This is a genomic window from Pseudomonas sp. A-R-19 (assembly GCF_019956575.1).
In the GTDB taxonomy this organism is placed as follows: domain Bacteria; phylum Pseudomonadota; class Gammaproteobacteria; order Pseudomonadales; family Pseudomonadaceae; genus Aquipseudomonas.
The window spans coordinates 1-57671 of the sequence record NZ_JAHBDR010000058.1; the positions used below are offsets into that span (position 1 = coordinate 1).

The 57671-nt window shown below is 59.7% G+C and carries 43 protein-coding genes (1 of these 43 running past the window's edge); 19 read left to right on the forward strand and 24 right to left on the reverse strand.

The window, feature by feature from the left end; all coding sequences use genetic code 11:
* Positions 1 to 503: 503 nt before the first annotated feature.
* Complete coding sequence (locus KGA88_RS15770; protein WP_110662446.1) at positions 504 to 1472, reverse strand: LysR family transcriptional regulator; 969 nt, start codon at positions 1470 to 1472, stop codon at positions 504 to 506.
* 272 nt (positions 1473 to 1744) lie between these two features.
* Here KGA88_RS15770 and KGA88_RS15775 point away from each other — a divergent pair, with 272 nt between their 5' ends.
* From KGA88_RS15775 to KGA88_RS15790, 4 genes are all read left to right on the forward strand, one after another.
* Positions 1745 to 3244: an efflux transporter outer membrane subunit gene (locus KGA88_RS15775; protein WP_110662445.1), complete on the forward strand. Its 1500-nt coding sequence runs from the start codon at positions 1745 to 1747 to the stop codon at positions 3242 to 3244.
* A gap of 140 nt (positions 3245 to 3384) precedes the next feature.
* The gene (locus KGA88_RS15780; RefSeq protein WP_223592429.1) at positions 3385 to 5577 is read left to right on the forward strand and encodes an FUSC family protein; all 2193 of its coding nucleotides are present in this window, start codon (positions 3385 to 3387) and stop codon (positions 5575 to 5577) included.
* Complete coding sequence (locus tag KGA88_RS15785; protein WP_007896379.1) at positions 5567 to 5767, forward strand: DUF1656 domain-containing protein; 201 nt, start codon at positions 5567 to 5569, stop codon at positions 5765 to 5767. Before KGA88_RS15780 ends, KGA88_RS15785 begins: the two co-directional genes overlap by 11 nt.
* A gap of 24 nt (positions 5768 to 5791) precedes the next feature.
* Positions 5792 to 6655 carry an HlyD family secretion protein gene (locus KGA88_RS15790; protein ID WP_223592438.1) on the forward strand — a complete coding sequence of 288 codons (864 nt, stop codon included), beginning with the start codon at positions 5792 to 5794 and terminating at the stop codon, positions 6653 to 6655.
* Positions 6656 to 6806: 151 nt separating this feature from the next.
* Here KGA88_RS15790 and KGA88_RS15795 read toward each other — a convergent pair whose 3' ends face one another.
* The 3 genes from KGA88_RS15795 to KGA88_RS15805 all read right to left on the reverse strand — a co-directional run bounded on the left by KGA88_RS15795 (position 6807) and on the right by KGA88_RS15805 (position 8646).
* A complete protein-coding gene (locus tag KGA88_RS15795; RefSeq protein WP_223592440.1) occupies positions 6807 to 7205 on the reverse strand; it encodes a DUF4440 domain-containing protein in 399 nt (132 codons plus the stop codon).
* A gap of 118 nt (positions 7206 to 7323) precedes the next feature.
* Positions 7324 to 8148 (reverse strand): SDR family oxidoreductase, encoded by an 825-nt coding sequence (locus KGA88_RS15800; protein ID WP_223592442.1) that lies wholly within the window; start codon positions 8146 to 8148, stop codon positions 7324 to 7326.
* Between the two features lie 33 nt (positions 8149 to 8181).
* Complete coding sequence (locus KGA88_RS15805; RefSeq protein WP_110663052.1) at positions 8182 to 8646, reverse strand: multidrug transporter; 465 nt, start codon at positions 8644 to 8646, stop codon at positions 8182 to 8184.
* A 166-nt stretch (positions 8647 to 8812) separates the two neighbouring features.
* Between KGA88_RS15805 and KGA88_RS15810 the strand changes: the two genes are divergently transcribed.
* The 3 genes from KGA88_RS15810 to KGA88_RS15830 are packed head-to-tail and all read left to right on the forward strand — an operon-like array spanning position 8813 to position 20252.
* The gene (locus KGA88_RS15810) at positions 8813 to 12742 is read left to right on the forward strand and encodes a Tc toxin subunit A (RefSeq protein WP_223592453.1); all 3930 of its coding nucleotides are present in this window, start codon (positions 8813 to 8815) and stop codon (positions 12740 to 12742) included.
* A 30-nt stretch (positions 12743 to 12772) separates the two neighbouring features.
* A complete protein-coding gene (locus KGA88_RS31435; RefSeq protein ID WP_263296145.1) occupies positions 12773 to 17554 on the forward strand; it encodes a neuraminidase-like domain-containing protein in 4782 nt (1593 codons plus the stop codon).
* Positions 17555 to 17597: 43 nt separating this feature from the next.
* The gene (locus KGA88_RS15830) at positions 17598 to 20252 is read left to right on the forward strand and encodes an RHS repeat domain-containing protein (RefSeq protein WP_223592456.1); all 2655 of its coding nucleotides are present in this window, start codon (positions 17598 to 17600) and stop codon (positions 20250 to 20252) included.
* Positions 20253 to 20330: 78 nt separating this feature from the next.
* Here KGA88_RS15830 and KGA88_RS15835 read toward each other — a convergent pair whose 3' ends face one another.
* From KGA88_RS15835 to yaaA, 13 genes are all read right to left on the reverse strand, one after another.
* The gene (locus KGA88_RS15835) at positions 20331 to 21782 is read right to left on the reverse strand and encodes a mannose-1-phosphate guanylyltransferase/mannose-6-phosphate isomerase (protein ID WP_110659741.1); all 1452 of its coding nucleotides are present in this window, start codon (positions 21780 to 21782) and stop codon (positions 20331 to 20333) included.
* 225 nt (positions 21783 to 22007) lie between these two features.
* A complete protein-coding gene (locus KGA88_RS15840) occupies positions 22008 to 22664 on the reverse strand; it encodes an alginate O-acetyltransferase AlgF (protein WP_223592458.1) in 657 nt (218 codons plus the stop codon).
* Between the two features lie 14 nt (positions 22665 to 22678).
* Positions 22679 to 23854, reverse strand: coding sequence for an alginate O-acetyltransferase (locus tag KGA88_RS15845; protein WP_223592460.1), 1176 nt, complete (start codon positions 23852 to 23854; stop codon positions 22679 to 22681).
* 11 nt (positions 23855 to 23865) lie between these two features.
* The gene (locus tag KGA88_RS15850) at positions 23866 to 25431 is read right to left on the reverse strand and encodes an MBOAT family O-acyltransferase (RefSeq protein WP_223592463.1); all 1566 of its coding nucleotides are present in this window, start codon (positions 25429 to 25431) and stop codon (positions 23866 to 23868) included.
* Positions 25432 to 25635: 204 nt separating this feature from the next.
* Complete coding sequence (locus tag KGA88_RS15855; RefSeq protein WP_110660346.1) at positions 25636 to 26757, reverse strand: mannuronate-specific alginate lyase; 1122 nt, start codon at positions 26755 to 26757, stop codon at positions 25636 to 25638.
* 8 nt (positions 26758 to 26765) lie between these two features.
* The gene (locus KGA88_RS15860) at positions 26766 to 28214 is read right to left on the reverse strand and encodes an alginate O-acetyltransferase (protein ID WP_110660347.1); all 1449 of its coding nucleotides are present in this window, start codon (positions 28212 to 28214) and stop codon (positions 26766 to 26768) included.
* Between the two features lie 10 nt (positions 28215 to 28224).
* Positions 28225 to 29799 carry a mannuronan 5-epimerase AlgG gene (gene algG, locus KGA88_RS15865; protein WP_110660348.1) on the reverse strand — a complete coding sequence of 525 codons (1575 nt, stop codon included), beginning with the start codon at positions 29797 to 29799 and terminating at the stop codon, positions 28225 to 28227.
* Between the two features lie 26 nt (positions 29800 to 29825).
* The gene (locus KGA88_RS15870; protein WP_110660349.1) at positions 29826 to 31310 is read right to left on the reverse strand and encodes an alginate export family protein; all 1485 of its coding nucleotides are present in this window, start codon (positions 31308 to 31310) and stop codon (positions 29826 to 29828) included.
* Positions 31307 to 32812: an alginate biosynthesis TPR repeat lipoprotein AlgK gene (algK, locus tag KGA88_RS15875; protein WP_223592513.1), complete on the reverse strand. Its 1506-nt coding sequence runs from the start codon at positions 32810 to 32812 to the stop codon at positions 31307 to 31309. The genes KGA88_RS15870 and algK overlap by 4 nt, the downstream gene beginning before the upstream one ends.
* Positions 32813 to 32827: 15 nt before the next feature.
* Positions 32828 to 33997 carry an alginate biosynthesis protein Alg44 gene (locus KGA88_RS15880; protein ID WP_110660351.1) on the reverse strand — a complete coding sequence of 390 codons (1170 nt, stop codon included), beginning with the start codon at positions 33995 to 33997 and terminating at the stop codon, positions 32828 to 32830.
* 35 nt (positions 33998 to 34032) lie between these two features.
* Positions 34033 to 35514, reverse strand: a complete 1482-nt coding sequence (alg8, locus tag KGA88_RS15885) for a mannuronan synthase (RefSeq protein ID WP_411740851.1) — start codon at positions 35512 to 35514, stop codon at positions 34033 to 34035.
* 151 nt (positions 35515 to 35665) lie between these two features.
* Positions 35666 to 36982: a nucleotide sugar dehydrogenase gene (locus KGA88_RS15895; RefSeq protein WP_110662492.1), complete on the reverse strand. Its 1317-nt coding sequence runs from the start codon at positions 36980 to 36982 to the stop codon at positions 35666 to 35668.
* An 811-nt stretch (positions 36983 to 37793) separates the two neighbouring features.
* Positions 37794 to 38573 carry a peroxide stress protein YaaA gene (gene yaaA / locus KGA88_RS15900; protein WP_057713390.1) on the reverse strand — a complete coding sequence of 260 codons (780 nt, stop codon included), beginning with the start codon at positions 38571 to 38573 and terminating at the stop codon, positions 37794 to 37796.
* 307 nt (positions 38574 to 38880) lie between these two features.
* Here yaaA and KGA88_RS15905 point away from each other — a divergent pair, with 307 nt between their 5' ends.
* The 6 genes from KGA88_RS15905 to KGA88_RS15930 all read left to right on the forward strand — a co-directional run bounded on the left by KGA88_RS15905 (position 38881) and on the right by KGA88_RS15930 (position 44206).
* Entirely contained in the window at positions 38881 to 40005 is a 1125-nt protein-coding gene (locus KGA88_RS15905) for a polysaccharide deacetylase family protein (RefSeq protein WP_223592522.1), read from the forward strand.
* A 334-nt stretch (positions 40006 to 40339) separates the two neighbouring features.
* Positions 40340 to 41734 (forward strand): PhoH family protein, encoded by a 1395-nt coding sequence (locus KGA88_RS15910; protein WP_103396283.1) that lies wholly within the window; start codon positions 40340 to 40342, stop codon positions 41732 to 41734.
* A 237-nt stretch (positions 41735 to 41971) separates the two neighbouring features.
* A complete protein-coding gene (gene moaC / locus KGA88_RS15915) occupies positions 41972 to 42445 on the forward strand; it encodes a cyclic pyranopterin monophosphate synthase MoaC (protein WP_110663237.1) in 474 nt (157 codons plus the stop codon).
* Positions 42442 to 42684: a molybdopterin converting factor subunit 1 gene (moaD, locus tag KGA88_RS15920; RefSeq protein ID WP_223592524.1), complete on the forward strand. Its 243-nt coding sequence runs from the start codon at positions 42442 to 42444 to the stop codon at positions 42682 to 42684. Before moaC ends, moaD begins: the two co-directional genes overlap by 4 nt.
* Positions 42685 to 42687: 3 nt before the next feature.
* Entirely contained in the window at positions 42688 to 43140 is a 453-nt protein-coding gene (gene moaE, locus KGA88_RS15925; protein ID WP_223592526.1) for a molybdopterin synthase catalytic subunit MoaE, read from the forward strand.
* A gap of 289 nt (positions 43141 to 43429) precedes the next feature.
* Positions 43430 to 44206 (forward strand): ABC transporter substrate-binding protein, encoded by a 777-nt coding sequence (locus tag KGA88_RS15930; RefSeq protein ID WP_110657912.1) that lies wholly within the window; start codon positions 43430 to 43432, stop codon positions 44204 to 44206.
* 116 nt (positions 44207 to 44322) lie between these two features.
* Here KGA88_RS15930 and KGA88_RS15935 read toward each other — a convergent pair whose 3' ends face one another.
* The 5 genes from KGA88_RS15935 to KGA88_RS15955 all read right to left on the reverse strand — a co-directional run bounded on the left by KGA88_RS15935 (position 44323) and on the right by KGA88_RS15955 (position 49641).
* Positions 44323 to 44964: a transcriptional regulator gene (locus tag KGA88_RS15935; RefSeq protein ID WP_150715461.1), complete on the reverse strand. Its 642-nt coding sequence runs from the start codon at positions 44962 to 44964 to the stop codon at positions 44323 to 44325.
* Between the two features lie 90 nt (positions 44965 to 45054).
* Positions 45055 to 46182 carry an NAD(P)/FAD-dependent oxidoreductase gene (locus KGA88_RS15940; RefSeq protein ID WP_223592528.1) on the reverse strand — a complete coding sequence of 376 codons (1128 nt, stop codon included), beginning with the start codon at positions 46180 to 46182 and terminating at the stop codon, positions 45055 to 45057.
* 133 nt (positions 46183 to 46315) lie between these two features.
* Positions 46316 to 47260 (reverse strand): ornithine cyclodeaminase family protein, encoded by a 945-nt coding sequence (locus tag KGA88_RS15945; RefSeq protein ID WP_223592531.1) that lies wholly within the window; start codon positions 47258 to 47260, stop codon positions 46316 to 46318.
* A gap of 135 nt (positions 47261 to 47395) precedes the next feature.
* Positions 47396 to 48886, reverse strand: coding sequence for an ATP-dependent RNA helicase RhlB (gene rhlB, locus KGA88_RS15950; protein WP_110657919.1), 1491 nt, complete (start codon positions 48884 to 48886; stop codon positions 47396 to 47398).
* Positions 48887 to 48984: 98 nt separating this feature from the next.
* Entirely contained in the window at positions 48985 to 49641 is a 657-nt protein-coding gene (locus KGA88_RS15955) for an alpha/beta hydrolase (RefSeq protein WP_110657922.1), read from the reverse strand.
* Positions 49642 to 50109: 468 nt separating this feature from the next.
* Here KGA88_RS15955 and KGA88_RS15960 point away from each other — a divergent pair, with 468 nt between their 5' ends.
* The 6 genes from KGA88_RS15960 to KGA88_RS15985 all read left to right on the forward strand — a co-directional run bounded on the left by KGA88_RS15960 (position 50110) and on the right by KGA88_RS15985 (position 56505).
* Positions 50110 to 51141, forward strand: a complete 1032-nt coding sequence (locus KGA88_RS15960; RefSeq protein WP_110657923.1) for an amino acid ABC transporter substrate-binding protein — start codon at positions 50110 to 50112, stop codon at positions 51139 to 51141.
* Between the two features lie 65 nt (positions 51142 to 51206).
* Positions 51207 to 52388, forward strand: coding sequence for an amino acid ABC transporter permease (locus KGA88_RS15965; RefSeq protein WP_110657924.1), 1182 nt, complete (start codon positions 51207 to 51209; stop codon positions 52386 to 52388).
* A gap of 10 nt (positions 52389 to 52398) precedes the next feature.
* Positions 52399 to 53496 (forward strand): amino acid ABC transporter permease, encoded by a 1098-nt coding sequence (locus KGA88_RS15970; RefSeq protein WP_110657926.1) that lies wholly within the window; start codon positions 52399 to 52401, stop codon positions 53494 to 53496.
* 28 nt (positions 53497 to 53524) lie between these two features.
* Positions 53525 to 54289, forward strand: coding sequence for an amino acid ABC transporter ATP-binding protein (locus tag KGA88_RS15975; protein WP_104449323.1), 765 nt, complete (start codon positions 53525 to 53527; stop codon positions 54287 to 54289).
* Positions 54290 to 54551: 262 nt separating this feature from the next.
* Positions 54552 to 55211, forward strand: a complete 660-nt coding sequence (locus KGA88_RS15980; RefSeq protein WP_223592533.1) for a FadR/GntR family transcriptional regulator — start codon at positions 54552 to 54554, stop codon at positions 55209 to 55211.
* Positions 55201 to 56505: a CynX/NimT family MFS transporter gene (locus tag KGA88_RS15985; RefSeq protein WP_110657930.1), complete on the forward strand. Its 1305-nt coding sequence runs from the start codon at positions 55201 to 55203 to the stop codon at positions 56503 to 56505. The genes KGA88_RS15980 and KGA88_RS15985 overlap by 11 nt, the downstream gene beginning before the upstream one ends.
* Positions 56506 to 56518: 13 nt before the next feature.
* Here the strand turns inward: KGA88_RS15985 and KGA88_RS15990 are convergent, their stop codons facing one another.
* Both KGA88_RS15990 and KGA88_RS15995 read right to left on the reverse strand, forming a co-directional pair.
* Positions 56519 to 57166 carry a DUF1120 domain-containing protein gene (locus KGA88_RS15990; protein WP_110657932.1) on the reverse strand — a complete coding sequence of 216 codons (648 nt, stop codon included), beginning with the start codon at positions 57164 to 57166 and terminating at the stop codon, positions 56519 to 56521.
* 82 nt (positions 57167 to 57248) lie between these two features.
* Positions 57249 to 57671: the 3' portion of a DUF1120 domain-containing protein gene (locus KGA88_RS15995; RefSeq protein WP_223592536.1), read on the reverse strand. Its footprint extends 186 nt past the window's final position; 423 of the gene's 609 nt are visible here — the last part of the coding sequence; its start codon lies beyond the right edge, outside the window — the gene reads right to left on this strand; it ends in the stop codon at positions 57249 to 57251.

Genomic DNA, 57671 nt, shown 5'->3' on the forward strand with positions numbered 1-57671 from the left:
GTTAGGTCGCATCGATGAAAAGGATGCAAAGGAAGATTATGTGACGTTAAAGGTGATCAGAAGTAAGTGACCTGGTGTTACCTATGTGACTGAACTCTTCTGTTACCTATGTGGTTGATCCCTTCACCCCTGGCGTACGGCCCCTCGCTGAGGCTCGGGGTTCCTTCGCTCCGGTATTCATCCGGGGGCATCGCCCTCCGGTTGGCTTCGCTGGCACCTACATGCGATGAGTTCGACTGCGTCGAACGGCGCTGCGCGCCAATCCCCGGATGAACACCTCCACTCAGCCTTCCGAGGGGGCGGGTGGATCAAGATCAAGAGCTGCAGGCGAGCTAACGCTCGGCCTGATGAGTGGTGAGGGGCGTGGGTGTGTGCCGATCTGCCTTTGCTCTTCTGTGGGAGCGGGCTTGCTCGCGATGGACGACAACGATAACGCGGGAAACCTGATTCACCTCGGCGCCTCAGGTTTTTCGCGAGCAGGCTCGCTCCTACAGGTATGCGCGTCAATTCGCCACCCGAACCCCACCCAGACTCCCGCTCAGTTCATACGCCGCCAATTCCGCCTGATGCGCGGCCAGCAATTCCGGCAACGATCCGCGCAAATACTCGACCCAGGTCTTGATCTTCGCATCCAGGTACTGGCGCGAAGGGTAGATCGCATACAGATTCAGCTCCTGCGAGCGGTACTTGGGCATCACGCGCACCAGCGTGCCGCTGCGCAAGCCCTCTATCGCGGCGTACAGCGGCAGGACGCCAACGCCCATGCCGCTGATGATCGCGGATTTCATCGCGTCGGCGGAGTTCACCAGGAACGGTGAGCTGTTGATGGTGACCATTTCCTGGCCATCAGGGCCGTCGAAGGCCCATTTCTCCAGGGGTATCACCGGGCTGACCAGGCGCAGGCAGGCGTGGTTGAGCAGGTCGCTGGGCTTTTGTGCGCAGCCGTTGGCTTTGACGTAGGCCGGCGAGGCGCAAACGATGCTGTAGGTGATGCCCAGGCGCTGGGAGACGAAGCCCGAGTCCGGCAGTTCGCGGGCCAGGACGATGGACACGTCGTAGCCTTCGTCGAGCAGGTCCGGCACGCGGTTGGCCATGGTCAGGTCGAAGGTCACGTCCGGGTGGGTCTTGCGGTAGCGGGCGATGGCGTCGATCACGAAGTGCTGGCCGATGCCGGTCATGGTGTGCACTTTCAGCTGTCCGGCCGGGCGCGCGTGGGCGTCGCTGGCCTCGGCTTCGGCTTCTTCGACGTAGGCCAGGATCTGTTCGCAGCGCAACAGGTAGCGCTTGCCAGCTTCGGTCAGGGCAATGCGGCGGGTCGTTCGGTTGAGCAGGCGGGTTTGCAGGTGGGCTTCCAGGTTGGAGACCGCGCGCGAGACGTTGGCCGTGGTGGTGTCCAGTTGCACGGCGGCGGCGGTGAAGCTGCCGGCCTCGGCCACGTAACTGAAGGCGCGCATGTTTTGCAAAGTGTCCATGGGGTGCTCTCGGGTGCGATGGCAAATTGTGACACGAAGTTTCGGGGTCGGTGACCCCCTACCTACGGATTATCTCGTTAACGGTAACAAAGATTCACAGGAATCCCAGCTTATCGCCATCAAAGCCCACCCATAGAATTGCGTGGACTGTAGGAGCCGGCTTGCTGGCGATGGCATCGCTGCGGTCACCCAGATGCACCGCGGTGGCTGCATCGCCAGCAAGCCAGCTCCTACAAGATCTCGTTATCCCCCTATTTCAGGAAATCGCAGCAGTGCCGCGTCGCATCAGCAGAGCGCTTCAACCGCTCAGTGTTTTGGCTTTAACCCTGGCAATCAGCGGCTGCATCGGAACCGGAGGTATTGCCCCGCAGGGCAAGGCGCTGGAGGCCAATGCACTGGCTACCGACGAAGCGATCCAGAACGCCGCGCAAGATGCGCACTGGCCCACCGCGCAATGGTGGCAAGCCTATGGCGACCCACAATTGAATCGCTGGATCGACCTCGCCCTGCAAGGTAGCCCGAGCCTGGCCATGGCCGCTGCCCGGGTGCGTCAGGCCAGGTCCATGGCTGGCGTGGCCGAAGCCGCCGAGTCGCTGCAGATCAATGGGGATACGACCCTCAAACGCCACAACTGGCCGACCGACCAGTTCTACGGCCCGGGCGAGCTGGCCAACAGCACCACCTGGGACAACAACGCCGCGCTGGGCTTCAGTTATGCCCTCGACCTCTGGGGCCGCGAAAGCAATGCCACCGAGCGTGCCGTGGACATGGCCCACATGACCGTCGCCGAAGCCCGCCAGGCCCAGCTCGAATTGCAGGACAACATCGTCCGGGTCTACATCGAGTTGTCGTTGCATTACGCCCAGCGGGATATCGTCGAAGCGACCTTGCAGCAGCAACAGCAGATTCTCGAGCTGGCGCAAAAGCGCCTGAACGGTGGTATCGGCACCCATTTCGAGGTCAGCCAGGCCGAGACGCCGCTGCCGGAAACCCATCGCCAGATCGATGCCCTCGACGAAGAAATCGCCTTGAGCCGCAACCAGCTCGCTGCCCTCGCGGGTAAGGGCCCAGGGGAAGGCACGCAGTTGCAGCGGCCAACGCTGTCGCTGGGTGCGCCACTGAAACTGCCGTCTTCGCTGCCGGCGCAATTGCTCGGGCAGCGCCCGGACGTGGTCGCCAGCCGCTGGCAAGTGGCGGCGCAGGCGCGAGGTATCGATGTCGCCCATGCCGGGTTCTACCCGAACGTCGACCTGGTCGGCAGCCTCGGCTACATGGCCACCGGCGGTGGGGCCCTGGAGTTCCTGACCGGCAAGAAACTCAACTACAGCGTGGGTCCGGCGATTTCGTTGCCGATCTTCGATGGCGGGCGGTTGCGCTCGGAGTTGGGTGAAGCTTCGGCCGGTTATGACATCGCCGTGGCCAAGTACAACCAGACCCTGGTCAATGCGCTGAAAAACATCTCTGACCAATTGATCCGTCGCGAGTCCATGGACAAGCAGCAGGCGTTCGCCGCCGAGTCGGTGGCCACCGCGCAGAAGACTTACGACATCGCGATGATCGCCTACCAGCGCGGCCTGACCGACTACCTCAACGTGCTCAACGCCCAGACCCTGCTGTTCAAGCAGCAGCAAGTGCAGCAGCAGGTTCAGGCGGCACGCCTCAGTGCCCATGCCGAACTGGTGACGGCGTTGGGCGGTGGTCTCGGTGCCGGTAATGACGTGCCGACAGATCGCCAGACCCAAGTGCCAAAAACCCCGAGCCTTTTGCGTTGAACACTGCACCTGTGGGAGCGGGCTTGCTCGCGAAGGCGGTGTGTCAGACGACATTTATGCTGCCTGACACTCCCACTTCGCGAGCAAGCCCGCTCCCACAGGGTCCGAGTTTTGGCTGAATTTTCATTGAGCAGGATTTGATGACTCCCTTGCCCGCCCCTTTGCGCTGGCTGTATTCCCTGGAATGGCGCCGGGGATTCTTCGACTGGGCACGCAGCGATGGCGTGACCTGGGTCTACATTTTCAAGGTGCTGCTCGCCGCGTTCCTGACGCTATGGTTGGCCATGCGCCTGGAACTGCCGCAACCGCGCACGGCGATGATCACCGTGTTTATCGTCATGCAGCCGCAAAGCGGCCAGGTGTTCGCCAAGAGTTTTTATCGTTTTCTCGGCACCCTGGCCGGGTCGGCGGTGATGGTCGCGCTGATCGCCCTGTTTGCGCAGAACACTGAACTGTTCCTCGGTTCGCTGGCGATCTGGGTTGGTATCTGTACCGCCGGTGCCGCCCGCTGCCGCAACTTCCGCGCCTACGGTTTCGTACTCGCCGGGTACACCGCCGCGATGGTCGGTTTGCCCGCGCTGGCCCATCCGGAGGGTGCGTTCATGGCGGCGGTCTGGCGGGTGCTGGAGATCTCCCTGGGCATTCTCTGTTCGACCCTGATCAGTGCCGCCATCCTGCCGCAATCGGCGAGCGCGGCGATGCGCAATGCCTTGTATCAGCGCTTTGGCGTGTTCGCCCTGTTCGTCACCGACGGCCTGCGCGGTCGCAGTCAGCGCGAGGCGTTCGAGGCCGGCAACGTGCGCTTCATCGCCGAAGCCGTGGGCCTGGAGGGCTTGCGCAGTGTCACTGTTTTCGAGGACCCGCACATGCGTCGGCGCAATGGCCGGCTCAGTCGCCTGAACAGCGAGTTCATGGGCATCACCACGCGTTTCAACGCCGTGCACCAGTTACTCGAACGTCTGCGCAGCAGCGCGGCGGACCAGGTTGTAGCAGCGATCAAACCGGGATTGCAGGACCTCGCCGAGTTGCTCGACGGCTTCAGCGGTCGTGCCCTGACCAGTGCCGATGCGGCGCGCCTGGTCACGGTGCTGAGTGTCTACAAGGAAGGCTTGCCGACGCGGGTGCGCAGCCTGCGGGCAACGTTCCAGCAGAGCAACCCGAGCGATGCCGAACAACTGGATTTCCACACCGCCTACGAGCTGCTTTATCGCTTCGTCGACGACCTGCACGGTTATGCGCAGACCCACGCGTCCCTGGCCGATCACAGTCACGAACGGGAGCGCTGGGACGAGCCGTTCACCCCGCAAACCAACTGGATGGCCGCGGCGGCGTCGGGCATTCGCGCAGCGTTCATCCTGGTGGTGTTGGGTAGCTACTGGGTGGCAACCGCCTGGCCAAGTGGCGCGACCATGACCCTGATTGCCGCCGCGACCGTGGGCCTGTCCGCTGCTACTCCGAACCCGAAACGCATGGCCTTTCAGATGGCGTGCGGGACGTTGCTCGGGGCGCTGATTGGTTTCGTCGAGATGTTTTTCATTTTCCCGTGGATCGACGGATTCCCGTTGCTGTGCGTGATGCTCGCACCGGTGATCGTGCTTGGTTCGTTCCTGACATCGCGGCCGCAATACGTCGGTGTCGGCCTGGGTTTGCTGATCTTCTTCAGCACCGGTTCAGTGCCGGACAACCTCACGGTCTACAACCCCTACACCTTCATCAACGACTACATCGCCATGGTGCTCGGCATGCTGGTGTGCGCGGCGGCCGGGGCGATCATTCTGCCGCCCAACAGCCGCTGGCTGTGGCGCCGGCTGGAGCAGGACCTGCGCGGTCAGGTGGTGTACGCCATCAGCGGCAAGCTCAAAGGCCTGGCGTCGAGTTTCGAAAGCCGTACCCGCGATCTGGTGCATCAGGCCTACGGCTTCGCGGCAGGTCAACCGCAAGTGCAGCGGGGCCTGCTGCGCTGGATGTTCGTGGTGCTGGAGGTCGGCCACGCGATCATTGAGTTGCGCAAGGAGCAGGCGATTCTGCCGGTGCATCCGGCCTATGCCGAATCCCAGCCATGGCGGCAATCGATCCGGGTGATGGGGCGTGCACTGGTGCGGCTGTTCCTGCAACCGAACAGCAGCAATCTCGAACGCGCGCTGATCGCGGTCGATCACGCGATCAGTCGTGTGCAGTCCACCGACGAACCCTTCGCCCCGCATTTCGATACCTCGGCGTTGCGTCGGGTGAAGAGTTACCTGCACTTCATCCGCACCTCTCTGCTCGATCCGCAATCACCGCTCGCTGCCTTCGCCAACAGCCAGCCCCAAGGACTTGAACATGCCTCGTGAAATCGCCTTCCACGGCGTGTACATGCCGACCATGACCCTGATGTTTTTCATCGCGGCGGCGCTTGCCTGGGCGCTGGACCGATTCCTGTCCGGGTTCGACCTGTACCGTTTTTTCTGGCACCCGGCGTTGCTGCGCCTGAGCTTGTTTACCTGTCTGTTCGGCGCGTTGGCGCTGACTGTCTACCGTTGACTCTCTTTCACTGAGAATGTCCTGATGAAAAAGTTTTTCAGCCTGCTCGCGACCTTGCTGGTGCTGGCCCTCGCGCTGTGGATCGGCCGCTCCTTGTGGGAGCACTACATGAACACGCCATGGACCCGCGACGGTCGCGTGCGCGCCGACATCATCAACGTCGCCGCCGACGTCACCGGCGAAGTGGTGAACGTGCCGGTGCGGGACAACCAGTTGGTGAAGAAGGGCGATTTGCTGATGCAGATCGACCCCGAGCACTACCGTCTCGCGGTGAAGCAGGCGCAAAGCCTGGTGGCATCGCGCAAGGCAAACTGGGAGATGCGCAAGGTCAACGCCCATCGTCGCGCCGATATGGACAACCTGGTGATCTCCCGGGAAAACCGTGACGACGCCAGTAATCTCGCCGACTCGGCCCTGGCCGATTACCAGCAGGCCCAGGCACAACTGGAAGCTGCCGAGCTCAACCTCAAACGTACTGAAGTGCGCGCGGCGGTGGACGGCTACGTGACCAACCTCAACGTGCATCGCGGCGATTACGCGCGCATCGGCGAGGCGAAAATGGCCGTGGTCGACATGAACTCGTTCTGGGTCTACGGCTTCTTCGAAGAAACCAAGCTGCCCCATGTGCGCGTGGGTGATAAGGCCGACATGCAACTGATGAGCGGCGAAGTGCTCAAGGGCCACGTGGAAAGCATTTCTCGCGGCATCTACGACCGCGACAACCCGGAAAGCCGTGAACTGATCGCCGATGTAAACCCGACCTTTAACTGGGTTCGCTTGGCGCAACGGGTGCCGGTGCGCATTCACATCGATGAAGTGCCGGAGGGTGTGGTGTTGGCGGCGGGGATTACTTGTACGGTGGTGGTGAAGCAAGGTGATGGTGCATAACCGATAGATCGAGTCGCCTGCTTCGCGAGCAAGCCCGCTCCCACATTTGATCTCCTTCGTGTGCAAACTTTGAGTTCACTGAAGATCCAGTGTGGGAGCGGGCTTGCTCGCGAAGGGTACAACGCGGTCCGTCAGGCACGCATCGGGGCATTCACTCCTTGCAAAACGTCTCATGCAAATGCCGCCAGATCACCCGCCCATCCGCGTGCTTTTCGAACGCAACGGTCGAGCGCCGATCCGAGTGCAGCCCGGTCGCATCGGTCTGTTGCTCGCGGTAACTCACGGTTGCGCCACCGTCGTACAAGTCAATGCCACGCAACTCGCTGAGCTCGATGCGGAACCCGAGCTTCTTGCCGCCCGCCAGCGTGAACAATTCGTTCAGTGCGTCAAAGTCCAGCACCCGGCCGAGCGGCGAGATCATGGAGAATTGCGGCGAAAAACGGCTCAGCAGTTTTTCGAGTTCACACGCGTCGCGTTCCTCGGCCAGCCATTGTTCGATGGCCACGTGGGCCTGGATCACTTCGTCGAAGTATTCGGTGTAGTCGGTCATTTTTTTCCTGAATTTCCGTGGTGTCTGTTCTGACGCCTTCGCGAGCAAGCCCGCTCCCACAGGTCATGCGCAGATTCTGTGTGGGAGCGGGCTTGCTCGCGAAAGGGGCGAAGCGGTCTCAGAGCTGCCCACGCAACCCGAACCGCTTCATCAGCCCGGCTTCCAATAAGCCTTTCGGTAACAACCCTGCCAGCAGTGGCAACGCACGACTGCCATTGCCGAGACGAATCAGTCGCGGTGGCTTGTCCTGCTGCACAGCCTTGAGTAATCCAGCGGCAAATTCACTGGCCGGGGTCGGTTTGTCCTGTGACGCCCTGGCCCGTGCGCGAATGCCTTCGCGCAGCGGAAACCATGGGGATTGCTCGCTGATCAATTGCTCGGCTTCGTGGCCGGCATTCTTGGCAAAGCTGGAAGCGATAGCCCCCGGCTGCACTTCCATGACCCGCACACCGAACGGCGCCAGTTCCATGCGCAAGGCATCGCTCAAGGCATGCACGGCGGCTTTCGAGGCGCAGTAAGCACCGGCGAATGGCGTGACCAGAACACCGGACACACTACCGATATTCACCACCAGCCCCTTGGCCCGGCGCAGTACCGGGAACAGGGCGCGAGTAACGCCTATGACAGCGAACACATTGGTCTCGAACTGGCGCTGCATGGCCGGCACACCACCATCGAGCAGCGGCCCCATGGCACCGTAGCCCGCGTTGTTGATCAACACATCAAGGCCACCGGTTTGCTGGTTGATTCGCTCGCCCAAGGCTTCCAGCGCGGCGGCATCGTTGACATCCAGTTGCACGGCGGTGAAACCCGCGGCGGTGAGTGCCGCGACATCTTCGGCCTTGCGCGCGCTGGCCCAGACTTCATAGCCGGCGACCTTGAACGCATCGGCAAGGGCGCGGCCGATGCCGCTGGAACAACCGGTAATCAACGCAACGGGCATGGCGCATTCCTTGTGCAAAAAATGGGGGAGGGCTCAGTCGGAAAAACTACCCTGCAATCGCTCGGCGCGAAACTCCAGGGTTTCCGGACGGTAGCCAGGGCGCAGTGGCGGCAGCGGCAAGCAATCTTCCCAGTTGCCACCGGCCTGCAATTCGCCGGGACCACGATAACGCGGGGCAGTGTATTGATTGTCGGCCAGGTTCACCGTGTCGCCCGGAGCATACGCCGCGACCCGCCAGCGCAGCTCGGTCAGCGGCACGTCGTTGCCGTTGTTCATCGTCAGTTGCAACGGACGGTCTGCCGGGCAGTGTTGCGGCGCATAGCTGATGCGCAACTCCAGGCGTTGCAACTGCTTGAGTTCGCGGTGGTCCAGCCAGACGACCCAGGTGGCGACCAGGCCCAGCCCCACGGCGGCGGCCATGGACACGGGCAAGGCCTTGGCCGGATAGCGCAGCAACAGGATCAGCCAGGTGATGACCAGCAGGACGCCGATGAACATGGAGCGAAACCTCGCTAGCGATAAGAACTCATCTTATCCGGGCCGTGAGGGAAGCCAACGTAACCATCCGTCGGATATGGCGGCGAACCTGTTAAGTTTGACAGGTTCTTCCGCGCGCAAAAAGCCGTAGGTTGGGGAGCAATCCACTGGCCTGTCGGTGACTCCCATGCAAGACAAGAACAATCGGCTATTGCGTAACCTTGTTAGCGAAATCGCTGACAAGAGCAGTCAGCCGGGCAAGGTGAGTTTCATCACCGCCATGCAGCAAATGAGCATGACGCCGGTGTTTGACATTATCGGCCAGTCAAAGCCCCGGTTTGTCGAACGCTTGGGTGAGATCTGTGACGCGGACGGTGCGTTGGCCTATGACAATGCCATGTGTTATGCGGTCCAGATCGGTGGACTGTATCGTGAGCATCGAGTATCCAGTGGCAAGCCCCAGGACCTGACCCAACGTACGGGTGTTCGTGCCTTGGTGGACGTGGGCCCCAGTTACCCCAACCTGTTCAAGGAAAACTGGGATGAGTTCTGCAAGGTCGGCGCGATCGCGGCGATCGACTCGCCGGTGTCCTACCTCAGTTCGTTGTACCAATTTGCCACGCGTACGCTGGAAACTTCGGGGCAGGGTGACCGGCCGAAAATTTTACTGGGCAAGCGGCGGCCCGACATTGCAAGCCTGGTCATTGACCAGCAAAGCACCTTTACCCCCCGGCCAATGCTGGAGTTGGTCAACGGGATTCTGAAGGAAGATATTGAGCGTTACCGCAAAGGCAAACCTGATGAAAACAAGCCAGTGTATGAACTACTGGCTGAACGACGGTACCCGTTCATCTTTCCGTACCACTTTGCCCATCATCAATGCCGTCTTGGATTGGCAAAAAAAAAGCTTGGGTTGGGGGTGTTGAATTACCTGATCAGCCGTGAGGTGCCGGCGACTCAAGGTGATCGCAATGTCTATGGCGCGGTGCAGAATGCGTCGCTTGAGGCGCAACGGTTGTTGTCGGGATTGAGTCCGCAGCAACAACAGTTGTTGATCGAGCCGTCACTGTTTACCACGTTTTATCTGTCGAAGGCCGAGCTGGCGGCTGGTTGGAAAGGCCCGGGGACTTCTCACCTGAGGCCACATAAAGCGCTGGGCGTGGGCTTTTTACTGCTGCCGGGACAGGCCTCCATTAAGGATGTCGAGCCAGAGGCGCATTATTTGATCTCCAACCCTGGGTCAACCAACGTAGCAACCATCGTGTTTTCCAAGGCCGATAGCCCTGAAAAGTTGGAACTGGTTTCATTCAATTCAGGCACCCCTGCCCGTTCGGATCTATGGAGCCTCAATCATCTGCATCAGGCCTCGCCCGAGACAATGTGTCCGCGTATCAGTTGGGGGGGGAATGATTCGGCGGGATATCGTGCTTCATTCACTATCACAACCACCAGCGGCTCTGTAACGGCCCCCCTAGGCGTGGCAGCGCTCAGCGTAACCCTCATGTCGGATGAGATTCCTGTCTGGTCGGTCGAGCAGCAAGGTTTTTTCCAGAAACACTACGGTCTTGAGAGCAATTCGATACAACTCGATCAGTCGCTGATCGACCTCAAAACCTTCATGCAGCGGACCGGGCTGGACGCGCAGCAAGTCGAAGCAGTGTTATCGCAACGTACTCATTTTCCCCGTCTTTCCCCCAACTGCCCAAGCACCAATCCGCAATTCGGTTCGACGGGAATAGGGGCGCCATACCCCCATGCTTCCCACTTTGGCGCGTGTTACGTCAATGGCCACGGCTCGGATCGCTATGACAGTGTCACCCCTGCCACCGCTACATCGATCCGCAAGGATCAATTCGACAACTCAATGGGCCTCACAGAGGTCCCGGTGGGCGCTCGCAAAACCTGGCGCCTGACCAAAACTTCACCCAACCGCTTCGACCGCCTGCAGCGCATGATTCGCTTGCAACGCTGGCTGGACATTCCGTTTGCCGAGCTGGACACGCTGATCATCAGCGCCATCCGCAGCGAAGGCGAACACAACCTGACCATGGAGCTGAACCTCAATACCTTGCGGGCCTTGGGGGTCTATCGTTATCTCGCCCAACGATACAAGCTCGAGCCTCTGGAATTCGCCGCGTTTCTCCATGACCTCACGCCTTATGCGACCGGCGATGATGTACCGCTGTTTGACCAGGTCTTCAACGAGGTAACGCTGTTCGACGTGCCATTGGTGCTTGATCAACAGGTGTTCAATGCCAGGGGAACGGACGTCGCCTCAAAAAGAACCGTGGCACAACTGTGTGCCGGCCTCGGTTTGCAACCCTCGGAATTGTCGTTTTTGCGTCTGGCCGGTCAAACGCAGGAGCATGTCGGGCCACTGAAGCGCGATCTGGAGACGGTTTCATCCGTTTATCGTCAGGCGCGTGTCCCACAGATGTTTGGCCTGTCGGCGGAGGACGGCTGGGCCCTGATGGATTTGTTGGGGGGGCAGGACTATCAGCGGTTGTTGTGCACAGGGCGTTTGAGTCAGCAATTCGGGCAATCACTCAAGCCCATCTACATCAAGGCTGCGGGTGGTAGTCCAAGGATTGAAATCACCTTGGCGCTGGTTGTCGACCCTGTGGCTGCAGGAGACTCCTTGCGCTTGCTGCCGGGGTCAATGCTATCTGTGGAGATGGGCAGTGACTTTGCTCATACAGACAGCGCCCTTCGCGAGTTTACGTTTGAGTTTTCAGGGCCTGAGCCCAAAATTCAATGGTTTCTGACAAATGCAGACGACAGTCAGCTGACACTTGATCCCGTGGAGGTCGGGGGAAGCCTTTCATTGACTGGCAAAAAAATCATCAGGGCTGGCTGGGAGGCGATAAACAACTGGTCAGCAAAGCCGATTTCATACTTGCGTGTGAGGTGTGGGCAGCTCGGGGGACGCTTATTGGAGTTAGATGGTATTACCGAAGGCGAGGCTTTGACGACACCACCCGACATTCTCGACCTTTTAATGCAAATGGACTGGGCCGTGACCTGGCTCAAGGACAGCAAACAAAGCGTCGCCGATGTACGACGTTTACTGGGACTTGATCCGGGGGACTATCTGCCGCCCCAGGGCCTGATTGATCGCCTGGCGAAGTTGGCCCTCGACACCCGGGCCGCGGTCATCACCGATCAGCAGATCGAGGCATTGAACCTGCCAACCCATGAGGCGCCCGCCAAGGGGCGTGGCCCGGGAGACGACATCAACTGGCGCACGGTTTTGCTGCCGTTGCTCGATGAGCGAGGCATGGTCAAAGACTTGCCACTGGAGCTGATCGAAAACACCCAAGGGCAATTGTCGGCGGCGCTGGTGTTGGCGCTCAAGCCCCTGGGACTTGAGCCTGAGGCCAGGGCCCGGAGCCTGGAGAAACTGGGCACGCTGCTCCTGGTCGGTCATGACCGGCAACTGCGCCTGATCGAAGGACTGACTCAGGAAATGGTCAACTTGCCCATGGACCGCACCCAGGTTGTGGTGCGCTGGGCGGGGACTTCGGTCTACGAGTTGCTGTCGGCGGTGCTGCAAACCGATGCCGATGTCGGCATCTCGTCAATGGCCTCCCTGCTGGAGCAAATTCGCTCGATGCTGCGTCATGCAGAGGCGGCGCTGCACCTGCGCCTGGGCACCAGCGCCCTGCGTCTGTTTCTGGTCCATCCCGAGTGGCTGGGGGCCAAGGGCGGCACAGCGTTGTCATGGGCCAGTTTCTATCTGCTGGGCCGCTACAGCCAGTGGCTCGGCAGCCAGAGTCAGACTGAAGAAGCCTTGCTCGGCTACTTCATCGCGGCCAACCCGGCGAAGGTCCATCTCAAGAACAAGGCATTGCGTAGCGCGGTCAACGATGAATCAGCCGAGGCGTTGGCCAACCTGCTGGGTTGGTCCGTGCAAGAGGTCAGCCGATTGTTTCAAGAGTTGCCGCAAGGACGCGCCTGCTCCATGGACGAGGTGGACTGGATAGTGCGTTGCCAGGGCGCCAGCAAGGCCAGCGGGATGACGGCAGCGGATGTGTTGGCGGCTACTGCGCTGCATGCCGACAGTGCCCCTGCTGCCTGGCAAGCCGTCGGTGAAGCGGCGGTGGCCGCCAGTCGTTGAGTGATGTTTTTTCACTTTAAGGATCAAATCATGTCCAGCACCCTCGACAGTCAACTCAACGAAACCCTGCGCGATGCCCTGGTGGCCTACTACCTGGATGAACTGGTACCCAATGCTGCGGAATTTGTCGATAGCGGTTTGAGCGACAAAATCAAGACCGCCAACGACCTCTACGAATACAAACTGTTGGACGTGCAGGTCAGCCAGGCGGTGCCCAGCAGCCCGGTGGCGTCGGCGATTGCCAGCCTGCAGCAGTACATCAACGGCGCGTTGATGGGCATGGAACCGGGGTATGAAGTCAAGGTCATGGAAGGCCATCTGCTCACGCAGTGGCGCGAGATCAACAGCCAGTATCCGATCTGGGCGGCCAACCAGCAGTTGCGTTATTACCCGGAGGTGTACATCGACCCCTCATTGCGCATGAGCAAGTCGACCTACTTCCAGCAACTGGAAAACGACATCAACCAGAACAAGATTCACATCGACACGACTCAGGAAGCGGTGCTGAGCTATCTGGCCAGTTTCGAAGAAGTGGCCAACCTGACCATCATCAATGGCTACATCTCCACCGATGATTTCAAGAACGGCATGTACTACTTCATCGGCAAGTCCCGGGCCGAGAGCGTGTATTACTGGCGTTCGGTGGACATGTCCCAGCGTACCTACAAGGACATGAACGGCGCCAACCCTGACCGCCCCAAATTCGACTACCCGCAGCCGGGCGCCTGGTCGGATTGGCACAAGGCCAACCTGCCGATCTCGGCCAGTGCCATCGAGCGCACGATTCGGCCGGTGCTGTTCAACAACCGCTTGTTTGTGTTCTGGGTCGAGTGCATCGACAACAGCCCTCAGGCCGTGACGGTAGAACACGGCACGGCCCCGGAACCGGACAAGCCGCTGACTACGGTCAAGACCAATCCGATGTTGCGCCTGAACCTGGTCTACAAGAAATACGACGACAGTTGGAGCGTGCCGCAAACCATTATCGAGGCGTGGAGCGAGGCGCCACGGTTCAAGACCGAGGATCTGGATAAATGGGTTGAGAGTATCGCGGTACACGACAGCTCGACCTCGCCCGACTCGATGTTTGTGGCGATGTATGCCGGGTATACCGCTGGCGCTGCTCAGGATGGCGTACACGACCAGTATGATTTTTTGAAAACGGCGATGATTGACAAGAACTTCAATGTCACGGATTTGTTTCCAAGTCGGGGGTATGTGCCGAGTGTTGGAACCGCGGCGGATATAAAGGCGCCACATGTATTAAGGGTTGGGCGGATACTTGTCAATGATAATAATTCGCGGTTTCAGTTTAGGCTGCCGGCGTTTCAAATTGCATTGAAAACAGTCGAGGTGAGTTTGCCGAATACTGCAGGGGATGCATGGAATTTTCGAGGGTGGCAAACTAAGATTCACACTCCGCTCAAAAATGTTGATGTGAGATTTAATAGTTTTACACAATCTCTTGAATTTGATTCAAAAATATCCAGTAGTTTCTCTGGGGTGCCACTAGTCAATACGTGGTTGTTTTCATCGAACCATGGCTATAGCTGGAGATTAACGCTGATAACTTCGGGCGTTACAGGCTCTGCCCCATATGAGAGACTGCTTTCAGGTTCGAAATTTGAAATGATTAAAAGCATTCCGAATGCGCCTGCCGGGAAATATAGATTTAGCTTGGATACAGCGTGGATAGGTGGGGTACACTTTTCTAACGTTATAAGAGATAGAGCCGAGGTTGATTATTGTGAACTGCCAGCAATGCTTGATGGAGTCTCTGTTTCGCTTGTCGATAAGGTGGTTGAAAGAAAAGCGTTGGAGATTTTATCGGTTAGTCCGGAACTTATTTTTAGGGGGTGGATTGCTATTAATAGTTCTCATGATACTGAATACCGTTCAATAGAATTTCAAAAAGGAGCGACTTATTTTTTACAGAATCTCATTCTTAGACCGACAGATCTGAACAATTCTACCCCTGCTCATCCCGGCTACCATGCGCTGTATTACTCTTCGGCGCTTTTGGAGAGAAATCCACCCGATACGCAGACAATATCCATCGCCATCGATCCTGAAACGCTGCTACCGGACTGGAATGGCAATTGGCCTGTGGGTGTAAAAAAAATCCCACTGATACATGGCATCAAGGTTTTCAGCAGCGGCCAGGAAATGGGGCACGCGCTTAAACTCACCCTCGTTGAGCTTGAACTTGCCCCCCGAGTCACGACTCCACTGATCGCCCCTTACATCAACACCCGCCCCAGCCCAACCCTGGGCACTGCCGAGTTCATCGATTTCACCGGCTCGGGCATTGCTCGCAACGACGACAATAGCGCCGCGCGCCAACCCATCCGCATGAACACCCTGTTCGCCCGCGAGCTGATCAACAAGGCCAACATCGCCCTGGAAAACCTGTTGGACTGGGACACCCAGAACCTCGAAGAGCCGCCCTTGCAGCCACCGGCAGCGGTCAACCGCATGGACTTCCATGGTGCCAATGGCCTGTACTTCTGGGAATTGTTTCTGCACTTGCCATTCATGGTCAGCCAGCGCTTGAACCTGGAACAACAATTCGACGAGGCCGAGCAGTGGCTGGGTTTCATCTTCGACCCGGCACGCAAAAAAGCCAGCAACGGCCGCCCGGACTACTGGAACGTGCGGCCACTGATGGACGACCCGGTGGAGATGGATTACGCCAGCCGCAAACCCGATGACCCGGACGGTATCGCCAGCAGTCATCCCGTGCGTTACCGCAAGGCGATTTACCTGCACTACCTGAAAAACCTGCTGGACCGGGGCGATGCCGCCTACCGGCAATTGACCCCCGACAGCCTCGGCGAAGCCAAGCTGTGGTACGTGCGGGTTCTGGATCTGTTGGGGCCGCGCCCGGATATCAAATTGGTGGACCACTGGCTGCCCATCACCCTGAAAACCCTGAGTGATTCCATCAGCACCGAACTGCGCGCGTTTGAGCAGCGGCTGATCAGCCAGGACCAATTGCGTGCCGACAGCGCCGAGGCCAACGACGGTCAATCGCTTTATGTCTTTGCCGAGCCTGCGTTGTACTTGCGCACTTTTAGCCCTGACCCGACCCTGTTGGATCTGGACAGTGATTACTTGCGTCTGCCGATCAACCAGCATCTGGTGCGCACCTGGGACATCGCCGAGGCGCGGCTGGATAACCTGCGCAACAACCGCACCCTGGATGGCAAGCCCTTGATGTTGCCGTTGTTTGCCGCGCCGTTGAACCCACGCGACCTGCTGGCGGCCTACGGCCAGGGCGCAGCGTCCGGCGGTGCCGCGCGGCTGCTGGCCCAGGATGTGCCGCATTATCGTTTCAATGTCATGCACAACCGCGCCAGCAGTGCCGTGGAGACCCTGATCCAGTTCGGCAACACGCTGCTGTCGTTGATCGAGCGCAAGGAGCAGGCACAGCTCCACGAGCTGCAAGGCCAGCAAGCCTGGGAGTTCGCGCAGTTTGCCATTGAACTGCAGCGTCAGGCGCAAGTGATCGACGTCGAACAGCGCAAGGCCCTGGAGGCAAGCAAGGCAGTGGTGCAGGGGCGTCTGGACTTTTACACGCGGTTGGCGGAGGAGGTGGTGAACGTTGGTGAAATCGCTGGAGGAGGACTGCATTTGACAGGGCGTGTCGCGGAAGGAGTAGGCGCCGCCGCTAATACCGTTGCCGGTGGCCTGATCCTTCCGCCCAATGCGGCTGGGGGCGGCGGTGGTGGCATTGGAGGTGCGGCCTGGGGTGGTGGTGGCGTAGGATCGACGGGCGGCTGGCGTCTGGAGGGCGTACCGAAAATGGTCGCGACGGTCGCGTTCGGCCTGGCCGCTCTACAGCACGGTGTTGCCGAGGCGACGGACCGCACCGAGCAGTTTCGCCGCCGCCATCAGGAATGGAAGCAGGCTCGTGATCAGGCCCAGCTTGAAATACAGCAGATCGATGCGCAGTTGAAGGTGCTTGAACAACAGGCCCTGGCCACGACCGTGCAGTTGAACCAGGCGCACACCGCCCAGGAACAGGCATTGGCCAGTTATGAATTCCTGCGTACCCGCTTCAGCAACGCGCAGCTCTATCAGTGGCTCAACGGCCAGTTCGCGACCTTCTATTACCAGGCCTACGACGCCACGCTGGCGCTGTGTCTGGCCGCCGAAGCCTGTTGGCAGTTCGAAATCGCCGACTACACCAGCCGCTTCATCCAGGTCGGCGCCTGGAAGGACAGCTACCGTGGCCTGGGGGCGGGTGAATCATTGAAATTGCAGTTATTGAAAATGGAGTCGGCCTACATCACTCGCAACGAACGACTGCTGGAAATCACCAGGACCGTGTCCCTGCGTCAGCTCAAGGACCAGACCCCGGATTCCGAGATGAACCAGGACTGGCCCACCATTGAGTTGCGTTTGGAGGAGGAGGGTGACGTGGCATTCGAACTGACCAGGGCGATGTACGAAAGTGATTACCCGACGCACACGCTGCGGCGGATCAAACGCATCAGCGTGACCTTGCCGGTGACCCTGGGCCCGTATGAAGACATCTGCGCCACGCTGACGCAAACTTACAACGCCGTACAGATCGGTGACAGCCTCAAGGAAAACCTGCGGGCCAGTCAGCAAGTGGTGTTGTCCGGCGGTGTGGCGGATGACGGGTTGTTTGTCTTTGATTTCAACGATGAGCGTTACTTGCCCTTCGAGGGCACTGGGGCGATTTCCCGCTGGCTATTGCACTTTCCCAATCACGTACAGCAAGAGGCAATGATCAAGAGCCTGACCGACATCATTGTGCAGGTCCAGTACACGGCCAAGTCGTGAGCCCGGTGATGGTGACGATGAACGCGCAAGGTGGAGCCAGCCAGTGAACAGCCCATCGATTCACTGGCAGACTCCGCTGTTGAGTGTCCGCGACCCTCGTGCAATGACGGTGCGCAGGGTGCAGTTCTGGCGCGACACTCCTGGCTTGCCAGCACAGGCGCGCGTCAACCGTAGTGCCTTTGACAGTGCCGGCAGGGCGGTGGCCGAGTGGGACCCGCGTCTGGGAATGGAGCCATCGGCGCCTGCCAATCTGGCGACGATATACTCGCTGAGTGGCAAGGTGCTAAGCACTCTGAGCGTAGATGCGGGGCTGCGGGTCAGTCTGTTTGCAGAGGCTGGACAGGTCGTGCAGAGCTGGGATGGTCGGGGCGCTCAGCGTCGCGTTGAGTACGATGCTCTGTTGCGTACCGTGGCATTGTTTGAACAGGCACGCTCTACAGAGCGTTACGAATACGGCGCTGCGCAGCTTGCCTTTGCCGACCACAACCAATGCGGCCAATTGATTCGCCACGATGACCCGGCGGGGACGCGACACTTCAACGCGTTCGGGTTGACAGGCGCATTGCTTGAGCAGACGCAGCACTTTCTGCGAGACCTGGATTCACCGGATTGGCCAATGCCAATCAATGAGCGCAATGTGCTGCTTGAGCCGGGCGAGGGTGCCCACACCGTTTGGTGTTTCAATTCCCTGGATGACCGGTTGGAGCAAACCGATGCCCAAGGTAATCGCCAGCGTTTCAACCAAACCGTTGATGGCCAGTTGCGTGATAGTTGGTTACACCTGAAAAGCACGACCGAGCCCCGGCAAATGGTCCGCGCGATGGATTACAACGCCAACGGCCAGGTTGAACGTCAGATTTCAGGCAACGGCGTCATCAGTCTGTTCGACTACAGTCCCTCGGATGACCGGCTCATTCGCCTGCGGGCCTTGCGTGCCAACCACCAATCGCTGCAAGACCTGAGTTACCGTCACGACCCGGTGGGTAATATCCTCTGCATCAATGACAAGGGGTTGCCCATTCGTTATTTTGCCAATCAGCGTATCGAGCCGGTCAGCTGTTACGAGTACGACAGTCTGTCGCAATTGATCCGGGCTACCGGTTGGGAGGCCGGGAGTGCCAATCGCGGACCGTCCAAAATCGAAGACCCCAAAGCCGTCGCCAATTATCAGCAGACGTATCGTTACGATGCCGGCGGTAATTTGCTGGAACTGACTCATCAAGGGCCCCAACGACATGGCCGTGTTTTGACCGCAGCGAAATTCAGTAATCGTTGCTTGCTGGTACAGGATGGACGCCCGCCGACAGACGCTGAAATAGCAGGAGCGTTCGATGAAAGCGGCAATTTGTTGAGGCTGGAAAAAGGCCGGACACTGAGTTGGGACGTTCGCAATCAACTTCAACAGGTGTGCCCGGTAGAGCGCGAGTCGGAGCTCAACGACACGGAGCGGTACATCTACGGCGGTGGTGGCATGCGTCAACGCAAGATACGCTCGGCCCACACCCATGCACGCGCAGTCATCAGCGAAACCCGCTATTTTCCAGGGCTGGAAGTACGCCGCGTAGATGATGACATACTTCATGTCATCACTGCCCAAGCCGGGCGCACGACGGTGCAAGTGCTGAATTGGGAAAGTGCGCCGCCCAACAACTTGGCCAATGACCAATACCGCTACAACCTCGCCGACCATCTCGGCTCATGTGCTCTGGAATTGGACCACGAGGCCAAGGTCATCAGCCGTGAAACCTATCACCCGTTTGGCAGTACGGCGTTCAGTGAACGGGGAGATTCGAATGAGGTGAGTTATCGCACGTTGCGTTACTCGGGCAAGGAGCGGGATGCGACGGGGCTTTATTACTATGGGCTCAGATATTACATCCCGTGGTTGCAGCGTTGGACAACGGTTGACCCGGCGGGCATCGCTGATGGGCTCAACCTATATTGCATGGTCGCGAACCGCCCCCTGGTTTTTCGTGACGCTAATGGTCAAGTCCGAGGTTTGCCAGAGGGTGTAGTGGTGAAGGATGAGCGCGATCCTCGGCAGAATGTTGTAGGTGCTGATCAGGCCAACCCTGTCATAGCTAGGGAACTAGATTTACCCCCTGAAATGTCACACTCAGTGGAATCAACTGTGGGTACATCAATGGCCAATGCGTCTCTACCCCGATGGACTCCTTTGCAATACCTGGCGGCGCATAAGGACAGTCAGCGAACATTGGTCGTGGGATGTGGTGCCAGTCCGCAAAACGTGACCAGCATGGGTGGCATTCGAGGAGGTGCCTGTTCTTTGGGAAGCTCCCATGAGCATGACTTTACGGTGGATATCGATGCGGGAGCGAACGCGGACCTTACGGCTGACCTGGTCACTTACAGAGGCACAGATCTTGGTCGAGATGGGTTGCAGCAGTTTGACGTGATCAGTTTTGAGTATCTCTTCAGAGGACCGCGTAATCCATTTAAAAATGAGCACATTCAGGCCTGGATTCAAGCAGCCGATGCATTGTCGCGGCCAGGAGCCGAGGTTTTTTTCTTTAATGGCCATGCCCCGTACAGAGAGGTTGCGGCGCAAGAATTGAGGCGGCTGAGTTACTCAGTGAGGGAAGAAAGCAGCAATCCTGGAAACCGCCGCGGACACGTATTCGTTGTGGGTAAAAAACCAGGGAATTCTCTTTTCAGCAAAATCAGAAAATTGTTTTGATTGGAAAGAGCCCCCGTCCAGTTTACTGCGGATAGTGCACGCAGCAGACCGGACGGGGGCTTTTGTTTTGCTTGATGCTTACTGCGCGATAGTCTTCACCGAAACCCCACGCTCAACCGGCGTCGAGCGACCATAGATATCCTCAAACCGCTCGATATCGTCCTCACCCAGATAACTCCCCGACTGCACCTCGATGATCTCCAGCGGGATTTTCCCGGGGTTGCGCAGGCGATGCACCGAAGCGATCGGAATGTAGGTCGACTGGTTCTCGGTCAGCAGGAACACGTTCTCGTCACAGGTCACCTCGGCGGTGCCGCTGACCACGATCCAGTGTTCGGCGCGGTGGTGGTGCATTTGCAGCGACAGGCAGGCGCCCGGTTTGACCGAGATGTGCTTGACCTGGAAGCGCCCGCCCATGTCCACCGAGTCGTAGGAGCCCCACGGACGGTAGACCTCGCAGTGGTTCTGGGTTTCAGTGCGGCCCTGTTCGTTGAGGGTGTTGACCATCTGTTTCACGCCTTGGACCTTGTCCTTGTGGGCGATCATCATGGCGTCCTTGGTTTCGACCACGACGATGTTTTCCAGGCCGATCACCGACACCAGTTTGCCGTTGCCGTGGATCATGCAGTTTTTGCTGTCCTGGATCACCACGTCGCCTTTGGTGACGTTGCCGTTGGCGTCTTTTGCATTGACTTCCCACAGCGACGACCAGCAACCGACATCGCTCCAGCCGGCGGTCAACGGCACGACGCAGGCGCGTTGGGTTTTTTCCATCACCGAGTAGTCGATGGAGTTGTCCGGGCAGCAGGCGAAGGTGGCTTCGTCGAAGGTGATGGTGTCGGCGTCCTGGTGGCTGCGTTCCAGGGTCAGCAGGCAGGTGTCGTAGATGTCCGGATCGTGTTTTTTCAGCTCTTCGAGGAAACGGCTGGCGCGGAACAGGAACATGCCGCTGTTCCAGAAGTAACCGCCGGACTGGACGAACTCGGTGGCGCGCTTGACGTCGGGTTTTTCGACGAAGTGCGAGACGCGGCTGACGCCTTCAGGCAGCAGCGAGTCGTTGGTCGACTTGATGTAGCCATAGCCGGTTTCCGGCTTGGTGGCCGGCACGCCGAACAGCACCATTTCACCGTTTTCGGCGGCGACGGTGGCCAGGGCCAGGGCGCGCTGCAGAGCTTTCTGGTCCTCCAGTACGTGGTCGGCCGGCAGTACCAGCATCAGCTCGTCGCGACCTTCGTTGACCAGCATCATCGCGGTCAGGGCCACGGCCGGTGCGGTGTTGCGCCCGAACGGCTCCATCAGGATGCGCTGGGTTTCCAGTTTGCGTGCGCTCAACTGCTCGTTGACGATGAAGCGATGGTCCTTGTTGCAGACCACGATCGGCGTGTCCATGCCTTCGAACACCAGGCGTTCCAGGGTTTGCTGGAACAGGGTGTGTTCGCCGGTCAGGGCGAGGAACTGCTTAGGGAATTGTTTGCGGGAAAGCGGCCAAAGACGTGAGCCACTACCACCTGACAAGATCACCGGAATCATGTTGTTACTCCTTGAAAATCGATTGGTTAGAGCTACTGCGTTCTGTCGTTTCACTCTTGTTTTTGTTCCGTGTCCGGATTGACGCCTCGGTCCTCTGTAGGAGCGAGCCTGCTCGCGATGGACGTCAACGAAAACGCGTGCTGTCTGGATAAACGCGTTGCCCTGACGTTTTTCGCGAGCAGGCTCGCTCCTACAGGGGGGACATGTGTCAGTCCGGAAAATTTGTTAGCGCGTCGATACCGGGCGTTTCACCCAGACCGGCGACAGGCTGCTGCCGCTGCCGGTGACGTACAGCACCGCGGCTTCACCGCGTTCCAGGGCGACCGGTTTCACGTCGCCGACTTTGGTGGTGCCGTCATACAGCGCCAGGCTGACCTTCACCGGGTTGATTTCACGCTCGCCGCGACCCTTGGGCGCAACGTTCGGGACCACGTCGGTCTTGCCATCGGCGGTCTTCAGGGTCAGCGCCTTGTCGCTCAGGTTCTGTACGCGGACCAGGGACTTCTGCTTGTTCTTGAACGGCGGCTCTTCGATCAGTTGCGGTGCGCCGCTGGCGTTGTTGACCAGGGTGTAATAGTGGTCGCCGGCCAGTTTCACCGGCAGGCTCTGGCTACCGACCTTGGCGCTGTAGTCGCCGCCCGGCATGAAGCTGAAGTCACTGCTCGACAGTGGCGCGACATCGCTCAGGTTGGTGCTGCCGACGGTGGCGCTGACTTCGGCGTTGCTCGCGTTGTAGATGCGCACGAAGGTCGAGCCTTTCGGTGCGGTCGGGCCGTACAGGGCGGCGTCGCCACCGGCGAAGGCCTGCATCGAAAGCACGCTCATGCCCGCAACGAGGGCAAAGGTCTTGGCGAGACGACGAGGAGTAGTAGTGAAAGTCATGGTGTACCTCTCTTTCAGTTTTGCGCCCGGTCGGGCGTCTCGGATTTGTTGTTGATGGCTACGTTTTGTTGGCGGGCGCCGGCTTGTTTAAGCTCTGCGACCCACTGCGGGTCGGCGTCGCCGATTTCGTTGTTCACAGGCAGATATCGTTCAGGGAACTCCCAGATCAGCACCTGTGGCGGGCTGTTCTTGAAAGCATCGCTTTTCAGGTAGCTGAGCATCGGCAGGATCGGGCCGTGGCCGTCTTCGGCGTAATTGACCACGTCGCTGTGCAGTGCTTGTTTCAGTGCGCCGACAAAATTCCAGTTGGGGTTGGCGCTGTAGCTGGTGCCGATCAGGGCCACCGGCACTTCGGTGTTGGCGAACAGGGCGTCGTCACCGGCTGGCTGGTCATCCGCTGCCACGGTGTTGCGCTTCTGCAAGGGTTCTGCCTTGGGCATCAGGTTTTCGAACAGCGGGTCCAGTGGCAGGAACAGACGCAGGTCGCCCTTGTGCGTGACGGTTTCTGCAGGTTCAGTGACGAAGCGCTGTGGCTCGCCACTCAACGGGTACTTGTCGGCGATGGTCTTGGCCAGACGGTTGGCGGCGATCTCGGCGCCTTCCGGGGTCCAGTGGGTGTCCGTGCGCAGGAACACTTGCTGGCCATTCTGCTTGGCCTGTTGCAGCGGGCCGAGCAGGTCAGGGGCCGGAATCCGGTCGGCGGCCAGGCGCTGGTGGAAGTCCTGGTAGAGGTTGGCGTGAATGCTCGCCGGTTTCACTTCACCGAGGTGTTCCGGGTACAGGCGCACCTTGGCCGGCACCACTGCCATCACCAGTTGTACGCCTTTGGCTTTCAGCGTTTGGCGCACGCCTTCGACCAGCGCGTAGTTGCCTTGCAGGTTCAACTCTTCGTTGACCACCGGGTGGAATTCTTCATCGCTGTACAACCACTGGTCGCGGCCGAGCACCACGCCCGGACGACCTTCGTTGAACAGTTTGAAATCCAGCGCGGCCCAGAGATTGGTGCCCAGGCGCTTGATCGGGAACTCGTCGTCGTAGTGCGTTTCCACTGCCTTGGTCCAGCGACCGTTGAGCACGGTCGCATCGGCGTTGGTGCTGAAGCCGAAGAAGCTGCGCACCGACCACAGACCGAGCACCAGCAGGGTCACCAGGAACAGCGCGATGTAGAAGATGCGTAATGAGCGGGTCATGGTCAGATCCCTCAGAACTGGAAGTAAAGGAACGGCGAGAAGCTTTGCGCCGAAAGTTTGAGAATCGAGGCGATGAACAGCAGCAGCACCAGCGCGCGCATTGCGTAACGCGACCAGTCAGCGGTCCAGTAGGCCGGTTGCACCTGGGCGTCGACGCCGACGGTGTAGCCAGGCTGGTGGATGTTCGCCGGGTTATCCCCAGGCACGGCCTTGATCGTTCCCGCTGTAGCGGCGGCCGGGCCATCGCTGTCGACGTTCACCGCAGGCTTGGTCTTCACCGGAGGCTGATTGGTGTAGAAGTCACGGATGCCGAAGAACGCCAGGGTCACGTAGGCCACGATCAGCGTCGCCACTTGCAGACCGGTGAGGCTGGCCTGGTTGAGCTCCGACAGCGACCATTCGCCGAAGCTGAACATCGCGCCGTACATGCGCCCGGCGACGTGCAGGTTCTCTGCGCGGAAGATCACCCAGCCCATCACCACCAGCAGGAAGGTCAGGGCCCAGCGGATCGGGTTGATGCTGCGTGGCGAAGTGTTCAGGCCCAGGGCCTTTTCAATCGCCAGCCACATACCGTGCCACGCACCCCAGACGATGTAGGTGATGTTCGCGCCGTGCCACAGACCACCGAGCAGCATGGTCAGGAACAGGTTGCGATAGGTCATCAGCGTGCCTTTGCGGTTACCGCCCAGGGTGATGTACAGATAGTCACGCAGCCAGGTCGACAGGCTGATGTGCCAGCGCCGCCAGAACTCGGTGATCGATTGGCTGATGTACGGCTGCTTGAAGTTTTCCATGAAGCGGAAACCCATCATCAGGCCCAGGCCGATGGCCATGTCGCTGTAGCCGGAGAAGTCGAAATACAGCTGCGCGGTGTAGGCCAGCGCGCCGAGCCAGGCATCGCCCGTGGTCGGGTTTTGCAGGGCGAAGCAATGGTCGGCCACCACCGCCAGGGTGTCGGCGATGAAGACTTTCTTGATGAAACCCTGCATGAACCGCGTGCAACCCTCGGAGAACTTGTCGAGGGTGTGGGTGCGGTTGTTGAACTGGTCGGCCAGGTCGCGGAAACGCAACACGGGGCCGGCGATCAAGTGCGGGAAGATCGCCACGAACGCCGCGAAGTCGATCAGGTTGCGGGTTGCCGGGGTGTCGCCACGGTAGACGTCGATGATGTAGCTGATGGACTCGAAGATGTAGAACGAGATACCGATCGGCAGCAGCACGTGGGTCAGGATGAACGGCGAAAGACCCACCGACGTCATCATCGCGTTGATGCTGTCGACACCGAAGTTGGCGTACTTGAAGTAGCCGAGGATGCACAGGTCGACGGCCACGCCGAGCAGCAGCCAGCGCTGCGCCGGTTTGGTCCGCACGCCTGCGGCGCCGACTTTCAGGCCGATCCAGTAGTTCCACAGCGTGACCGCCGCGAACAATGCGAGGAAGTCCACACGCCACCAGGCGTAGAACACGTAGCTGGCAATCAGCAGCAGCAAATTGCGATAGCGTTGCCCGCTCAGGTAGTACAAGCCGAGGAAGATCGGCAAGAACAAAAACAGGAACACGTTGGACGAAAAAACCATCCCGATCTCTCCTTGTTTGAACCAACAGTCAAGGGCCAACGGCCCCCCCAAACCCCCCACAGAAACTGGGGGATGTCTTGCATTCAAAGCCACCGCGATCCCTTGTAGGAGCCGGCTTGCTGGCGAAGGCGGCAGATCAGTCGACTTCGATGGTGAATGTCATACCGCCATCGCCAGCAAGCCGGCTCCTACAAAGGTTATGCGTTATGAACCCTTGCCCTTTTCATTGGCCGGGTCGTAGACCTTGGTCAGGTCACCGCCGAGGCGGAAGGTCTTGAAGGGTTGCATCTTGTGCTTCTGCGCCAGCACCTCGGGCGTGCAGGTGTAGAGCGAGCAGAACGGTTCGAGCCAGGCGAATTTCATGTCCTCCTTCAGGTCGGTCATGTCTTGTTCCTTGCCGTTCTTTTTCTCGAACTCGTCAGGGTCTTTCACCCCCGACAGCACCCGGTCACCGAGGCGTTTGAGTGCGCCATTGTTTTCCTGGCGCAGATCCACGCCGTTGACCTGGGCGAAACTGGCGATCATCGCCAGCGGCGGCAGGGCGTAGTTGTGGTAGGCCAGCGCCCGTTGCTGACGCTTGAGTTCGTTGGGCAGGTAGCCGTCGGCGTCGATCTGGTTGGCGCCGACCTTGTATTCCTTCACCGCCCAGTCGAACAGGTCGCGGCGGTTGGTGGCGACGGAAGTGGCCATCACCGACCACGCAGCCCAGTACGAGTGGTTGTTGGTCTGGTCGAGCGGCAGGTTGTCCCAGTCGCTGACCACCTGGTCGGCCATCTTGCTGAACCAGGCTTCGATCAACTGGGCTTGCTGTTGATGGGTGGCCAGCGGGTGGGAGTCGGAAAACTTCAGGCGGATGTACGCCGAAGCCATGCTGCCCAGCGCCCATTTGCGCATCGACTTGCCGGTGTGGTTGAAGTCCTTGGACATCAGCGCGTCGGCCTGGGCCCAGGCCGTGAGCCAGTTCAACGTACACTCAAGCTGCTCCGGACGACCGTCACGCATGAACTGCATCACGCGCTTGCTGGTGCCGCGCTCGATCTTGGTGATGTCGGCGGTGCTGTCGCGGAAGGCTTTTTCCGACTGCACGTTCAGGGTCGCGCGGGCCTTGTCGGAACCTTCGTACTTGCTGCGAAATTGCAACGAGCCGGTGTACGGCGTCGGCATCGCATCGCAGCCTTCGCTCTTGTCGCCCGTCTTGAATTTATCCACAGGTGCAAAATAGCCCTGGGGTGGGCGCAGTGGCGCAGCCGCTTGCGTGGCTCCGGCGAACATCGCCAGGCTCAGGAGCGTGGGTGCCAACAGTGTTGAAAATTTCGGATAGCGCATAGCAGACCTCATTGCCCGACCGAAGCAGTACGCTGCTCGGCGCCCGGGAATACGTTGCGTTTGCAAATTTTCGCTTCGACTTTCTGAGGCGCGGCACCGGCTTCGGGGCCCTGGACTTCAACGGCCAGCAGGTTCTGCGAAGCCCAGTCTTCGTCCGTGCGCAACTCGAAAGCGAAACGCCCGTCAGTCTCGGAGGTTTCCGGTTTGTCGATCTTGATGTCCTCGTGGCGACCGTTCATGTACCAGAGGGTGGCTTGCAGGGTTTTCACCGAGGTGTCGGCGAAGCGGATGTCGACCTGGTGGCTGCTGTTGCGCAGGTCCATGTTCTTGCTGTTGACCATCAACTCGTTTTTGCCCGGCTTGAGCGTGGCGCTACCGGACATCTGCGCATCCTTGCCTTCGCAACCGTTGTCCAGCAGCGCCATCATCTGGCGGTAGATGGTTTCCTGGTCGAGGCGGTACAGCGGCGAGAATTCCCAGATGAGAATCTTCGGCGGGTTCTTCTGGAACTCGTCGCTGCCCAGGTACTGCAGCATCGAACCTTCCAGGCCGCCGCCGGGGAATGCCACGTTGAGGATGTCGGCGCCGATGGCCTCTTCGAGGAATCCGGCGAAGTTGTAGTTCTTGCCACTGTGGGACGTGCCCACCAGGGTGATCTGCGGGTTGCCGGAGTCGCCGAACAAATCGCCATCGCCCGCTTCGCCCTTCGGCTCGGTGGTGAATTGATCCATGTACTGGATCGCGTAGCTGGTGCCACAGAGTTGACCGGCCATGTTGTGCAAGGTTCCGGTCTTGCCCATGCGCCCTGACTTTTTGGTCTCGAATTCGCGCTTGGGAATGTCGGCGAATTCAGGCAATTGCTTGACCTTCTCGGCGACGATTTTCGCCGTGCGCTGGGCGCCGTACGGGGTCCAGTGCTGGTCGCCACGGAAGTAGAAATCGTGGGCGGGCAGGGTGTCGGGCAACGACTCGTTGGTCAGCGGCGACAGGTCCGGAACGACGTAGCCCATCTGCGCGAAACGACCGAGCATGGTCTTGTAGTTTTTCAGTGCCTTGTCGAAGTCGAAGCTGGCCTTCTCCGCCGGATTGAGCTTGTTGCGGTTCACCAGGCCACGGGTTGGCTGGTACACGACAACCAGTTCCACGCCTTTGCTCTTGAACGCATCGTGCAGTTGTTTCATGCGTTTGTAGCCGGCGGGCGTGGTGTCGAATTCGGTGCGCAAATCCTCTTGCGTACGGAACAGCCAGTCGCCTTGGGCCTGCACCAGCGTGGTGAAGTTCTGCTGATAGCGGGTGGTGTAGTTCTTTGCGTCGTGGGCGGCCGGGCACAGGCTGCAGCACGGTTCGGCAGAGAATTTTGGTGCCTGGATTTCATCGGCACGCGCACCACCGCTGGCCGCGAGAATGCCGGCGGTCAGGGCCGACAGGCTGAGTAATTTGATCAAGTGTGGGTGCATAAAATTATCCTCAGTCCCGCATTTCGGTCTGGCGTTCGACAGGGTCGATCAGCACGGCTTTCTGCTGGCGCACCAGCAGGTCGAGAATTTCATCCTGACGTTCGCCAAGGATGCCGGTGAAGCTGATGCCGCTGGATTTGGTCGGTGCGAGCATCGACACGCGATACAACTCGACACTCAGCGGCGAGTCGATGGACAGCGGTCCGCTGCCGTTGGCCGCGAGCTCACCGCCGACCACGATCAGCGACACCTGGGCGTCGAACGGGTCGAGCTTGATGTCGCGGTCGGTGTTGCTCAGGTCCTTGATGTGGCCGTAGACACCGGTCAGGCCGTTGGCCATGGCGACGTTTTCGTAGAGGCGAATGTTCACGCTGTTACGAATGCGGATGCCGTGGCGGCGGTTGCTCAAGACCTTATTGCCCCACAACAGGTTGTCGGCACTCTCGTAGAGGGTGATGCCGTCGGTGTGGTTCTGGTAGATCTCGTTGTGGGCGATCAGGTTGTTGACGCTATTACGGTCGATCACCAGGCCCGAGAGGTGGTTGTCGTAGCTGCGGTTGTTGAAGATGAAGCTGTCGTTGACCTCACGGGAAATAATGATCCCGTGCTTCTTCTTGGTCCCGTACACCGTGTTGTCGGCAATGATCAGGCCGTGGGAGCGGTCGTGCGGGTCGATGCCGTAGACGATGTTGTCTTTGTAGGTGTTGCCCTTGACCACGAAGTCGCGGGTTTCATAGCAGTAGAAGCCGTACCACATGTCCGAGAATTCCGAGCCGACGATCCAGCCGGTCGGCTCAGGACGCTTGAGCACCTTGGCCATGTTCGGCGTGTACTGGGAAATACTCACGCCATAGGACTTACTGTTGGCGTAGCCGAAACTGGCGATCTTGCTGTTGGCGATGTAGGTCTCGGTGCCGCCCCAGGACAGCAGGAACGGACGGAATTCCTTGGGCGAATTGAACGTCGCCGGGCCGTTGTCCTTCTCGCGCCAGCCGGTGATTTTGGTGTCACGCACGAACAGCTGGCCGTCGTTGACCAGGAACGCACCGCCCTCCTGGGACAGGCGCAGTTCCTGGGTCTGCTTGTCGATTTCGAGGATGCCGTGACGACCGACCACGATCGGCAACCGGGAAAGGAACACCCCCGGCGAGGTTTCGCTGAAGTACTGCTTGGGAACCTTTTTCGCCAGGTCCTTGAGGTTCATGTAGCCGTCGTCGACGAAGATCGCCTGCGGGATACCGTGCTGACGCACCACCCACTCGGCCATCTTGTTGTCGCCACCGATGAAGTCCTTCAGGGCGTCTTCCTGCATCATCCGGCGCAGGCTGATCTTGCCCGGTTTGCTGCGCACGATTTTCGCGGCGATGGCTTCGGCGGTGTAGCCGGAAACGTCCGGCAGTTTCGGCGTGGCCAGTTCCAGCGGCGCGGTTGGTGCGCTGCTGACGGTGTAGGTCTTGGCCTGTTGCAGTTCCTTGGCCACGGTCGCAGGCTTCGCCGGCTCCACATTGGCGAAGGCAGTCGCGCTGGCCAGCAGCATCGCGCCGGCCAACAGGCTGATCGAGCCTTTTCGGGCTGGATGATTCATCTGGGAGACTCCCTTCGCAATGTGCATCAGAAGCGCCAGATCACGTCGATGAACGCGCGGTGCATGTACGAATCGACTTCCTTGCCGTACGCATCGCCTGGCTTGAACACGCCGCCACGGAAGCGCACCAGGGCCGAAGGCTCATCGATTGCCTGGCTCATCGAAGCGGGCAACAAGCCTTGCTTGAAGTACTTGGTGACCACCAGGTCCATTTCCTGACCGAGGTCTTTCTCGCCATCGTTCAGCGGCAGCGAAGTGCTGGAGAGGATCGCGCCGGTGACGTCGTCGGTGTTGTTCTCGACGGCGTTGATGCCGTTGCTGCCGACCGGCTTGTTGCCGTCGACACGCCAGAATTTGTGGTAGATCAGGCTGGCGTCGTATTCGTCGTTGAGCATCCACGAACCGAACAGGGTGGCGGTCTGCATGTTGTTCATTTCGCCACGGAAGGCTTCGCCGAAACGGTGCACTCGCGAGCGGGTGCCGGTGTAGTTCGAGCGGTTGCTTTCCAGGCCGTTCTGTTCGTACTCGGCGCTGGCGCGAGCATAGGCGGCACCGACTTGCCATTGCGGATCGAGGCGCAAACGCACGCCGACATCGGTGGCCCAGCCGTTGAGGTCTTCACCGCGCTTGGCTTCGGTTGGCGACGTGCCATCGGCGTTCAGCGGGTTGACCTTGTCGATGTCGCCGCTCATGCCGGTGATGCTGCCCCAGTAGTTGACGGTGTTGGTATTGCGCCAGTTATAGGCGTCGCTGTCGGCGGTCAGGCCGAGCCAGCTGATGTCGCCGTTCTGTTTCTTGTCCAGCGAATCGGTCGGCACACCCGGCTCCGGGTAGTCGAGCTTGCCGTTGTCATGGGTGTGATGACCGCGAATGCCGACCCAGTTGCCCGGGGTCCACTGGTACGCGGCATCGGCGTAGGCGTGCAGGCGATCCTTGTCTTGTGGCGACAGCTCCTTGAGGTCGGTACGGTATTCGCTGAAGCGTTCGGCGATACCGACGTTGGCGCGCAGCAGGGTGGTGTCGAAGGTCCAGTTCAGGGCTTCGATGTTGGTGTCGCGCCACTGGCCGTCGTCGTTGCGCAGGCGCTGGCGACCGAGCTTCAGGACCTCGCCAGGGTAAGGCGTGAAGCCGCTGTAGCCGACCCAGAACTCACGCATGGCCAGGTAGTTTTTCTTGGTTTCGCGATCACCGTTGTCGGTGTTCTCGGCGCCGTCGGATTGTTGCAGGGTGTCGGTCTCGATGATGTCGGTGGACGTCACCGCCTGACCCATGGCGTAGGCGCTCCACGCGCCGCTTTCGCCGTAGACCCACGGACGCAGGTCCAGGCCGACGCCGTTGACGTCGCCACCGGGCGCGGTGCCGAGATCGCGGTCGTCTTCGGATTGGCCGGTGATTTTCACGTCCAGGCCGAAGTTCTTGGTTTCTTCAGTCATCGCAGCAAGCGTCGGGCAAGACCAGATCAGCGCGAATGTCAGGCCGATGCCGGCCTTCATGAATGGATTCAACTTCATTTCGATTCCTCGCTGGCTTCTTCTTGCAGGGCATTCAGCTCCGGCGTGTTCGGGCTCAGGGCTCCGCGCACGGCCTGTTCTTGTTTCAACAGGCGTTGGGCTTCGGCCAACCGCTCGGGCGGCAGTTGCGTTTGGATGGTTTGCGCGAGCTCGGTGGCTTGCGGAGTGTTCTGGGCCAGGGCCAATTGGCTGAAGACGTAGGCATTCAGCGGATCAGGCTTGGTGCCCTTGCCTTGGGAAAACAGCTGGGCGATGGCGAAGTCGGCGCTGTTCTGGCCGTTGCGCGCAGCGGTCAACAGATGGTCGAGGGCCTTCTGCGGATAGACCTTGCCCAGGTAGCCACGGCGATAGATCTGGCCGAGGTAGTAATCGGCAGCGACTTCGCGACCGACGGCTTTCTGGAAATGCTCCTCGGCGACCTTGGCGTCGGCCGGTACCAGCTTGCCTTCGAAGTAGAGTTTGCCCAGCAACAGTTCGGCGCGGGGCTGGTCGGCGGCGCGGCCGTTGTCCAGGTACTTCATCATCTGGTCGACGTCACCCAGTTCGGGGAAGTCGTAGAGCAGTTGCGCGAGGCTGACCCACGAGGCTGGATAGCCCGGTGCGATCGGTTCGAGCAGTGACTGCGCGGTTTTCTCGTCGGTCTTGCCCAGGGACGAGTCGGCGAGCACGCGGGCGACGCTGTCCACACGTTGTGCCGACACGCTGCCGCGAGCGTGAGCTGCTTGCATCTGCTTGATCAGCTCGGCCTGTTGCTCTGGCTTGGCCTGTTTCTGATAGACCGTGGCCAGTTCGACGTAGCAGATGTCGCTGGTGTTGAGCGCGGCCTTGCAGATTTTTTCCACGTCATCCAGGTGCTGGTCGTAGGTGCCCTGGGTACGGTAGAGCAGCACTTGTGCCAGGCCGGCTTCCGGTTTGTTCTCGGCACGCCATTGGCTGATCTGTTGCTGCGCATTCACGTTCGGGAAGCTGTGCGGGTATTGCAGGTACAGCATCGCCAGCGGGATCAGCGTGTTGCCTTCGCCCGCGGCGGCGGCTTTTTTCAACAGGGTTTCTGCTTCGTGCTGCTCGGCTTCGGTGGAGCCGGGCTTGGCCACCAGCAAGCGACCGAGGCGTGCCTGGGCGCGCGGCGAAACGCTGGCCGCGGCGCGGTAGGTCGCCTCGGCCTGTTTCATCTGCGCCGGGTCACGGCTGTCGACCTGGATGTCAGCCAGACCGACCTGGGCTTCGCTGTAGCCCAGGTCTGCCAGTTGCCGGTAGTTCGCCGCAGCGGTGGCGGTGTCGCCACGCTTGAGCGCTTCGTTGGCCAGGCGCTGGTCGGGCAGGCCGGCGCAACCGGCCAGGCTTACCGCCAATGCCACTGCACACAGAGACCCCATGTGGGAGCGGGCTTGCTCGCGAAAGCGGTGTGTCAGCAAGCATTTATTCTGAATGTTCAACCGCATTCGCGAGCAAGCCCGCTCCCACAGGGGGTGTGGTGTGTTCAGAAAATTTGGAGTAGTCACAGGCATGTCCTCGACTTAAAGACCGACAGCCATGGCTTTGTCGATCAGCCAGTTCAGGTTCGGGCCACGGTCGCTGCTCACTTCCACCGGGCGGCCGGCGAGGGAGCTGTCCAGGGTTTCGTCCGGCTGGATCAGCACGCGGATGTCGGAGGACAGGTCGGCGCTTTTCAGGCTGGTGCTGCTGACGATCTTGCCGGTGCGGCTCTGGTCTTCGCCGGCGATCTGGAAGCGCACCGAAGTGCCTGGGCGTACGTCGCCGAACTGGCGATAGGAGAAGCGCGCTTCAACGTTGGCTTCGCTGTTGCGTGGCACCAGTTGGAAGATCACGTCGCCCTTGCTGGCGTACTGACCGTTGGCGACCATTTGCTGGGCCACGGTGCAGTCGCAAGGCGAGGTCAGGGTGCCGGTCATCTGCTTGCCGAACAGTTCTTCAACCTTGGCCGGTTGCAGCTGGTCTTCGTCCAGATGGCCCTTGAGCACATCGAGCATGCTGGTGCTGAAGGTCGCCAGCGGTGCGCCTTTGGCGGCCACGCCGTCGGTTTTCACCAGGCTTTGCACGGTGCCGTCGCGGGGCATGGTGATGTTCACGCCCGGCACGCTGACCAGACCGGCCTGGGCGTGGCTGACGAAGTACATGCCGTAAACGGATTTGAAAACAAAGCCGAATGCAGCCAGGCCGACAACGAAGACACCCAGGCTGAAGGTCACGGCCTTCATGCGACCGAACGCGGACATGCCGTGGCCGCCGTCCTTGACCTTGCGCGCCTTGGTGAAGTTGTCGCGCTGCAGGGTCGCCAGCATTTCACCCACGCTGACGATGTCACCGGCCAGGTGCGAAGTGATCAGGTGGCGCAGGGTCGAGATGTCCCGTGGTTCCAGGTTCTGGAACTGGCAGCCAGCGCGTCCGGTCTCGCGGTCGAAGGAGCGGACCTGCAACTCGACGTCCATGGCCAGGCCGAGGTTGTCGATGACGAATTGCAGACGAGCCTTGTACACGTCACCGATCTTCAGCGGCAACTGACCGGCGTTGAACGCCAGGCCGCCGGCGGACAGGTCGATCACCCGGGCTTCGACCGGTGTCCGGTCGGGGCCGAAGAAACGCAGCTTGGCCGGGATTTTCACGCGGGCGTGTTGGCGCTGGGCTTCGGATTCATGCACTACGTTGGCGTTGACGGCGGTATTCATAAGGGCGTTTTCCTAGTTAATTCAGGCGAGTCAGGTCAGACCATCAACAGCAGCACGGCGACAAAAATGCTGCCGGCAGAGAAGGTCATGGTCCGAGACGACCAGGTGTTGAACCAACGTTGAAAGCTGGCGAGATCACGGGTCAGAGAGGTGGGCTGGCGAGTCCAGGACTGTTGGTCGAGGCGGAAGAACACGTAGATCTTCACCAGCGCGCCGACGATCTGGTTGTAATAGAGAATCGCCGGGTAGGCCGGGCCGATCCGGTGTCCGGAGCACGACAACAACAAGGTCAGGATGAAGCGGGTGATGCCGATCCACAGCAGGTAAACCAGGATGAACGCGGTGCCGTACTTGAAGCTGGCGATCAGTGCCACGGTCAGGCCCAGCAGCGAGGTCCACATCGACACACGCTGGTCGAACAGCACCACCGAAGTGAACACGCCGAGGCGTTTGATCCCCAGGCCCAGGGCGCGGGAGTTCTGCCGCAGGTTGTTGCCGTACCAGCGGAACATCAGCTTGCGACTGGCCTTGATGAAGCTCTTTTCCGGCGGGTGTTCAACGGTGTTGATCGCCGCGTCGGGCACGTAGAACGTGTCGTAGCCCAGGCGCATCAGGCTGAACCAGCTCGACTTGTCGTCGCCGGTAAGGAACTTGAAGCGACCCAGGCGCCAGTGTTGCAGCGAGTCGCTTTCCACGTCGGCGATGAATTCCGGGTTGGTGACCACGGTGGCACGGAACACCGACATGCGCCCGGTCATGGTCAGCACGCGCTTGGACAGGGCCATCGAGCACATGTTGATGTGACGCTGGGCGAAACGCAGCTTGTGCCATTCGCTCATGATGTAGCCGCCGCGCACTTCGCAGAACTCGTTGGTGGTCAGGCCGCCGACGTTGCCGAACAGCTGGAACCACGGCACGGTCTTGCGCACCGTGCCTTCGCCGAGCACGGTGTCGCCATCGATCACCGCAACCACGGCGCGATCATCCGGCAGGTGCCGGGAGATGGCGCGGAAGCCATAGGCCAGGCCATCGCGTTTGCCCGTGCCGGGAATGCGCACGAAGTCGAGCTTGACCCGGGACGGCGGATTCATCCGGTTCCACAGGCTCTTGACCAGCAGCTCATCGGACATTTCCACGATGGAGCAGACCACGGTGGTCGGCAGGCCGCAGTCGATGGCCTCGCGGATCACCGAGCTGTAGACCTGTGCGGTGGTCAGCGCGTCGATACGAAAGCTGGTGACCATCAGGAACACGTGGGACGGGTCAGCCGCCTTGCCCAGCTTGCGCACTTTGCGCCGCAGGTGCGGGTAGACGATGTAGAGAAAAATCATGCCGCGCACAAAGTGTGTGGCACCCATCGAGTAGCGCCAGATACCCACGGCGCCAATCAGGAAAATGAAGTCTTTCGACTCGGAGTCGAACGTGGACACAGGCAACGCCATGGCGAGGCCCATCAGTAACGTCAGGTAGAACAGCCAACCGGCGGCCTGGAGTAGGCCGTGTTTTAGCCTGTGCATAATCTGCATCCGTCTAGATCTCGGGTTAACGCAGGCGTACAAACCTGTAGGAGCGAGCTTGCTCGCGATGGTCGCCAACGATGACGCTGGGTATCTGATACCCAGCGGTGTTCTCAGGTGCATCGCGAGCAAGCTCGCTCCTACAGGGGGCTTACCAGCAGATGCCTTCAGTCCGGCCAGCCACGCTGGTGGCTTTGGACATGAAGCCGACCAAGTCGATCACCTGCTTGCCGTGCGGAACGTTCTGCGCCAAGGCGCGGAATTTTTCGTCGCGGTTGCCTAGGATGATCACGTCGGAGTTGTTGATCACATCGTCGAAGTCAGCGTTAAGCAGCGACGAGACGTGAGGGATCTTCGACTCGATGTAGTCCTTGTTCGCGCCGTGAACGCGGGCGTACTCGACGTTGCTGTCGTAGATGCTCAGGTCGTAGCCCTTGCCGATCAGCATTTCCGCGAGGTCAACCAGCGGGCTTTCGCGCAGGTCGTCGGTGCCGGCCTTGAAGCTCAGGCCCAGCAGGGCGACTTTGCGTTTGTCGTGGCTGGAAACGATGTCGAAAGCGTTCTGCACCTGGGATTCGTTACTGCGCATCAGCGAGTTGAGCAACGGCGCTTCCACGTCCAGGGAACCGGCGCGGTAGGTCAGGGCACGCACGTCTTTTGGCAGGCACGAGCCGCCGAAGGCGAAGCCCGGGCGCATGTAGTACTGGGACAGGTTGAGGGTCTTGTCCTGGCAGACCACGTCCATCACTTCGCGACCGTCGACGCCGACCGCCTTGGCGATGTTGCCGATTTCGTTGGCGAAGGTGACCTTGGTGGCGTGCCACACGTTGCAGGTGTACTTGATCATCTCGGCGACCGCGATGTCCTTGCGGATGATCGGAGCGTCGAGCTCTTCGTACAGCGATTGCAGAACGTCGCCGGACGCTTTGTCGAACTCGCCGATGACGGTCATTGGCGGCTGGTCGTAGTCGGCGATGGCGGTGCTTTCGCGCAGGAACTCAGGGTTCACGGCTACGCCGAAATCAACACCGGCCTTCTTGCCGGAGCAGTCTTCGAGAATCGGGATGACCACGTTGGCCACGGTGCCCGGCAGTACGGTGCTGCGTACGACGATGGTGTGGCGGGTAGTCTTGTCACGCAGGACAAAACCGATTTCGCGGCACACGGCCTCGATGTAGTTCAGCTCCAGGTCGCCGTTCTTCTTGCTCGGTGTGCCCACGCAGATCATCGACAGGTCGGTGTCGCGAATCGCCTCGGCGAAGTTGGTGGTGCCGCGCAGACGACCGGTCTGGATGCCCTGGGCCAGAAGTTCGCCAAGGCCCGGTTCAACGATCGGCGATTTGCCGGCATTGATCATATCGATCTTGTCTTTGGCCACATCGACGCCAACGACGTCATGACCCCGTGCAGACAGGCAACCGGCACAGACTGCGCCGACGTAACCCAAACCAAAAATGCTGATGCGCATCGCAATTACCTCTGTATTGATCAAGCCATTAGATGGCCGGAGTTAATGGTGTTCAGCGTGTTTTAATGCACTCGAAAGTGCGCCTTGCAGGCGCAACAATGCCGTGTGCTGGCATATGAATTACGAGTGTCTAAATAAGTGCACTCAAGGGGTGCGCAACTAGGCCTTATAATTATAATTTGCCCTGTTATGCAGCCGATCCTCCTTTCAGGGGATGCTGGCGCAAAGGTATTACACGCCTGATGTCAGGCCGAAAGCCCGTGGATCAAGCGGTTTGGTGCTCGGGTGAGCACGTTTATAAGGGCGCTGCCGTGGCCTTGTAGGGGATAGTCATACCGCGTTATCTCCTGTCCGCTTGCTGTTGTCCAAATCAGTGATTAATCAGCGCAAGTTATTATTACAACTTGGCTACATGAATCGCTTATCTGCGTAAGTTATCTCGTACACGCTCGGCGAGAATCGTTACCGGTGGTATGAACGGCGCGTTTGGACATAGTTCCAGTCCATCCATCGCGAAATCTGAAATTTTTTGAAATATTGAGAAAGATGGCACTGCTCTCAAACTGATAGCACTTGCCGTTTCGCCCTTTATATATAGGCGGATAATTGGGGAGGATAGTTTTTTGCCACCACTGTTAAAAAAAATCAGTGCCACTACGCAAAAAAAAGATTGAAGTCGAGTGAAACTAAAGTTAGAAAACCGGGTGGTGTTTTTATGGCGCCATAAAAATGGCGAAAAGGCGGGGGAAGACTGAAGTGAGTCCAGGGTCGGCGCACGAAGGTTGTGGAGGTCGTGCGCCGACCAGATGCATCACTCTGGTGCGTGATCGCGCAGGAACACCAGATTGTCCGGTTTAGACTGCTCGGCGCTGTAGCGATAGCCTTGAACGTCGAATTGCTTGAGGGTCGCCGGATCGTTGATGCGTTCCTCGATGACGAAGCGGCTCATCAAGCCGCGGGCCTTTTTCGCGTAGAAGCTGATGATCTTGTACTGGCCGTTCTTCAGGTCCTTGAATTCGGTATTGATGATGCGCGCGTTCAAGGCGTTGCGTTTGACCGCCGAGAAATACTCGTTGGACGCCAGGTTGAGCAGCACGTCATCGCCCTGATCGACCAGGGCTTCGTTCAGCCATTCGCTGATGCGTGTGCCCCAGAAGGCATACAAATCCTTGCCCCGGGCGTTGGCCAGCTTGGTGCCCATCTCCAGGCGATAGGGTTGCATCAGGTCCAGCGGGCGCAGCAGGCCATACAGGCCCGAGAGCATGCGCAGGTGTTTTTGGGCGTAATCGAAATCGGCTTCGCTGAGGGTTTGCGCATTCATGCCGGTGTACACATCGCCCTTGAAGGCCAGCAGTGCCTGCTTGGCGTTTTCCGGGGTGAAGGCGGGTGTCCAGCTGCCGAAACGCGCGGCGTTGAGCCCGCCGATCTTGTCGGAAACGTGCATCAACTCGCTGATTTGCGCGGGCGTCAGCTCGCGCAATTGCAGGATCAACTCCTGGGAGTGGTCGAGGTACTGCGGCTGGGTGAAGCGCTGGGTCGCCGGCGGTGTTTCGTAGTCGAGGGTCTTGGCGGGTGAAATCACCATCAGCATGAAGTCGTCTCCTTTAATCGTGGCGGCGATTCTAGGGGGTTGTCTTCGTTGACTCCAGCTATCGCGTCCATAGGTGATGGCCGGTGGCATGCGGTTTTTGATGGGCGGGCTTTTGTGGCGAGGGGGCTTGCCCCCGTTCGGCCGCGGAGCGGTCGCAAAACCTCTTCCAGTGTTTTAGCTGAAGGAACGTCATTGCCGGATTTAGGGTCGCTTCGCAACCCAGCGGGGGCAAGCCCCCTCGCCACAGGAGTTTGGCGTGAAGCTATCAGCTATAGTGCCGCGCGGGTTTTGTTATGGAGACATCCCATTGCGTATCGCTTTTCTCATTTCGGTCTGGCTACTGAGCTTCGGCACCATCGCGGCACCGGGCGATGTGGCGACGCTTGATCGCGGCACCTGGCCGGAAAAACTCGGCAACCCGACGCTGTTCGACGTGGCGTCGAGGGCCGAGATCCTGATGTTTTCCAGTGTCCTGTTGGCCAGCGAATCGCTGGATGAACCCGCCCTGGCCCAGCGCCTGGGCCTGCGCACGATCAATCTGGAGTCGGTCAACCGGGTTCGCCAGCGCATGTGGCAACGGCTGCTGGCCAACTACAACTTCGCCCAACAGAGCTGCGACCAGGATGCCTCCTTCTGTTTTCTGGTCGAAGATATGCCCACCCTGCGTGAACAGGCTGGCAAGTTCCAGGTCAGTGCAGACAGCTACTACATCAAGTGGGCCGAGCCGAGCCGTGTGTTTCACAGCCAATACCTGGACGAGCAGTTACGCAAGGCCGCGCTGTTCCCGCAAACCAGCAGCGAAGTCGATCGTTTCGGTGACTATGAGCGCAGCGGCGACGAGATGCATGACCGGCTGTTTCTGCTGACTTTCGACAGTGCCGCCAACGCCGCGCCGGACAATACCGCCTGGGTCACCGAGTACCTGCGCAAGTCGAACATGAGCGCAACGTTCTTCGTCCTTGGCAAGGACATCCAGACCCGTTTGGCCGAGCATTCGGTGAGCGACCTGCAAGCGACCTACTCGACCCAGTGCATCGGTGTGCAAGGCTGGGAATTCCGCTCCCACAGCTATTGGCAGGGCTGGCAGGATTCGGTGCGCCGCAGCGCCGAACTGGTCAAAAGCAAGCTGCCGGAGAACTACGTGCCGCTGTTCCGCCCGCCGGATGGCCAGCGCCGTTCCGATGCCGAAAGCTTCTTCAAGACTCAGGGCTTGCAGGTAGCCTTGTGGGACATCGATGCCCAGGATGGCGCCGGCAAACTCAAGGGCAACCAGAGTGCGCAACGGGTGCTGACCTTGATGCTGCTGTGGCGGCATGGGGTGATCAATTTCAATGTGAAGCAGGATGGGGTGAAAACGGCGTTGCCGTGGCTGGTCACGCAAACGGCGCCGGCCGGCATCGGTTGGGAGGATTGCCAGGACGCGTTTCGCTGAAACGACAAAACCCCGTAAACATTGGGTTTTTGCCGATTTTGGCAGGGGATTCGTTGCAGGTGGACTTCCGACTTTAAACGGGTGATGGCAGTCCGCCAAGTGCTATTGGTCAATCTGAAAAATAAACTTCAAAAAAGCGTCAAAGTATTTTTTTTGTCACACGTTTTGGAGTATTACGAAGACAGACCGCCGAAACCTGCAACACAGGTGGCGTCTTCCAAGACCCCGCATGTAGGCAGAACACTTGAGTCCCCGCAGGTGTATTCGGCAGTCACTTCGAGGCGCAGCACCGCCAAGGTATTGCGTCGAATGGCTCCCACAAAGGTGACCGAGTATGGATGATCACGGACGTAGCTCTTCTTCCAACCAGCCAATCCTTTATGTACTCGATACCAACGTATTGATTCACGATCCAAACGCGCTGCTTAACTTCGAAGAACACCACGTCGCGATCCCGATGACCGTGCTTGAAGAGCTCGACAAGCTCAAGAGCGGGCATCACAGCGTTGCCGCCGAATGCCGCCAGGCCATCCGCCTGATCGACAAGACCTTGGGCGATGCCTCACCCGAGGACGTCGAGCAGGGTGTGCCGATCCAGCGTGGCAAAAGCGGACCCAAGGGTTTGCTGTCAATTCTGATGAGCAAACACGCCGAGCCGAACCTGATTCTGCCCGAGCACCTGAACGACAACAAAATCATCAATCAACTGATCGACCTGCACACCCGCGACCCGAAGAAGCCCGTGGTGCTGGTCACCAAAGACATCAACATGCGCCTCAAGGCGCGCGCCTGCGGGATTGCGGCCGAGGACTACAGCACCGACCAACTGGTCGACGACGTGTCCTTGCTGCCCAATGGCTACCACAACATGACCGGCTCATTCTGGGACCGCGTAAGCAAGGTCGAAACCCGTCAGGACCACGGCCGCACCTGGCATCAGGTGCAATTGATCGACAACCTGCCGGCGGTGCACATCAACGAATTCATCATTGATGAACAGGGCTTTGTCGGCTGGATCAAGGAGATCGAAGAGGACCGCTTGCTGATCCTCGACCTGCACCAGGAACCGCTGTTGCACCAGGAAGCCTGGGGCCTCAAGCCGCGTGATATCTATCAGAGCCTGGCGCTGTACGCGTTGCTCGATCCGGATATCCACCTGGTCAACCTGTCCGGTGCTGCAGGTTCCGGTAAAACCATCCTGGCGCTGGCCGCTGCGATCGAGCAGACCATGGTCAGCAAACGTTATCGCCGCATCATCGCCACCCGCAGCGTGCAGGGCCTGGACCAGGAAATCGGCTTCCTGCCCGGCACCGAGGCGGAAAAAATGGAGCCGTGGCTGGGCGCCATCACCGACAACCTCGAAGCCTTGCACATGGATGACGAAAGCACCCATGGCAGCGTCGACTACATCCTCAGCAAAGTGCCGTTGCAGTTCAAATCCCTCAACTACATCCGGGGCCGCAGCTTCCAGCAGAGCCTGATTTTGATCGACGAATGCCAGAACCTCACGCCGCACCAGATGAAAACCATCATCACCCGTGCCGGCGCCGGTTCCAAAGTGGTGTGCCTGGGCAACCTGGCGCAGATCGACACCCCTTACCTGTCCGCGACCAGCTCCGGGCTGACCTACCTCACTGAACGCTTCAAGGACTTCCCGAACGGGGTGCACATCACCCTGCAAGGGGTGCCACGCTCGATCCTGGCCGAATACGCCGAAACGCATTTGTAACTGTCCACCGGAACCGGGCGGCAGTGAGGTCGCCCGGTTTTTTATGCCGGACAAAATTCCCTTGTGGGAGCGGGCTTGCTCGCGAAAGCGTTGTGTCAGGCAACATTGAGGGTGGCTGACACTCCCTCTTCGCGAGCAAGCCCGCTCCCACATTGGTTCCAGGTTGTTCATGCAATCTAAGGTGCGGAAAATTGACCCGCAGGTTTACAATCGGGATTCCTGATCAGGAGTAATCCCGTGCTGACTCATCTCGATTCCCAAGGTCGCGCCAACATGGTCGACGTCACTGAAAAAGCCGTGACGTTCCGTGAGGCGACCGCTCAAGCGCTGGTGCGCATGCTGCCCGAAACCCTGAAGATGATCGTCAGCGGCGGCCACCCCAAGGGTGATGTGTTTGCCGTGGCGCGCATTGCCGGCATCCAGGCGGCGAAGAAAACCAGCGATCTGATTCCCCTGTGCCATCCGCTGATGCTGACCGGTGTCAAGGTCGAGCTCAGTGCTGAAGGCGACGATTCGGTGCGCATCGTGGCCCGCTGCAAGCTGTCCGGGCAGACCGGCGTCGAGATGGAGGCCCTGACCGCCGCCAGCGTCGCTGCGCTGACGATCTATGACATGTGCAAGGCCGTCGATCGCGGCATGACCATCGAAAGCGTGCGCCTGCTGGAGAAGGTCGGCGGCAAGAGCGGTCATTTCCAGGCGGAGCAGCCATGAACGTGACCGTGAAGTTTTTCGCCCGTTATCGTGAAGCGCTGGGTCTGGACTCGGTGAAAGTAGAAGGCAACTTCGCCACCGTCGACGACGTCCGCGCGCTGTTGGCCCAGCGAGACGGTGCCGAGGTGTTGAGCGAGCCAAACCTGATGTGCGCCCGCAACGAAGACCTGTGCCAGCTCGACGAGCCGGTCAGCGAGGGCGATGAAGTGGCGTTCTTTCCGACCGTGACCGGAGGCTGAACCATGGCCATTCGCGTGCAGTCCACGGCGTTCGACCCGGGTGCCGAAGTCAATGCCATGCACGATGCCAATGTCGGCGTGGGTGCGGTGGTGAGTTTTGTCGGCTACGTGCGCGACTTCAATGACGGCCTGGACGTCGCCGGGATGTTCCTCGAGCACTATCCCGGCATGACTGAAAAGGCCCTCGGCAAGATCGCCACCGAGGCCGGGCAGCGCTGGCCGCTGCTCAAGCTGGAAGTGCTGCACCGCATCGGCGCCCTGGAACCGGGCGAGCCGATTGTCTTCGTCGGAGCGGCCAGCGCCCATCGGCAGGCGGCGTTCGACGCCTGCGCCTTTGTCATGGATTACCTGAAAACCCGTGCACCGTTCTGGAAGAAAGAAAACACCAGCGACGGACCGCGTTGGGTCGAGGGGCGTGATAGTGATCATGCGGCGGCGGATCGCTGGAAGCAGTAGTTTCTGCGGCGTTCTGAAGTCAGCCTTCGCGAGCAAGCCCGCTCCCACAGGGTTTTGTGTACGACACAGAACCCTGTGGGAGCGGGCTTGCTCGCGAAGAGGCCATCTAATTCAGCCAATACCTTGCAGATCCACCACCCGACCATCAACCGGCACGGGCTGCATTTGCCTCATTGACGATTCATACATAAAAGTCCAGTATGGAATTATAAGTACAAAAAAGGTTCCCGCCCCGTTTCAGCTTTTTCTTCTGTCTTGCCAAACCAACAACAACCCGCGAGAAACGAACATGAAGAAGTTCCCCCTCATTACCGGTCTGGCCCTGAGCCTGTTGGCGTGCAGTTCTGTGTTTGCCGCCGAGAAAACCCTGCGCATCGGCATTGAAGCCGCTTACCCACCGTTCGCCTCGAAAACCGACAAAGGCGAGATCGTCGGTTTCGACTATGACATCGGCAATGCCCTGTGCGCGCAGATGAAGGTCAAGTGTGTGTGGGTCGAAGGCGAGTTCGATGGTCTGATTCCTTCCCTGAAGGTGAAGAAAATCGACATGGCGCTGTCGTCCATGACCATCAACGAAGACCGCAAGAAGTCGGTGGACTTCACCCACAAGTACTATTTCACCTCGTCGCGCCTGGTGATGAAGGACGGCGCGGTGGTGGATGACCAGTACGCCAGCCTCAAGGGCAAGACCGTCGGCGTGCAGCGCGCCACCACCACCGACCGTTACGCCTCCGAGGTGTTCGAGCCCAAGGGCATCAACGTCAAGCGCTACAGCAACAACGAAGAAATCTACATGGACCTGGCGGCCGGTCGCCTCGACGCGATTTTTGCCGACACCATTCCGCTCAATGACTTCTTGTCGATGCCGCGTGGCCAGGGTTATGCCTTTGTCGGGCCGGAGTTGAAAGATCCGAAGTATGTGGGGGAAGGTGCCGGGATTGCCGTGCGCAAGGGCAATACCGAGTTGGTCAGCGAGCTGAACACGGCCATTGATGGCATTCGCAGCAGTGGCGAGTACCAGAAGATTTCCGAGAAGTACTTCAAGTCAGATATTTACGGCGACTGACAGTCCGCTTTCGCGAGCAAGCCCGCTCCCACATTTGATCTCCATAAGACGAAGATCCAGTGTGGGAGCGGGCTTGCTCGCGAAGAGGCCAGATCAAGCAATACAAATCTCAGTGCCTAGCCCTTCAATTCCTTCAAATGCTTGTACACCGTCGCCCGGCCCATGTTCAGCACATTGGCCACGTAGTTCGATGCGCTTTTGCCCTTGAACGCGCCTTCGGCGTGCAACGCCAGCACCAGTTCACGCTTGTGGTCGCGGGTCAGCAGATTCAGGCTCAACTGGCGCTCGCGCAGCCAGGCGTGGAGGAAGGTGTTGATCCGCTCCTGCCAGTCATCGCGGAACAGGGCGTCCGGTTGCGGGATCAGTTTGGTCGGCGACAGGAACAGGTCCAGGGCGGCCTTGGCATTCTCGAACAACGAAATATTCAGGTTGATGCACAGCACCGCCAGCGGATGCCCCTCGCTGTCGCGCAAAACGGTGCTGAGGCTGCGAATTTTCTGACCATCCCAATTGAGCTTTTCGTACGGCCCGATATTTCGTTCGCTGGCATCCTCGCTGAGCATGTCTTCCAGCGCCGAGTCGTCGCCGATTTCGCGCTTGGACAGGTTGTTGGCGATGTAGTCGACCTTTTGCGTGCGCAGGTCATGCAGCACCACTTCGGCGTGGGGAAAGAACAACGTGGCGATGGCGTCGGCGATCGCGTGGAAGTTATCCAGGGACGTGTCGTTCAGGGCCGGGTCTTTTTCGGGGGCGTTCATACGGTGGAACTCCAGGCAGCGTCAGCGCCCCATCAAAGGGGCGCTGAAAGTGTGCCGTAATCGTGTGGGCGCGTCACCTGAGGATCTGGATCAGCCGAGGCGGGCAGGGGAGAGCATTTCGGCACTCAGGCCGAAACGGCCGAGCGTCTCGGGCAACGCCGCACCGCGTACCAGCGCGGCGCTGGCCTGGCCCATGGCCGGCGAGGTCTGGATGCCATAACCGCCCTGTGCCGCGACCCAGAACAGGCCCGGCACCTGTGGATCGAAACCGGACAGCAGGTCGCCATCGCTGACGAAGCTGCGCAAGCCGGCCCAGGTGCGGGTCGGGCGGCGAATGGTCAGGGTCGTGGCTTCTTCGATCTGGTAGATGCCCATGGCAATGTCCAGCTCTTCGGGTTGCACGTCGTGGGGTTCCACCGGGTCGGCGTTGGCCGGCGAACCGAGGAACATGCCGGCGTCGGGTTTCATGTAGAAGGATTCGTCGAGGCTGACCAGCATCGGCCAATGGTGGATGTCCACGCCCTCTGGTCCGGCGAAGATGAACGCGGCACGGCGTTTGGGTTGCAGGCCCAGAGGCTGCGCGCCGGCCAATTCACCGATCTTGTCGGCCCAGGCGCCCGCGGCGTTGATGATGATCGGTGCGCTGAAGGTCTGGCTGCCGGTCTGGACGAGCCATGTACCTTGATCATCGCGGCTCAGGCTGACGACCTCGCTGTCGGTATGCACTACACCCTGGTTGCGGCGGATGCCGCGCAGGTAGCCTTGGTGCAGGGCATCGGTGTCGATGTCGCTGGCGCTTGGGTCGTAGATGGCGCCGTGGACTTTTTCCCGGCGCAGGACGGGTACCAATGCGCAGGCCTCATCTGCGTTGAGCAATTGCATCTCTGGCACGGTGGTTTTTGCGCTCTGGTATTGCCTGTTCAGTTCATCCGGATCGCCAGTGAGATCCACGGTCATCTCGCCGCGCGGGGTCAGCAGCGGGTGTTCGCAGAAGCCAACGGGCGGGTTGTCGAAAAAGTCGCGGCTGGCCAGGGTCAATGCCCGCACTTGCGGGGTGCCGTAGGCGGCGGTGTACAACGCCGCCGACCGACCGGTGGAGTGATAGGCGGGATGGGATTCGCGTTCGAGTACAATCACGCGGCCATGCTGCGACAGCCAGAAACCTGTGGAAGCGCCGGCAATCCCGCCGCCGATGATGATGAAGTCTGCCTGGCTCATGAATGTCTCCTGAAAGGGCATAAATGGGTAGTCCCTGTAGGAGCCGGCTTGCTGGCGATAGCATCACCGCGGTTTATCAGATGGACCGCGGCGTCTGTATCGCTGGCAAGCCAGCTCCTACAGGGGTGTGGCGTTAGTGAGATAGGCGATGGATCGCATTGGCCAGCGCAATGTCTTCCAGGCCCAGGCCGATGGAGCGGAAGAACACGTGGCGGTCGTAAGCGGGGCGCTGCACTTTCTCGCTGATCAGGTCGGGCAGGTCGCCGACAATCGCGTCCTTGTCCCAGCCGTGTTGTTCGGCGGCGATCAGCATTTCACCGGCCGAGCCCGGGGTGGTCAGGCGATAGTCGCAGAACACCTGCATGTCGTTGAGGCTCTGCGGCGGCACTTCGTGGGCACGCGGGGCGTTGGTGCTGATGGAGGTGATCAGCGCCGGTTTGCTCAGGCTTGTCGGGTCGATCACCGGGCCGGGGGAGGAGGTGCAGAGCATGATCACGTCGGCGTCTTCAACGGCGGCTTCGCGACTGTCGAGGATGTTCAGGCGTGGTTCGATGTTTTTCAGCAGGCTCACGGTTTCGGCATCTTCACTCAGGCCTGGCGAGTACAGGCTGATGCTCTGCCAGTCGCGCAGGCCCCTCACGTAATGGAGGTGCGCCTGGGCCACTTTGCCACTGCCGATGATGGCCAGGCGATTGGCTGTGAGCGGCGCGAGGGCGTCGACCGCTACGGCGGTGGTCGCGGCGGTGCGTGCCGTGGTCAGTTCGCCCGCGTCGCACAGCAACAGCGGCTGCCCGGTTTGCATCGACATCAGCAAAGTCCACGCCGTCACCAATGGTCCCTGTTCACGGACGATGTACGGCGAAGTCTTGATCCCGTACACGCCATCCTCGGCCAGCACGCCCAGGTAGTTGATGAAGTCGCCGGCGCCCTGTGGAAACTCCACCAGTTGCTGCGCCGGTTGTACGGCTTGCCCCGCGGCCAGGTCGCGGAACATCTTGCGCAGGATCTGCGGTACATCGACCTGCGCCAGCAACTCGCGAGCCTGGGCTTGGGTGATCACTTGGGGCGTACTGGACATGGTCGGCTCCGGAGCTGAAAGTAAACTAATTTGTCTATTATGGACTTTTAGTTGTCTCTAGCAAGCTCCTGTTGAAAAGCCGGGCGAAAAAAAAGCGCAGTCCGTTTCCGGCTGCGCTTGTCTTTTCAGCGTCGCTTAATGCGGACGCTTGCGTTCAACGGCCCGCAACAGATGCGTCGGTGGCGTTTCACAGCTGATCTTGCGCCCCAGCTTTTCCTCGATGGACGGTAGCTGATAGGAGTCGTCTTCACCGGCAAAGCTGATCGATACACCGTCGGCACCTGCACGCCCGGTACGCCCGATGCGGTGCACGTAGTCGTCCGGCACTTCCGGCAGGGTGAAGTTGATCACGTGGCTGATGCCGTCGATGTGGATACCGCGACCGGCCACGTCGGTGGCGACCAGCACGCGAATCTTGCCTTCGCGGAAGCCTTCCAGGGTCTTGATGCGCTTGTGCTGCGGCACGTCGCCGGACAGTTGCGCGGCGTTGATGCCGTCGCGCACCAGGCGTTCTTCGATGCGCCGCACTTCATCCTTGCGGTTGGCGAACACGATGACCCGCTCCCAACCATTGTCGTTGACCAGGTTGAAGAGCAGTTTGTATTTGTCGGCACCGGCCACCGCGTAGATGTGCTGTTCGACGTTTTCGTTGGCCACGTTCTGCGACTCGATCTCGACGATCGACGGGTCGGTGGTCCATTGCTTGGCCAGGTTCATCACGTCTTCGGTGAAGGTCGCGGAGAACAGCAGCGTCTGGCGCTCGGACTTCGGCGGCGTCTGGCGAATGATCTGGCGCACTTGCGGGATGAAGCCCATGTCGAGCATGCGGTCGGCTTCGTCCAGCACCATCACTTCGACCATGTCCAGATGCACGTCGCCGCGCTGGTTGAAGTCCAGCAGGCGGCCTGGCGTGGCCACGAGGATGTCGCAGTGACGGGCTTCGAGGTGCTTGAGTTGCTTGTCGAAGTCCATGCCGCCGACGAACGTCATGACGTTGAGGCCGGTGTACTTGGTCAGGTCGGCGGCGTCCTTGGCGATCTGCACCACCAGTTCGCGGGTCGGCGCGATGATCAGCGCCCGTGGCTCACCCATGTAGCGCTCTTTCGGCGGCGGGGTTTGCAGCAACTGGGTGATGATCGAAATCAGGAACGCAGCGGTTTTGCCGGTGCCGGTCTGGGCGCGGCCGATGGCGTCTTTGCCTGCGAGGGTGAAGCCCAACACCTGGGCCTGGATCGGCGTGCAATACGGGAAGCCCAGGTCCTGGATGGCGTGCATCAGTTCAGGGGCGAGTTTGAAATCGTGGAAGCGGGTTTTGCCTTCCTGGGGCTCGACGACGAAGTCTTCGAGTTTCCATGGGATGACCGGTGCCTTGGGCTTGGGTTCGCGGCGCGGCCTGGCGGGTTTCGGCGTTTCGCTGCGCGGTTGTTCCGGGGCTGCTACTGCCGCAGGTTGGGCAGCTTTTGCGGTCTCCGGCTCATGCTTGGGTGCCGCAACGGGGGCGGCCCGTTCAGACTGATTACCGTCGGTGCGGTGGCTGGGAGCGTGAGACGCAGCGCTGGGAACTGGCGCGAGTTGCTCAGTCTCGCTTTTACCGAACATTTTCTTGAGTGCTTTGAGCACGGTCATCTCATCAATTGGTTAAGGAATGTACGCCGGCCAGTGTAATGCAAGAATCGGGCGCGGCGTAGGGGGATGGATCAAAGGGTGTTTTTAAACATTCATGTTCAGCGCAGGCGCTCGGAGAGCCAGGCGCCGATATCACGAATCTCCTCGGGTAACACTTCGTGACCCATTGGGTATTCCTGCCATGTCACGGTGACACCACGCTGCTTCAAATGCTCGTAGGCGCTGCGTCCCATCGAGTTTTGCACGACATCGTCGTATTGGCCGTGCATCGACAGTACCGGAGTGCGCTGCTGGCTGGCGGACAGTTCCAGTTGGTCGCTGAAGGTCGGTGCATAAGTAGAAAGGGCAACTACGCCACCGAGTGGTCCCTGCCATTTCAGAAACGCGGTGTGGAACACCACGGCGCCACCCTGGGAAAAGCCTGCCAGGAAAATACGCGAGGCGTCTATTCCGAGGGCTCGCTGGGTGTCGATTAATTTGATGACTCTGTCCGACGACTCTTCCAGTTGCTCGCGGTTGATCGCGCGCGCGGGGTTCATGGCCAATATGTCGTACCAGCTCGGCATCTCATATCCGCCATTGATGGTGACGGCGCAGGTGGGGGCCTGAGGGAGAACGAAGCGGGTGGTCAGCAATGTTTCCTGCAACGCTTCGGCCACTGGCAGGAAGTCGTAGCGATCGGCGCCCAGGCCGTGCAGCCAGATAACGCAGGCGTCTGCGGGCTTGACGGGTTCAAGAATCAGGGGCTCGGTCATGTCTGCTCCAATGTTGTGCGTGCGCTCTCATTGAGTGCGAGGGCTGAGTGCGCGTCAGGTTGATCAGTTACGAAGATGTCGCAAGGTTACAAGTTTTGCTATTGACCTGCAGCTGAACCGCTTCGGTGAGCGGTGTGGTACGGGCTTTGCTATGGCGAAGTCTGTATGAAAAATCCCACGTCTGTCGGTAACACTATCAGGCCAAGGTTATTAGTGGGATTGAAAAAAATCCGGTGATGGATGTTCGCCAAAGGCCGCTACGGGGCTTCGCGAACGTGAAAGGGCTACAGCCCGTTCGGCCGACTGGTGAGAGTGAGTTTTCCATGATGTGGATTTTCTCCTACTAGACTCATAGCTAACGTCTTACGTCGGTTGACCCCAAAACAAGCCAACTCGGGTCAACTACGCCTCATAAGGGTGCGACAGGACTCACGCTCCGACACAACAAGAGCAAAACTGGAGGTTTGAATGAAGATGTTGAAATCCACCCTGGCTATCGTGACTGCAGCCGCAGTACTCGGTGTCAGCGGGTTTGCCCAGGCGGGTGCAACCCTGGATGCAGTGATGAAGAAAGGTTTCGTGCAGTGTGGCGTCAGCGATGGCCTGCCAGGCTTCTCGGTTCCGGATTCCACCGGCAAGATCGTGGGTATCGATGCGGACTACTGCCGCGCAGTAGCGGCCGCTGTCTTCGGCGACGCGACCAAGGTCAAGTTCAGCCAGTTGAACGCCAAGGAGCGCTTCACCGCGCTGCAATCCGGCGAAATCGACATCCTGTCGCGCAACACCACCATGACCAGTTCCCGTGATGCGGGCATGGGCCTGAAATTCCCAGGCTTCATCACTTACTACGACGGCATCGGCTTCCTGGTAAACAACAAGCTGGGCGTGAAAAGCGCTAAAGAACTGGACGGTGCAACCATCTGCATCCAGGCCGGTACCACTACCGAACTGAACGTTTCCGACTACTTCCGCGGCAACGGCCTGAAGTACACCCCGATCACTTTCGACACCTCCGATGAAAGCGCCAAGTCGCTGGAATCCGGTCGTTGCGACGTACTGACCTCCGACAAGTCCCAGCTGTTCGCCCAGCGCAGCAAGCTGGCTTCGCCTAAGGATTACGTGGTTCTGCCGGAAACCATTTCCAAGGAACCTCTGGGCCCGGTCGTGCGTAATGGCGACGACGAGTGGCTGGCCATCGTGCGCTGGACTGGCTACGCCATGCTCAACGCTGAAGAAGCCGGCATCACTTCGAAGAACGTCGAAGCCGAAGCCAAGGGCACCAAGAACCCTGACGTTGCCCGTCTGCTGGGTACCGACGGTGAATACGGCAAAGACCTGAAAGTGAAGAAAGACTGGGTCGTGCAGATCATCAAGCAAGTAGGCAACTACGGCGAAGTGTTCGAGAAAAACCTCGGCAAGGACACCCCGCTGGAAATCGACCGCGGGCTGAACGCTCTGTGGAACGCTGGCGGCATTCAATACGCACCACCAGTGCGCTGATGGTTCTGTCACCCGGTGGGCCAACCACCGGGTGATGTTCTGTTCCATTATTTCCGGGGCACTTCATGCAAAATTCAATCGGCGCACCAAAGCAGAGGCTCAGCCTCAGCGATCCGAAAGTGCGTGCGTGGCTATTCCAGATCATCACCATTGTCGCGGTGGTCTCGATGGGCTGGTATCTGTTCGATAACACCCAGACCAACCTGCAACACCGGGGCATTACCTCCGGTTTCGACTTTCTCGAGCGCAGTGCCGGTTTCGGCATCGCTCAACACCTGATCGACTACACCGAAGCGGACACTTACGCCCGGGTGTTTGTCATCGGTCTGCTCAATACCTTGCTGGTGACTTTCATCGGCGTGATCCTGGCGACGATCCTCGGTTTCATCGTCGGTGTGGCGCGGCTGTCGAAGAACTGGATCATCGCCAAGCTGGCGACGGTGTATGTGGAAGTCTTCCGCAACATTCCGCCGCTGCTGCAGATCCTGTTCTGGTACTTCGCGGTATTCCTGACCATGCCGGGGCCGCGCAACAGCCACAACTTCGGCGACACCTTCTTCGTCAGCAGCCGTGGCCTGAACATGCCGGCGGCGTTGATGGCGGACGGCTTCTGGGCGTTTGTGATCAGCATTGTCGTGGCCATCGTCGCCATCGTGCTGATGAACCGATGGGCGACCAAACGCTTCGAAGCCACCGGTGTACCGTTCCACAAGTTCTGGGTCGGCCTGGCGCTGTTCCTGGTGATCCCGGCCTTGTGCGCACTGATCTTCGGCGCGCCGCTGCACTGGGAAATGCCCAAGCTGCAGGGCTTCAACTTCGTCGGCGGCTGGGTGTTGATCCCGGAACTGCTGGCGCTGACCCTGGCCCTGACTGTGTACACCGCGGCGTTCATCGCCGAGATCGTGCGCTCGGGCATCAAGTCGGTCAGCCACGGCCAGACCGAGGCGGCGCATTCGCTCGGCCTGCGCAACGGCCCGACCCTGCGCAAGGTGATCATCCCGCAGGCCCTGCGCGTGATCATTCCACCGCTGACCAGCCAATACCTGAACCTGGCGAAGAACTCCTCGCTGGCGGCCGGTATCGGTTATCCGGAAATGGTCTCGCTGTTCGCCGGGACCGTGCTCAACCAGACCGGCCAGGCGATCGAGGTGATTGCGATCACCATGAGCGTGTACCTGGCGATCAGTATCAGCATTTCCCTGCTGATGAACTGGTACAACAAGCGCATTGCGCTGATCGAGCGGTAAGGAAAAGCGCATGAGCACTCATACTTTCAAACCTGACATGCCTCCACCAAGCAGCAGCATCGGTGTGGTGGCGTGGATGCGCGCGAACATGTTCTCCAGCTGGCTCAACACCCTGCTGACCCTGTTTGCGTTCTACCTCATTTACCTGGTGGTACCGCCAATCCTGCACTGGGCCATCCTCGATGCGAATTGGGTGGGCACGACCCGCGCCGACTGCACCCAGTCGGGCGCCTGCTGGGTGTTCATCCAGCAGCGTTTCGGCCAGTTCATGTATGGCTACTACCCGCCGGTACTGCGCTGGCGCGTGGACCTGACGGTGTGGCTGGCGATTGTCGGCGTGGCACCGTTGTTCATCTCGCGCTTTCACCATAAGGCGGTGTACGGGCTGAGCTTCCTGGTGCTGTACCCGATTATTGCCTGGTGCCTGCTGCATGGCGGCGTATTGGGTCTGGACGCCGTGGCGACCAGCCAGTGGGGCGGCCTGATGCTGACCCTGGTGATCGCCACCGTCGGCATCGCCGGCGCGTTGCCGCTGGGGATTGTCCTGGCGCTGGGCCGTCGTTCGAACATGCCGGCGATTCGCGTGGTCTGCGTGACCTTCATCGAATTCTGGCGCGGCGTGCCGTTGATCACGGTGCTGTTCATGTCCTCGGTGATGTTGCCGTTGTTCCTGCCCGAAGGCATGAACTTCGACAAACTGCTGCGGGCCCTGATCGGCGTGATCCTGTTCCAGTCGGCCTACGTGGCCGAGGTGGTGCGCGGTGGTCTGCAGGCAATTCCAAAAGGTCAGTACGAAGCGGCCGCAGCGATGGGGCTGGGCTACTGGCGCAGCATGGGCCTGGTGATTCTGCCGCAAGCCCTGAAGCTGGTGATCCCCGGCATCGTCAATACCTTCATCGCGCTGTTCAAGGACACGAGCCTGGTGATCATCATCGGCCTGTTCGACCTGCTCAACAGCGTCAAGCAAGCCGCCGCCGATCCGAAATGGCTGGGCATGGCCACCGAAGGCTATGTGTTCGCCGCCCTGGTGTTCTGGATTTTCTGTTTTGGTATGTCGCGCTATTCCATGCATCTGGAACGCAAGCTCGACACTGGCCACAAGCGCTAAGTCGCTACCTAATTTAGGAAGTTTTGTGATGAGCGAAGCAAACAAAAAGCCTGTGAGCCCTGAAGGCATTATTCAGATGCAGGGCGTGAACAAGTGGTACGGCCAGTTTCACGTACTCAAGGACATCAACCTCAACGTCAAGCAGGGCGAGCGCATCGTCCTGTGTGGCCCGTCGGGTTCGGGCAAATCCACCACCATCCGCTGCCTCAACCGTCTGGAAGAACACCAGCAGGGCCGCATCGTGGTCGATGGCGTGGAGCTGACCAACGACCTCAAGCAGATCGAAGCGATCCGCCGTGAAGTCGGCATGGTGTTCCAGCATTTCAACCTGTTCCCGCACCTGACCATCTTGCAGAACTGCACCCTGGCGCCGATGTGGGTGCGCAAGATGCCCAAGCGCAAGGCCGAGGAAATTGCCATGCACTACCTGGAACGCGTACGCATTCCGGAGCAGGCGCATAAATACCCGGGGCAACTGTCCGGCGGCCAGCAACAGCGTGTGGCGATCGCCCGCGCACTGTGCATGAAACCGAAAATCATGCTGTTCGACGAACCGACTTCGGCGCTCGACCCAGAGATGGTGAAGGAGGTTCTCGACACCATGATTGGCCTGGCTGAAGACGGCATGACCATGCTCTGCGTAACCCACGAAATGGGTTTCGCCCGCACCGTGGCCAACCGTGTGATCTTCATGGACAAGGGCGAAATCGTCGAACAGGCCGCGCCGAACGACTTCTTCGATCACCCGCAGAATGAGCGTACCAAGCTGTTCCTGAGTCAGATCCTGCATTGATTGAACCCAGGCACTGAAATAAACCCGGACTGCGTTCCGGGTTTATTTTTGCCTGCGATTCCTGCCCATGGAACGGATACACCAACTACCGCCCCTGTAGGAGCTGGCTTGCCAGCGATGGCGATTTTCCATTCAGCATCGTCAGTGATTGATCCACCGATATCGCTGGCAAGCCAGCTCCTACACGGGGGTTGTGTGATGGCCGTTAGCTGACTAACATGTCAGAAAATTCATCCTATGATTGGATGAAAGGGCGAATCCTATGTCAGAAGCTGCTCCACTCGTTAAACGATCCCTGGTCGATCAGGCCCTGGACCAACTGCGCCAGCGCATCAACCAAGGTATTTGGACCGTCGGCCAGCGCTTGCCCACCGAGCCAGAGTTGTCCGCCGAGCTGGGCATCAGCCGCAATACCGTGCGTGAAGCCATGCGCGTGCTGGCGTTTTCCGGGTTGATCGAAATCCGTCAGGGCGACGGCAGTTACCTGCGGGCGGTGGTCGATCCGCTCGATACCTTGAAGGCGCTGTCCCGTTGCTCCCTTGAGCAGGCCCGGGAAACCCGGCACATCCTCGAAGTCGAGGCCATCGGCCTGGCAGCCATGCGCCGCACCGATGAAGATCTGGTGGCATTGCGCGAGGCCTTGGGTGTCAGCGGCAGTCACTACCACGGCGATCTCGACACCTACATCGCCTGCGATCTGGTGTTCCACCGCCGGTTGGTGGACGCCGCGCACAACCCGACCCTCAGCGAGTTGTATCGCTATTTCTCCAACATCGTCGGCGCGCAATTGCGCCAGACCCTGAACATCGTCCCGCGCCGCCAGGAAGTGTTCGACCTGCACATCGCATTGCTCGATGCCGTCGAACAACGCGACCCGGAACGGGCCAAATCCCTGTCGAGGCAGTTGATCAATGAACCTTGAAACCGAGAAGTCGATACAGCGCAGTGATTTATCCACAGCCCCCAAACGCTCGGCAGAGTTGGAAGAACTGCTGATCGACGCCGAGGCTGATGACGAACAGGTTCAGCAAACCCACCCGGTTCTGCGCCGGCCGTGGTTGTTGCTGCTGGGCCTGGTACTGGTGGCGCTGAACCTGCGCCCGGCGCTGTCGAGCATGGCGCCGATGCTCAGCGAAGTGTCGAAGTCCCTCGGGCTATCGGCTTCCCAGGCCGGTTTGCTGACGACGTTGCCGGTACTTTGCCTCGGCCTGTTTGCGCCGCTGGCACCGCTGCTGGCAAGACGTTTTGGGGCTGAGCGTGTGGTGTTGGGCATTCTTCTGACCCTCGCTGGCGGGATCATCTTGCGCAGTTCCTTTGGCGAGATTGGCCTGTTCGCCGGCAGCGTACTGGCCGGTGCCAGCATCGGCGTGATTGGCGTGTTGCTGCCGGGCATCGTCAAGCGCGATTTCCCGAAACAGGCCGGGACCATGACCGGTGTCTACACCATGGCCCTGTGCCTGGGCGCGGCGATGGCGGCGGGTGCGACCGTGCCGCTCAGTGAGCATTTCGACAAGAGCTGGGCGCTGGGCCTCGGCTTCTGGGTCATTCCGGCATTAGCGGCCGCGCTGTTCTGGTTGCCACAAGTCGGCCAAAAACACGGCGCGCACAACGTCGCCTACCGCGTCCGCGGACTATTGCGTGACCCGCTGGCCTGGCAGGTGACCTTGTACATGGGCCTGCAATCGTCCCTGGCCTACATCGTGTTCGGCTGGTTGCCGTCGATCCTGATCGGTCGCGGCCTGACCCCGACCCAGGCCGGGCTGGTGTTGTCGGGCTCGGTGATCGTGCAACTGGTCAGCTCCCTCGCCGCGCCATGGCTGGCGACGCGTGGCAAGGATCAGCGCCTGGCGATCGTAATCGTGATGGCGCTGACCCTCGGCGGTCTGTTCGGTTGCCTGTACGCCCCGATTGAAGGTCTGTGGGGCTGGGCCATTGTGCTCGGGCTGGGGCAGGGCGCCACGTTCAGCCTGGCGTTGACCCTGATTGTGCTGCGTTCGCGGGATGCCCATGTGGCGGCGAACCTGTCGAGCATGGCCCAGGGCTTCGGTTACACCCTGGCGTCCATGGGGCCGTTCGCGGTCGGTATCGTGCATGACTTGACCGGCGGCTGGACGGCCGTGGGCTGGATCTTCGGCGTCATCGGTCTGGGGGCGATCATTGCCGGCCTCGGTGCCGGGCGGGCGCTGTATGTGCACGTCAGCAGTGAGAAAATTTAATCGCGACGTACGCCTATAAATAGAGAACCTCCAGGGTCGCAGAGCCGTTGAGTGTTGCATCGCTACTCAAGTCCAGCGTTGAGGTGGGGGCAATGACGGTGACGAGCTTGACCCGACTGCTCAGGTTCTGAATTGCCACAGGACCTGCGGTGCTGCCCGCTACATCGGTGAAGCCCAGATAACTTCTGGCGCTGATCGGTAGGGGGTCGGCCCTGGATGTACTCCACGCCCGCCCCGCAGTGGTGGAGTCGGTTCGATACACTTGAGGCACTGCGTCCACTATGGTGCTGGCGGGATCGAAATTCAGTGAATACAGGCCGATCTTGTTGCCGCTGCGATCGAACTCCAGGCCATAGTAGATCTGACTGTCGACGATGGCCGAGCCTTCGCGGTTGTCCTGCATGAGCAATGCGAAACGGGCTGCTGCCGTGCAGCTGATGTTGAGGTCGAGGAACTCGTCACGCAGTTGCGTCCTTTTGTCGACGCTCAGGTCTTGCCGGGAGATCATCCCGTAGTCGACAACGCCGTTGTTGGAAAATATCGGGGTGCAGGCGACCGGGGTGATGAGGCCGTTGACAGTCAAATCAGCGGTAGGCGCCGCCAGGGCGCAAGTCGTACTCATCAACAACGTTACGGTCAGGATCAAAGGTATACGCTTCATCGGTAAATTCCTTTTCGAGAAGAAGGTATAGGTGCTGAACCGCTTGTTCATAGAGGCAACGAACGGTTCAGCGTCCTGGTCCTTAGAGGTACATCACTTCAAACGTTGCGGAGCCGTCAAGGTCGAGGTCGCCGACCAGCGTCAGCTCGTCAGCACGGAGGATGTAGGTGTCGACCTTAAAGTCCACGGTGACATTCTGTGCATCGATCGGTGTGGTACTGCTAGGGGTGGCTGCGGACAACCAAATTCCCGGTTTAGCAGAGTCTGTTCTCGCCCAAGTGACTCCGTTGTCGTTTGACTCGATAGGATCAACAACGGCTGTATCAGCTGTGACTCGCTGAATTAGTGGGGTAAAGAATCCCACCGGATTTCCGTCGTTCAGGCCAAGGCCAAACCCGTCACCAATACCTGAGCCGGCTTTATTGTCGATTGCAATGATGGCGAAGCCGGTAGATCCATCGCAGTTCATGGACAATGAAACATCATGACTGCCAACTAGGGTGTT

What these genes read in the sequence shown, in the direction of transcription:
- KGA88_RS15770 (WP_110662446.1), bottom strand. Translation starts at nt 1,472, where the DNA reads ATGGACACTTTGCAAAACATGCGCGCCTTCAGTTACGTGGCCGAGGCC.
- KGA88_RS15780 (WP_223592429.1), top strand. Translation starts at nt 3,385, where the DNA reads ATGACTCCCTTGCCCGCCCCTTTGCGCTGGCTGTATTCCCTGGAATGG.
- KGA88_RS15785 (WP_007896379.1), top strand. Translation starts at nt 5,567, where the DNA reads ATGCCTCGTGAAATCGCCTTCCACGGCGTGTACATGCCGACCATGACC.
- KGA88_RS15790 (WP_223592438.1), top strand. Translation starts at nt 5,792, where the DNA reads ATGAAAAAGTTTTTCAGCCTGCTCGCGACCTTGCTGGTGCTGGCCCTC.
- KGA88_RS15795 (WP_223592440.1), bottom strand. Translation starts at nt 7,205, where the DNA reads ATGACCGACTACACCGAATACTTCGACGAAGTGATCCAGGCCCACGTG.
- KGA88_RS15800 (WP_223592442.1), bottom strand. Translation starts at nt 8,148, where the DNA reads ATGCCCGTTGCGTTGATTACCGGTTGTTCCAGCGGCATCGGCCGCGCC.
- KGA88_RS15805 (WP_110663052.1), bottom strand. Translation starts at nt 8,646, where the DNA reads ATGTTCATCGGCGTCCTGCTGGTCATCACCTGGCTGATCCTGTTGCTG.
- KGA88_RS15810 (WP_223592453.1), top strand. Translation starts at nt 8,813, where the DNA reads ATGCAAGACAAGAACAATCGGCTATTGCGTAACCTTGTTAGCGAAATC.
- KGA88_RS31435 (WP_263296145.1), top strand. Translation starts at nt 12,773, where the DNA reads ATGTCCAGCACCCTCGACAGTCAACTCAACGAAACCCTGCGCGATGCC.
- KGA88_RS15835 (WP_110659741.1), bottom strand. Translation starts at nt 21,782, where the DNA reads ATGATTCCGGTGATCTTGTCAGGTGGTAGTGGCTCACGTCTTTGGCCG.
- KGA88_RS15840 (WP_223592458.1), bottom strand. Translation starts at nt 22,664, where the DNA reads ATGACTTTCACTACTACTCCTCGTCGTCTCGCCAAGACCTTTGCCCTC.
- KGA88_RS15845 (WP_223592460.1), bottom strand. Translation starts at nt 23,854, where the DNA reads ATGACCCGCTCATTACGCATCTTCTACATCGCGCTGTTCCTGGTGACC.
- KGA88_RS15850 (WP_223592463.1), bottom strand. Translation starts at nt 25,431, where the DNA reads ATGGTTTTTTCGTCCAACGTGTTCCTGTTTTTGTTCTTGCCGATCTTC.
- KGA88_RS15855 (WP_110660346.1), bottom strand. Translation starts at nt 26,757, where the DNA reads ATGCGCTATCCGAAATTTTCAACACTGTTGGCACCCACGCTCCTGAGC.
- KGA88_RS15860 (WP_110660347.1), bottom strand. Translation starts at nt 28,214, where the DNA reads ATGCACCCACACTTGATCAAATTACTCAGCCTGTCGGCCCTGACCGCC.
- algG (WP_110660348.1), bottom strand. Translation starts at nt 29,799, where the DNA reads ATGAATCATCCAGCCCGAAAAGGCTCGATCAGCCTGTTGGCCGGCGCG.
- KGA88_RS15870 (WP_110660349.1), bottom strand. Translation starts at nt 31,310, where the DNA reads ATGAAGTTGAATCCATTCATGAAGGCCGGCATCGGCCTGACATTCGCG.
- KGA88_RS15880 (WP_110660351.1), bottom strand. Translation starts at nt 33,997, where the DNA reads ATGAATACCGCCGTCAACGCCAACGTAGTGCATGAATCCGAAGCCCAG.
- alg8 (WP_411740851.1), bottom strand. Translation starts at nt 35,514, where the DNA reads ATGCACAGGCTAAAACACGGCCTACTCCAGGCCGCCGGTTGGCTGTTC.
- KGA88_RS15895 (WP_110662492.1), bottom strand. Translation starts at nt 36,982, where the DNA reads ATGCGCATCAGCATTTTTGGTTTGGGTTACGTCGGCGCAGTCTGTGCC.
- yaaA (WP_057713390.1), bottom strand. Translation starts at nt 38,573, where the DNA reads ATGCTGATGGTGATTTCACCCGCCAAGACCCTCGACTACGAAACACCG.
- KGA88_RS15910 (WP_103396283.1), top strand. Translation starts at nt 40,340, where the DNA reads ATGGATGATCACGGACGTAGCTCTTCTTCCAACCAGCCAATCCTTTAT.
- moaD (WP_223592524.1), top strand. Translation starts at nt 42,442, where the DNA reads ATGAACGTGACCGTGAAGTTTTTCGCCCGTTATCGTGAAGCGCTGGGT.
- moaE (WP_223592526.1), top strand. Translation starts at nt 42,688, where the DNA reads ATGGCCATTCGCGTGCAGTCCACGGCGTTCGACCCGGGTGCCGAAGTC.
- KGA88_RS15930 (WP_110657912.1), top strand. Translation starts at nt 43,430, where the DNA reads ATGAAGAAGTTCCCCCTCATTACCGGTCTGGCCCTGAGCCTGTTGGCG.
- KGA88_RS15935 (WP_150715461.1), bottom strand. Translation starts at nt 44,964, where the DNA reads ATGAACGCCCCCGAAAAAGACCCGGCCCTGAACGACACGTCCCTGGAT.
- KGA88_RS15940 (WP_223592528.1), bottom strand. Translation starts at nt 46,182, where the DNA reads ATGAGCCAGGCAGACTTCATCATCATCGGCGGCGGGATTGCCGGCGCT.
- KGA88_RS15945 (WP_223592531.1), bottom strand. Translation starts at nt 47,260, where the DNA reads ATGTCCAGTACGCCCCAAGTGATCACCCAAGCCCAGGCTCGCGAGTTG.
- rhlB (WP_110657919.1), bottom strand. Translation starts at nt 48,886, where the DNA reads ATGACCGTGCTCAAAGCACTCAAGAAAATGTTCGGTAAAAGCGAGACT.
- KGA88_RS15955 (WP_110657922.1), bottom strand. Translation starts at nt 49,641, where the DNA reads ATGACCGAGCCCCTGATTCTTGAACCCGTCAAGCCCGCAGACGCCTGC.
- KGA88_RS15960 (WP_110657923.1), top strand. Translation starts at nt 50,110, where the DNA reads ATGAAGATGTTGAAATCCACCCTGGCTATCGTGACTGCAGCCGCAGTA.
- KGA88_RS15965 (WP_110657924.1), top strand. Translation starts at nt 51,207, where the DNA reads ATGCAAAATTCAATCGGCGCACCAAAGCAGAGGCTCAGCCTCAGCGAT.
- KGA88_RS15970 (WP_110657926.1), top strand. Translation starts at nt 52,399, where the DNA reads ATGAGCACTCATACTTTCAAACCTGACATGCCTCCACCAAGCAGCAGC.
- KGA88_RS15975 (WP_104449323.1), top strand. Translation starts at nt 53,525, where the DNA reads ATGAGCGAAGCAAACAAAAAGCCTGTGAGCCCTGAAGGCATTATTCAG.
- KGA88_RS15980 (WP_223592533.1), top strand. Translation starts at nt 54,552, where the DNA reads ATGTCAGAAGCTGCTCCACTCGTTAAACGATCCCTGGTCGATCAGGCC.
- KGA88_RS15985 (WP_110657930.1), top strand. Translation starts at nt 55,201, where the DNA reads ATGAACCTTGAAACCGAGAAGTCGATACAGCGCAGTGATTTATCCACA.
- KGA88_RS15990 (WP_110657932.1), bottom strand. Translation starts at nt 57,166, where the DNA reads ATGAAGCGTATACCTTTGATCCTGACCGTAACGTTGTTGATGAGTACG.